At 67.1% G+C, this 53,665-nt stretch carries 61 protein-coding genes, 1 tRNA gene and 1 pseudogene (1 of these 63 cut by a window edge); 30 read left to right on the plus strand and 33 right to left on the minus strand.

The window, feature by feature from the left end; translation table 11 throughout:
• Positions 1-258 (minus strand): annotated as a pseudogene (locus Q9Q95_RS19125) (hypothetical protein); the annotation flags it as partial.
• Between the two features lie 73 nt (positions 259-331).
• Here Q9Q95_RS19125 and Q9Q95_RS19130 point away from each other — a divergent pair.
• Entirely contained in the window at positions 332-871 is a 540-nt protein-coding gene (locus Q9Q95_RS19130) for a hypothetical protein (protein ID WP_306098757.1), read from the plus strand.
• Positions 872-883: 12 nt separating this feature from the next.
• Here Q9Q95_RS19130 and Q9Q95_RS19135 read toward each other — a convergent pair whose 3' ends face one another.
• From Q9Q95_RS19135 to Q9Q95_RS19160, 6 genes are all read right to left on the minus strand, one after another.
• On the minus strand, positions 884-1,816 hold the full coding sequence (locus Q9Q95_RS19135; RefSeq protein ID WP_306098758.1) for a DUF808 domain-containing protein: 933 nt from the start codon (positions 1,814-1,816) through the stop codon (positions 884-886).
• A 241-nt stretch (positions 1,817-2,057) separates the two neighbouring features.
• On the minus strand, positions 2,058-2,435 hold the full coding sequence (gene rplL / locus Q9Q95_RS19140; RefSeq protein ID WP_306098759.1) for a 50S ribosomal protein L7/L12: 378 nt from the start codon (positions 2,433-2,435) through the stop codon (positions 2,058-2,060).
• A gap of 53 nt (positions 2,436-2,488) precedes the next feature.
• Positions 2,489-3,004: a 50S ribosomal protein L10 gene (rplJ, locus tag Q9Q95_RS19145; RefSeq protein WP_306098881.1), complete on the minus strand. Its 516-nt coding sequence runs from the start codon at positions 3,002-3,004 to the stop codon at positions 2,489-2,491.
• Between the two features lie 261 nt (positions 3,005-3,265).
• On the minus strand, positions 3,266-3,667 hold the full coding sequence (locus Q9Q95_RS19150) for a hypothetical protein (RefSeq protein WP_306098760.1): 402 nt from the start codon (positions 3,665-3,667) through the stop codon (positions 3,266-3,268).
• The gene (locus Q9Q95_RS19155; RefSeq protein ID WP_306098761.1) at positions 3,639-4,142 is read right to left on the minus strand and encodes a Panacea domain-containing protein; all 504 of its coding nucleotides are present in this window, start codon (positions 4,140-4,142) and stop codon (positions 3,639-3,641) included. Before Q9Q95_RS19155 ends, Q9Q95_RS19150 begins: the two co-directional genes overlap by 29 nt.
• A gap of 95 nt (positions 4,143-4,237) precedes the next feature.
• On the minus strand, positions 4,238-5,458 hold the full coding sequence (locus Q9Q95_RS19160; RefSeq protein WP_306098762.1) for a polysaccharide lyase family 1 protein: 1,221 nt from the start codon (positions 5,456-5,458) through the stop codon (positions 4,238-4,240).
• Between the two features lie 134 nt (positions 5,459-5,592).
• Between Q9Q95_RS19160 and Q9Q95_RS19165 the strand changes: the two genes are divergently transcribed.
• Positions 5,593-6,114, plus strand: a complete 522-nt coding sequence (locus tag Q9Q95_RS19165; protein ID WP_306098763.1) for a L,D-transpeptidase family protein — start codon at positions 5,593-5,595, stop codon at positions 6,112-6,114.
• 12 nt (positions 6,115-6,126) lie between these two features.
• Here the strand turns inward: Q9Q95_RS19165 and Q9Q95_RS19170 are convergent, their stop codons facing one another.
• From Q9Q95_RS19170 to Q9Q95_RS19185, 4 genes are all read right to left on the minus strand, one after another.
• The gene (locus tag Q9Q95_RS19170) at positions 6,127-6,801 is read right to left on the minus strand and encodes a PilZ domain-containing protein (protein WP_306098764.1); all 675 of its coding nucleotides are present in this window, start codon (positions 6,799-6,801) and stop codon (positions 6,127-6,129) included.
• A gap of 153 nt (positions 6,802-6,954) precedes the next feature.
• Positions 6,955-7,647: a 50S ribosomal protein L1 gene (gene rplA, locus Q9Q95_RS19175; RefSeq protein WP_306098765.1), complete on the minus strand. Its 693-nt coding sequence runs from the start codon at positions 7,645-7,647 to the stop codon at positions 6,955-6,957.
• 4 nt (positions 7,648-7,651) lie between these two features.
• Positions 7,652-8,083, minus strand: a complete 432-nt coding sequence (gene rplK / locus Q9Q95_RS19180; RefSeq protein ID WP_265543141.1) for a 50S ribosomal protein L11 — start codon at positions 8,081-8,083, stop codon at positions 7,652-7,654.
• A gap of 164 nt (positions 8,084-8,247) precedes the next feature.
• On the minus strand, positions 8,248-9,147 hold the full coding sequence (locus Q9Q95_RS19185) for a LysR family transcriptional regulator (RefSeq protein ID WP_306098766.1): 900 nt from the start codon (positions 9,145-9,147) through the stop codon (positions 8,248-8,250).
• Between the two features lie 106 nt (positions 9,148-9,253).
• Between Q9Q95_RS19185 and Q9Q95_RS19190 the strand changes: the two genes are divergently transcribed.
• From Q9Q95_RS19190 to Q9Q95_RS19200, 3 genes are all read left to right on the plus strand, one after another.
• The gene (locus tag Q9Q95_RS19190) at positions 9,254-10,306 is read left to right on the plus strand and encodes an NAD(P)-dependent alcohol dehydrogenase (protein WP_306098767.1); all 1,053 of its coding nucleotides are present in this window, start codon (positions 9,254-9,256) and stop codon (positions 10,304-10,306) included.
• Positions 10,307-10,582: 276 nt separating this feature from the next.
• Complete coding sequence (locus Q9Q95_RS19195) at positions 10,583-13,348, plus strand: TonB-dependent receptor (RefSeq protein WP_306098768.1); 2,766 nt, start codon at positions 10,583-10,585, stop codon at positions 13,346-13,348.
• Complete coding sequence (locus Q9Q95_RS19200; RefSeq protein WP_306098769.1) at positions 13,335-15,977, plus strand: glycosyl hydrolase; 2,643 nt, start codon at positions 13,335-13,337, stop codon at positions 15,975-15,977. The genes Q9Q95_RS19195 and Q9Q95_RS19200 overlap by 14 nt, the downstream gene beginning before the upstream one ends.
• On the opposite strand, the gene Q9Q95_RS19205 is transcribed toward Q9Q95_RS19200, so the two are convergent.
• From Q9Q95_RS19205 to Q9Q95_RS19230, 6 genes are read right to left on the minus strand one after another with little or no spacing between them, the layout of a single operon-like run.
• The gene (locus Q9Q95_RS19205; protein ID WP_306098770.1) at positions 15,978-16,874 is read right to left on the minus strand and encodes an RDD family protein; all 897 of its coding nucleotides are present in this window, start codon (positions 16,872-16,874) and stop codon (positions 15,978-15,980) included.
• A complete protein-coding gene (locus Q9Q95_RS19210; protein ID WP_306098771.1) occupies positions 16,867-17,862 on the minus strand; it encodes a stage II sporulation protein M in 996 nt (331 codons plus the stop codon). The genes Q9Q95_RS19205 and Q9Q95_RS19210 overlap by 8 nt, the downstream gene beginning before the upstream one ends.
• Positions 17,859-19,133, minus strand: coding sequence for a DUF58 domain-containing protein (locus Q9Q95_RS19215; RefSeq protein ID WP_306098772.1), 1,275 nt, complete (start codon positions 19,131-19,133; stop codon positions 17,859-17,861). Before Q9Q95_RS19215 ends, Q9Q95_RS19210 begins: the two co-directional genes overlap by 4 nt.
• 20 nt (positions 19,134-19,153) lie before the next feature.
• Entirely contained in the window at positions 19,154-20,110 is a 957-nt protein-coding gene (locus Q9Q95_RS19220) for a MoxR family ATPase (protein WP_306098773.1), read from the minus strand.
• The gene (locus Q9Q95_RS19225) at positions 20,097-21,245 is read right to left on the minus strand and encodes a DUF4350 domain-containing protein (protein ID WP_306098774.1); all 1,149 of its coding nucleotides are present in this window, start codon (positions 21,243-21,245) and stop codon (positions 20,097-20,099) included. Before Q9Q95_RS19225 ends, Q9Q95_RS19220 begins: the two co-directional genes overlap by 14 nt.
• Positions 21,242-21,856, minus strand: a complete 615-nt coding sequence (locus tag Q9Q95_RS19230; protein ID WP_306098775.1) for a hypothetical protein — start codon at positions 21,854-21,856, stop codon at positions 21,242-21,244. Before Q9Q95_RS19230 ends, Q9Q95_RS19225 begins: the two co-directional genes overlap by 4 nt.
• Before the next feature lie 135 nt (positions 21,857-21,991).
• Between Q9Q95_RS19230 and Q9Q95_RS19235 the strand changes: the two genes are divergently transcribed.
• The gene (locus tag Q9Q95_RS19235; RefSeq protein ID WP_306098776.1) at positions 21,992-22,768 is read left to right on the plus strand and encodes a hypothetical protein; all 777 of its coding nucleotides are present in this window, start codon (positions 21,992-21,994) and stop codon (positions 22,766-22,768) included.
• 57 nt (positions 22,769-22,825) lie between these two features.
• On the opposite strand, the gene Q9Q95_RS19240 is transcribed toward Q9Q95_RS19235, so the two are convergent.
• From Q9Q95_RS19240 to Q9Q95_RS19250, 3 genes are read right to left on the minus strand one after another with little or no spacing between them, the layout of a single operon-like run.
• Positions 22,826-23,689 carry a hypothetical protein gene (locus Q9Q95_RS19240; RefSeq protein WP_306098777.1) on the minus strand — a complete coding sequence of 288 codons (864 nt, stop codon included), beginning with the start codon at positions 23,687-23,689 and terminating at the stop codon, positions 22,826-22,828.
• Between the two features lie 14 nt (positions 23,690-23,703).
• Positions 23,704-24,051, minus strand: a complete 348-nt coding sequence (locus Q9Q95_RS19245) for an MmcQ/YjbR family DNA-binding protein (RefSeq protein WP_306098778.1) — start codon at positions 24,049-24,051, stop codon at positions 23,704-23,706.
• The gene (locus Q9Q95_RS19250) at positions 24,044-25,363 is read right to left on the minus strand and encodes a replication-associated recombination protein A (protein WP_306098779.1); all 1,320 of its coding nucleotides are present in this window, start codon (positions 25,361-25,363) and stop codon (positions 24,044-24,046) included. The genes Q9Q95_RS19245 and Q9Q95_RS19250 overlap by 8 nt, the downstream gene beginning before the upstream one ends.
• A 173-nt stretch (positions 25,364-25,536) precedes the next feature.
• Between Q9Q95_RS19250 and Q9Q95_RS19255 the strand changes: the two genes are divergently transcribed.
• Together Q9Q95_RS19255 and Q9Q95_RS19260 are read left to right on the plus strand one after the other, a co-directional pair.
• The gene (locus tag Q9Q95_RS19255) at positions 25,537-26,136 is read left to right on the plus strand and encodes a PadR family transcriptional regulator (RefSeq protein ID WP_306098780.1); all 600 of its coding nucleotides are present in this window, start codon (positions 25,537-25,539) and stop codon (positions 26,134-26,136) included.
• Between the two features lie 64 nt (positions 26,137-26,200).
• On the plus strand, positions 26,201-26,524 hold the full coding sequence (locus Q9Q95_RS19260) for a DUF2218 domain-containing protein (protein WP_306098781.1): 324 nt from the start codon (positions 26,201-26,203) through the stop codon (positions 26,522-26,524).
• 82 nt (positions 26,525-26,606) lie between these two features.
• Here Q9Q95_RS19260 and Q9Q95_RS19265 read toward each other — a convergent pair whose 3' ends face one another.
• Positions 26,607-27,017 carry a hypothetical protein gene (locus Q9Q95_RS19265; RefSeq protein ID WP_306098782.1) on the minus strand — a complete coding sequence of 137 codons (411 nt, stop codon included), beginning with the start codon at positions 27,015-27,017 and terminating at the stop codon, positions 26,607-26,609.
• 39 nt (positions 27,018-27,056) lie between these two features.
• On the minus strand, positions 27,057-28,217 hold the full coding sequence (locus Q9Q95_RS19270) for a glycosyltransferase family 1 protein (RefSeq protein WP_306098783.1): 1,161 nt from the start codon (positions 28,215-28,217) through the stop codon (positions 27,057-27,059).
• 115 nt (positions 28,218-28,332) lie between these two features.
• Here Q9Q95_RS19270 and radA point away from each other — a divergent pair, with 115 nt between their 5' ends.
• The gene (gene radA, locus Q9Q95_RS19275; protein WP_306098784.1) at positions 28,333-29,700 is read left to right on the plus strand and encodes a DNA repair protein RadA; all 1,368 of its coding nucleotides are present in this window, start codon (positions 28,333-28,335) and stop codon (positions 29,698-29,700) included.
• A gap of 393 nt (positions 29,701-30,093) precedes the next feature.
• The gene (locus Q9Q95_RS19280; protein ID WP_306098785.1) at positions 30,094-30,657 is read left to right on the plus strand and encodes a lipocalin family protein; all 564 of its coding nucleotides are present in this window, start codon (positions 30,094-30,096) and stop codon (positions 30,655-30,657) included.
• Positions 30,658-30,700: 43 nt separating this feature from the next.
• Here Q9Q95_RS19280 and Q9Q95_RS19285 read toward each other — a convergent pair whose 3' ends face one another.
• Positions 30,701-31,369 (minus strand): TylF/MycF/NovP-related O-methyltransferase, encoded by a 669-nt coding sequence (locus Q9Q95_RS19285; protein WP_306098786.1) that lies wholly within the window; start codon positions 31,367-31,369, stop codon positions 30,701-30,703.
• Positions 31,370-31,478: 109 nt separating this feature from the next.
• Positions 31,479-33,806: a calcium-binding protein gene (locus Q9Q95_RS19290; protein ID WP_306098787.1), complete on the minus strand. Its 2,328-nt coding sequence runs from the start codon at positions 33,804-33,806 to the stop codon at positions 31,479-31,481.
• A 256-nt stretch (positions 33,807-34,062) separates the two neighbouring features.
• On the opposite strand from Q9Q95_RS19290, the gene Q9Q95_RS19295 reads away from it, so the two are divergent.
• The 5 genes from Q9Q95_RS19295 (at position 34,063) to Q9Q95_RS19315 (ending at position 37,486) form a co-directional block, all read left to right on the plus strand.
• Positions 34,063-34,614: a CvpA family protein gene (locus tag Q9Q95_RS19295; protein WP_306098788.1), complete on the plus strand. Its 552-nt coding sequence runs from the start codon at positions 34,063-34,065 to the stop codon at positions 34,612-34,614.
• A 73-nt stretch (positions 34,615-34,687) separates the two neighbouring features.
• Positions 34,688-35,113, plus strand: a complete 426-nt coding sequence (locus Q9Q95_RS19300) for an iron-sulfur cluster assembly scaffold protein (RefSeq protein ID WP_306098789.1) — start codon at positions 34,688-34,690, stop codon at positions 35,111-35,113.
• On the plus strand, positions 35,113-36,894 hold the full coding sequence (locus Q9Q95_RS19305; protein ID WP_306098790.1) for a cation:proton antiporter: 1,782 nt from the start codon (positions 35,113-35,115) through the stop codon (positions 36,892-36,894). The genes Q9Q95_RS19300 and Q9Q95_RS19305 overlap by 1 nt, the downstream gene beginning before the upstream one ends.
• Before the next feature lie 2 nt (positions 36,895-36,896).
• Complete coding sequence (locus Q9Q95_RS19310) at positions 36,897-37,229, plus strand: DUF423 domain-containing protein (protein WP_371876814.1); 333 nt, start codon at positions 36,897-36,899, stop codon at positions 37,227-37,229.
• Positions 37,226-37,486, plus strand: coding sequence for a hypothetical protein (locus tag Q9Q95_RS19315; RefSeq protein ID WP_306098791.1), 261 nt, complete (start codon positions 37,226-37,228; stop codon positions 37,484-37,486). The genes Q9Q95_RS19310 and Q9Q95_RS19315 overlap by 4 nt, the downstream gene beginning before the upstream one ends.
• 13 nt (positions 37,487-37,499) lie before the next feature.
• On the opposite strand, the gene Q9Q95_RS19320 is transcribed toward Q9Q95_RS19315, so the two are convergent.
• From Q9Q95_RS19320 to Q9Q95_RS19340, 5 genes are read right to left on the minus strand one after another with little or no spacing between them, the layout of a single operon-like run.
• Positions 37,500-39,374 (minus strand): M1 family metallopeptidase, encoded by a 1,875-nt coding sequence (locus Q9Q95_RS19320; protein ID WP_306098792.1) that lies wholly within the window; start codon positions 39,372-39,374, stop codon positions 37,500-37,502.
• A 44-nt stretch (positions 39,375-39,418) separates the two neighbouring features.
• Positions 39,419-39,793, minus strand: a complete 375-nt coding sequence (locus Q9Q95_RS19325) for a hypothetical protein (RefSeq protein ID WP_306098793.1) — start codon at positions 39,791-39,793, stop codon at positions 39,419-39,421.
• Between the two features lie 44 nt (positions 39,794-39,837).
• Positions 39,838-40,263: a hypothetical protein gene (locus Q9Q95_RS19330; RefSeq protein ID WP_306098794.1), complete on the minus strand. Its 426-nt coding sequence runs from the start codon at positions 40,261-40,263 to the stop codon at positions 39,838-39,840.
• Positions 40,263-41,363, minus strand: a complete 1,101-nt coding sequence (gene aroB / locus Q9Q95_RS19335) for a 3-dehydroquinate synthase (protein WP_306098795.1) — start codon at positions 41,361-41,363, stop codon at positions 40,263-40,265. Before aroB ends, Q9Q95_RS19330 begins: the two co-directional genes overlap by 1 nt.
• The gene (locus Q9Q95_RS19340) at positions 41,360-41,899 is read right to left on the minus strand and encodes a shikimate kinase (RefSeq protein WP_306098796.1); all 540 of its coding nucleotides are present in this window, start codon (positions 41,897-41,899) and stop codon (positions 41,360-41,362) included. The genes aroB and Q9Q95_RS19340 overlap by 4 nt, the downstream gene beginning before the upstream one ends.
• A 73-nt stretch (positions 41,900-41,972) precedes the next feature.
• On the opposite strand from Q9Q95_RS19340, the gene Q9Q95_RS19345 reads away from it, so the two are divergent.
• The 4 genes from Q9Q95_RS19345 to Q9Q95_RS19360 are packed head-to-tail and all read left to right on the plus strand — an operon-like array spanning position 41,973 to position 45,759.
• The gene (locus Q9Q95_RS19345) at positions 41,973-42,110 is read left to right on the plus strand and encodes a hypothetical protein (RefSeq protein WP_306098797.1); all 138 of its coding nucleotides are present in this window, start codon (positions 41,973-41,975) and stop codon (positions 42,108-42,110) included.
• Positions 42,111-42,156: 46 nt separating this feature from the next.
• Positions 42,157-43,875 carry a hypothetical protein gene (locus Q9Q95_RS19350; RefSeq protein ID WP_306098798.1) on the plus strand — a complete coding sequence of 573 codons (1,719 nt, stop codon included), beginning with the start codon at positions 42,157-42,159 and terminating at the stop codon, positions 43,873-43,875.
• On the plus strand, positions 43,872-44,801 hold the full coding sequence (locus Q9Q95_RS19355) for a tyrosine-type recombinase/integrase (protein ID WP_306098799.1): 930 nt from the start codon (positions 43,872-43,874) through the stop codon (positions 44,799-44,801). The genes Q9Q95_RS19350 and Q9Q95_RS19355 overlap by 4 nt, the downstream gene beginning before the upstream one ends.
• Positions 44,802-44,811: 10 nt before the next feature.
• Entirely contained in the window at positions 44,812-45,759 is a 948-nt protein-coding gene (locus tag Q9Q95_RS19360; RefSeq protein ID WP_306098800.1) for an acetyl-CoA carboxylase carboxyltransferase subunit alpha, read from the plus strand.
• A 77-nt stretch (positions 45,760-45,836) separates the two neighbouring features.
• Here Q9Q95_RS19360 and Q9Q95_RS19365 read toward each other — a convergent pair whose 3' ends face one another.
• The 3 genes from Q9Q95_RS19365 to Q9Q95_RS19375 form a co-directional block, all read right to left on the minus strand.
• On the minus strand, positions 45,837-45,998 hold the full coding sequence (locus Q9Q95_RS19365; protein ID WP_306098801.1) for a Flp family type IVb pilin: 162 nt from the start codon (positions 45,996-45,998) through the stop codon (positions 45,837-45,839).
• 170 nt (positions 45,999-46,168) lie between these two features.
• A complete protein-coding gene (locus tag Q9Q95_RS19370) occupies positions 46,169-46,336 on the minus strand; it encodes a Flp family type IVb pilin (protein ID WP_077507757.1) in 168 nt (55 codons plus the stop codon).
• Between the two features lie 131 nt (positions 46,337-46,467).
• Entirely contained in the window at positions 46,468-46,650 is a 183-nt protein-coding gene (locus Q9Q95_RS19375) for a Flp family type IVb pilin (RefSeq protein WP_306098802.1), read from the minus strand.
• Between the two features lie 56 nt (positions 46,651-46,706).
• Between Q9Q95_RS19375 and Q9Q95_RS19380 the strand changes: the two genes are divergently transcribed.
• Both Q9Q95_RS19380 and Q9Q95_RS19385 read left to right on the plus strand, forming a co-directional pair.
• Positions 46,707-47,135, plus strand: coding sequence for a (deoxy)nucleoside triphosphate pyrophosphohydrolase (locus tag Q9Q95_RS19380; RefSeq protein WP_306098803.1), 429 nt, complete (start codon positions 46,707-46,709; stop codon positions 47,133-47,135).
• Between the two features lie 23 nt (positions 47,136-47,158).
• Positions 47,159-47,641: a hypothetical protein gene (locus Q9Q95_RS19385; RefSeq protein ID WP_306098804.1), complete on the plus strand. Its 483-nt coding sequence runs from the start codon at positions 47,159-47,161 to the stop codon at positions 47,639-47,641.
• Positions 47,642-47,671: 30 nt separating this feature from the next.
• Here the strand turns inward: Q9Q95_RS19385 and Q9Q95_RS19390 are convergent, their stop codons facing one another.
• Positions 47,672-48,565: a class I SAM-dependent methyltransferase gene (locus Q9Q95_RS19390; RefSeq protein ID WP_306098805.1), complete on the minus strand. Its 894-nt coding sequence runs from the start codon at positions 48,563-48,565 to the stop codon at positions 47,672-47,674.
• Here Q9Q95_RS19390 and Q9Q95_RS19395 point away from each other — a divergent pair.
• The 9 genes from Q9Q95_RS19395 to Q9Q95_RS19435 all read left to right on the plus strand — a co-directional run.
• Complete coding sequence (locus Q9Q95_RS19395) at positions 48,564-49,295, plus strand: ComF family protein (RefSeq protein WP_306098806.1); 732 nt, start codon at positions 48,564-48,566, stop codon at positions 49,293-49,295. The two genes, Q9Q95_RS19390 and Q9Q95_RS19395, sit on opposite strands and share 2 nt — an antisense overlap.
• A gap of 33 nt (positions 49,296-49,328) precedes the next feature.
• Positions 49,329-49,586 (plus strand): glutaredoxin 3, encoded by a 258-nt coding sequence (gene grxC / locus Q9Q95_RS19400; RefSeq protein ID WP_306098807.1) that lies wholly within the window; start codon positions 49,329-49,331, stop codon positions 49,584-49,586.
• Complete coding sequence (locus Q9Q95_RS19405) at positions 49,583-50,404, plus strand: carbon-nitrogen hydrolase family protein (protein ID WP_306098808.1); 822 nt, start codon at positions 49,583-49,585, stop codon at positions 50,402-50,404. Before grxC ends, Q9Q95_RS19405 begins: the two co-directional genes overlap by 4 nt.
• A complete protein-coding gene (locus tag Q9Q95_RS19410; protein ID WP_306098809.1) occupies positions 50,401-50,856 on the plus strand; it encodes a DUF1178 family protein in 456 nt (151 codons plus the stop codon). Before Q9Q95_RS19405 ends, Q9Q95_RS19410 begins: the two co-directional genes overlap by 4 nt.
• Positions 50,857-50,890: 34 nt before the next feature.
• Positions 50,891-50,967: transfer RNA gene (locus Q9Q95_RS19415), tRNA-Arg, on the plus strand.
• Positions 50,968-51,031: 64 nt separating this feature from the next.
• The gene (locus tag Q9Q95_RS19420) at positions 51,032-51,436 is read left to right on the plus strand and encodes a hypothetical protein (protein WP_306098810.1); all 405 of its coding nucleotides are present in this window, start codon (positions 51,032-51,034) and stop codon (positions 51,434-51,436) included.
• Between the two features lie 109 nt (positions 51,437-51,545).
• On the plus strand, positions 51,546-51,788 hold the full coding sequence (locus Q9Q95_RS19425) for an acyl carrier protein (RefSeq protein WP_306098811.1): 243 nt from the start codon (positions 51,546-51,548) through the stop codon (positions 51,786-51,788).
• Position 51,789: 1 nt separating this feature from the next.
• Positions 51,790-53,052 (plus strand): aminotransferase class I/II-fold pyridoxal phosphate-dependent enzyme, encoded by a 1,263-nt coding sequence (locus Q9Q95_RS19430; protein WP_306098812.1) that lies wholly within the window; start codon positions 51,790-51,792, stop codon positions 53,050-53,052.
• A 51-nt stretch (positions 53,053-53,103) separates the two neighbouring features.
• A protein-coding gene (locus Q9Q95_RS19435) for an ATP-binding protein (RefSeq protein ID WP_306098813.1) crosses the window boundary here: on the plus strand, positions 53,104-53,665 show its beginning. Its footprint extends 1,415 nt past the window's final position; the window shows 562 of its 1,977 coding nt (coding positions 1-562); it begins with the start codon at positions 53,104-53,106; the stop codon falls past the right edge of the window.

Below are 53,665 nucleotides of genomic sequence, written 5' to 3' on the forward strand. Positions count from 1 at the left end.
GGCCCCGTCACCCACGGCGGCGCCTGCGGGCCAGCCCGCACCGCCCCCGGCCGCGACGCCGACTCCGGCCGCCGTGCCCGGGCCGATCGCCACCGGCGCGGTCACGCCCATCGCGACACCGTCGGCCCGGCCATTGCCCGAAACCGCCGCGCCGCCATCCTCCGGCATCCCCGGCTGGCTATGGGCGCTGGTCGGCGCCGGCGCGACGGCTTTGGCATTCGGCGGGATCTGGGCGCTGCAGCGCCGGCGCCGGACCACGGAAATCGCCGGGGAGCGATATGAAGCTCCTGCCGCGGCGCCCGCTCCGGTGCCTGCTGTCCCGGCGCGTCCGGTGAAGCCGCCACCCGGCATCGCGCCGCCGCCGGCGGCCTCGAGCGAGCCGTTCGAGATCCTGCTCCAGCCCGGCCGGATCGAAGTCACCGAGCGCGACGTGCTGCTCGATTTCGAGCTGCTGGTCGGCAACACCCAGTCCTCCGCCGCCGAGAATATCCGCGTGCTGATGGCGATGATGAGCGCCAATCCCGAACAGGACCGCAACATCGCCGGCTATCACGCCAATCCGCTCGCCGATTCGGCCGGCACGCCGTTCGATCTCGCCGCGGGTGCGGGCGGACGGATGCCGGTGCGCCTCGCGCTCCCGCGGGAAATGATCCACGTGGTTCAGGTGCATGGCCGGCCGATGTTCGTGCCGATGGTGATGGTCGAGCTCAAATGGCGTGCGGGGATCAGCATCCGCCGCTTCGGTGCCGACTTCATGATCGGGACACCGGGGCAGGGGGGCAAGCTCGGCCCGATCTGGCTCGATCGCAACCAGCAGGCGAGCCAGCTGACCGCGATGCGCTATTTCCCGCGTCAGGCCGTGGCGGCCTGACCCGCGCCCGGCTCAGTGCCGGAGCTTGTGGATCTGATGCACGGCGAAGGCGATCACGCCGCCGATCGCGAGCCCGAGCACCCCTGAAGCCATCGCAGTGACCAGCCAGCCGGCGAAGCCGCCCAGCGCGCCGCCGGCATGCGCCACCGCTTCGGCGGCATGGTGGATCGTTCCGGCAGGCTCGTGCATCCCGAGAACCTCGAGTCCATGGACCAGGATGCCGCCGCCGACCCAGATCATCGCCGCGGTGCCGACGATCGACAGGGTCTGCATCAGCACCGGCATGCCGCGCACCAGTCCGCGGCCCAACGCGCGCGTCGCCGCGGCCCGGCGCTGGGCGAGGTGCAGCCCGATATCGTCCATCTTCACGATCAGCCCGACCACGCCATAGACCATCACGGTGATGCCGATCCCGACCAGCGCCAGCACCACGCCCTGGGTCAGAATCGGCTCGTGCGAGACGTCGGCCAGCGCGATCGCCATGATCTCCGCCGACAGGATCAGATCGGTGCGGATCGCGCCGCTGACCTTGGACGCCTCGAGATGCGCCGCCTCCATCACCGTCTCCTCGACCTCGGCATGGCCGCCTACGCCGAGCGCCTCGAGCACCTTCTCGGCGCCTTCGAAGCACAGAAAGGCGCCGCCCAGCATCAGCAGCGGCGTGATCGCCCACGGCGCGAACGCGCTGAGGATCAATGCGGCGGGAAGCAGGATCAGCAATTTGTTGCGCAGCGACCCCATTGCGATCTTCGCGATGATCGGCAGCTCGCGCTCGGGGGCGAGGCCGACGACGTAGCGCGGGGTCACCGCGGTATCGTCGACCACCACGCCGATCGCCTTGCTCCCCGCTTTGCCCGCAGCCGCGCCGACATCGTCGAGCGATGCCGCGGCGAGCTTGGTGATCCCGGCGACGTCGTCGAGCAAAGCTACCAGTCCGGAGGGCATGGATGTTCCTGTCAGGCGGGGAGGGGACGAATCGGAACGTTCGTCATCCCCGGATGCTCCGCGCGGGGCAAGAGGCGGAGATGGCGGAAGCCGGCCGGCGAGGTTGATTTGCCCCGGAGGCGACTGCGCCTCGACGAAAAAGGGCGGCCCCGAAGGACCGCCCTTTCTGTCTCTGCCGTGAAGCAGAAGCCGGATCCCCGCCTGCGCGGGGATGAGACCTTCGCGCCTCAGGCGCGCAGGCTCACTTGACCTCGACGGTCGCGCCGGCTTCTTCGAGCTGCTTCTTGATCTTCTCGGCTTCGTCCTTGTTGACGCCTTCCTTGACGGCCTTGGGAGCCGACTCGACCAGCGTCTTGGCTTCGGTCAGACCGAGGCCGGTAATCGCGCGGACTTCCTTGATGACGTTGATCTTCTTGCCACCGTCGCCGGTGAGGATCACGTCGAACTCGGTCTTCTCTTCGGCAGCCGGAGCTGCGCCGGCGCCGCCGCCAGCGGCAGGAGCCGCAACCGCAGCAGCGGCCGAGACGCCCCACTTCTCTTCGAGAAGCTTCGAGAGCTCGGCGGCTTCGAGAACGGTCAGCTCGGAGAGCTGGTCGACGAGTGCGTTAAGGTCAGCCATGATAAACTCCAATCAAATCAGATAGGTTAGGGAATAGTCTAGGGAAGGTCCGCTTACGCGGCTTCCTTCTCCGCATATGCCGAAAGAACACGCGCGATCTGCGCGGCCGGTGCTTGGGTGATCGTCGCGATCTTGGTCGCGGGAGCCACGATGAGCCCCACGAGCTTCGCACGAAGTTCATCCAGCGACGGCAGCGTCGCGAGCGCCTTCACGCCCTCTGCGTCGAGCAGCTGCGCGCCCATTGCTCCGCCGACGATTTCGAGCTTGTCGTTCGTCTTGGCGAATTCCACCGCGATCTTGGCCGCAGCCACGGGATCGGCGGAGGTGGCGAGCGCCGTCGGACCCGTGAGCAGGTCCGCGATCACCGAATAATCGGTGCCCTCGGCGGCAATTTTGGCGAGCTTGTTCTTCGAGACCTTATAGCTCGCGCCGGCTGCGCGCATCTTGTTGCGGAGGTCCGTCGATTGCTTGACGGTCATCCCGAGATTGCGGGTGACAACCACCACGCCGACCTCGTTGAAGGTGCGATTCAGCTCGGCGACGGCATCAGCCTTCTGGGAACGATCCATGCCGGTCTCCTCGTTGTGAAACACCCTTGCGGGAGTTTCGGTTACAAATTGTCCGAGGGGCACGATCGTCGCGGCCAGAGAATCCCTGGCGTGACCCGAACGCCCGCGATGCGGACCGCCCGGTGAAAAATCTGTCCCCGTCTTGGCGAGAGATTAAGACCGGCAAATCCCGGTCACTCGCTGTCTCGGACGGAACGCAGGCGAGGCAAGCCTCATCTGCGAAGGCGCGCACATAGCGAAACGGGCGACAGAGTCAACCGGTCAGTCCGGCTTGTCGGGAGAGCGGAAGAGCCCGCGTGCGATGAACCCGACGAGACCGATCGCGGCGACTGCGGTGCTGCCAACCAGCGTGGCGAGAATTTCGCTGGGCAAGGCGAATCCGCCAACCCTGAAGCCGGCGATCAGGACCATCGCTCCTACCGCGAGCGAATATAGTTCGAGGTAGAGCAGGATGCGTCCGGCATAGGTCTTGCGCATCCTCCGGTCGGCCTTGACGTTCTTGATGCGCGACCGCGCGAGATCGTTTTCCAGCTGCGCCCGTTCGGCGGCCACGCGCTCCGCGACGTCGATCGGGTCCGGACGGCGCACGTCCTCGACCAGCGCGATGCCGGTGTCGATATCGTCGAGCGCTATTTCAGGCCGTTCCGGTGGCGAGTTCGACAAAATGACCTCTTATCATCTCAGCCGGAATTTCCCGGAACTTGCCCGAACCATCCTGATAGACCGTCGTCCACGGCGTTCCGCGCTTGTGGGTAAGGGCGGAAAGCTGGAATGCGTGATATTTGGCATAGTCGCGATAGACGCGATCGATCACCGCCTGCTCGCCGGGCGAGAGTTCGGCGCGCGCGTCCTGCTCGCTGGCGTCCTCGAAGCATCCGGGGACATAGTCATCATATTTGATGTCCTTGGTCACCGCATCGCTGCCGTAATGCCGCAAGGCGCGGCGAAGCTCCTTGTAAACCGGCCCATAGTCCCACGCTTCGGGCGAATCGTAGGTTAGCGGCTGCCCGTTGATCGCCAGATTCCAGCCATGGGCGATGTAGACCAACTTTTGCAGCTGCATCTGCGTCAACGCCCGCTTCTCGGCGCGGGCGCGGCGGATAAATTCATTGGCAATAGCAGGTGACCAGTCGGCCATGGCGGACGATCTCCTTTCCGTCGTCGGGAGCCTATATAGGAACTCGGTTCGGAACGGAAACGGAACTGTAAGCGGGCGGGAGGGAGAAGTCTCAACTAGCCGGGATAGCCGCCCACTTCACCCTCGTCGTCGATCACCCGCCCCTTGCCGCTGCGCACCTCGGCGACGATCCGCCGGTCGACCGCATCGCGATCCCATGGCCGCGCGCCGGCTTCGGCGAGCACCCAGGCCTCGACTTCGCGCGCCGGCCGCGGCTCGAACCCCGCGGGCCAGAACGGCGCGCGGGGCAGAGGGATGACCTTGGGCGTGCGGTTCGAGATTATGCCGAGCGCGGCCATCTTCCGTCCGTCGGCATGCCGATGGCGATTGTCCCGCGCGTAGAGTTCGAGATCGCCCTGGCCCTCGACGATCAGGAAAGGGAGGTCGGCCCGCGTCGATGCCCCGCCGCGCACGACATTGCCGATGATCGCCAGCTGCCCGACCGTCCATGCACGTCCGACCCATTCCTCTTCGTTCAGCGCATAATGCATGCAGCGATTGCCGGGATCGTAGATCAGATTGTTGGTGGTGAGCGCGTGCGCGCCGCCCTTGAACAGCTGATTGCGCTCGTAATTATGCGCATAGAGATTGCCCGCGATCAGCACTTCGGTGACGTTGTCGTGGATCAGCGAGCCCTTCGAATGCTCGCCCTTGGCGTGGCTCGAATGCGACAGTCCCTCGGCGACGATGTTGCGCGTGAAGCTGATCCGCCGCGAAGTATGCTGCCGCCATGCCTCGACCGTCTCGCCGCCGGCGAAGCGCGGACCCGATGCCGACAAATTCTCGTCGGTCGCCCATGCGAAGGAGCAATGGTCGACGATCACGTCGTGCGCGGCGCTGGTCGAAAGCCCGTCGACTTCCCAACCGCTTCTGGCAGGCGCTCCATCGGCCCCCGCGCGCACCCGGATATGCCGGATCACCACGTCGTGCGTCGAAACCGAGATACCGCCCCGGATCAGCGTGATCCCGGGCGAAGGCGCGCTCGTTCCGTCGATCGTGACGAAGGGCTCGCGGATCGACAGGCTGTTGCGGGCGAGGTCGATCACCCCCGCCACTTCGAACAAGATCTGGCGCGGCCCTCTCACCGCCAGCGCGGCGCGGAGCGTGCCCGGGCCTTCGGAGGCGAGGCTGGTGACGCGCAACAGGCGGCCGCCGTCGCCGCCTTTCGTCTTCGTCCAGCCATTGGCCGGCGACGATACCGACGTCTGCCGGGCGAGCGAAGGCGCGTGCCCGACGGCGATCGCCGCGCCCAGAAATCCACGCCGATCCAGCCGCAAATCCGCCCTCCCGCTGGCGCCCAGCCGGTCATGCTTAACGAAAGGCCAAGCTGTACCCGGGCGGAACACTCCAAAAACCATGCTAGCCAGAGGGCGTTTCGCCAGCAATATCATCGCGCATGACGATACGAATCATGCTCTTGGCTCTCTTCGCCTCGCTACTGACGCCTTCGGTCGCCGCGGCCGCCAGCGCATCGAAGGTTCCGATCGTCCTTGCGATCCTGACTCCCGACAGCCCGCTCGAGGAAGGCGAATATCTCTGGGAGCCCGAGCGTGCCCCGGCGGGCAAGATCGAGATCGTCGCCGATGTCGCGCGCGATACGCTCTACGTCTATCGCGCCGGAGTGGAGATCGGCCGCACCATCCTGATCTACGGCGTGGACGAGAAGCCGACGCCGCTGGGAACCTTCCCGATCCTTCAGAAGAAGAAGGATCACATCTCGAACCTGTATCATGCGCCGATGCCCTATATGCAGCGGCTGACCTGGGACGGCGTCGCGCTCCACGGCAGCGGCGACACGGTCGACAATCGTTACGCCACCCATGGCTGTATCGGCCTTCCCGACGAATTCGCCGCCTTGCTGTTCCGGGCGACCAAACTCGGCGACCGGGTGACGGTCACGCGGAACTGGCTGCCGCAATTCTACGGCGCCTGAGGCGGCTCTTCGTCAGAAGATCGGCTTGCGCAGCAACCGTTCGCGCAAATCCTGCATCGCGATGCCCTGCGCGGCGGCGACCCGGTCGGATGCGCCGAGCACGGCGCCGAGATGCTCGAGGATCTGGCTGGCGCGATCGAGATTCTGGAGCAGGCGCATATGGCGCTGGAGCATCACCGGATCCTCGACCAGTTCCTCGCCCAGCGCGTCGATCAGCCGCTGGACGTGGATGACCTCCTCGGCGACGCGCCGCTCGAGTTCGGCGGCATCGAGCGTCCCGGCCGCCGGGTGTTCGGCGGGCAGCACCGCGCCTGCGCGAACCGCGGTCTGGATCGCGTCGACGCGCGCCTGGCCCTGCTGACCGGCAAAGGTGGCGGGGCGCTTGCCCGTCACCCATTCGTCCACGGTGGCGGCGATCGCGTCGAAACGCACCCCGCAGCGCCCCGCCTCGCGCCACACCACGGTTGCGCCCACGACTATCTCGGCGCGCGACAGCGTCAACGAGACGCCCGGATCGGGTAGCGCCGCGCCGTCGAGCATCGCGCCGGTTTCGGAAAGATTGCGGATGCGCACCGGCGCGCGGGTGCCGCCGCATTCGATCGTCGCGGACAGCATCAGATTCTTGCGCTGCGGGCGCGGCTGTACGGCCGCCGCGCGCTGCGGGCCGTCAGAGTCCGAGCTGGTCATGGGACGCATTCATCGCGCGTCGGATAGGATCATTGTCGGGCGAGCGCTATTACGGAAATTCCACGCCTCACGCGCAAATCGGGCGAAATCATGCGGATATGAAGAAGGGGCCGGAATCGCTCCCGGCCCCTTCGAACATTACGGTCCGGCAGATCAGGCGGTGGCGACTTCGGCCACGTCGACCTTGACGCCCGGGCCCATCGACGAGCTCAGTGCGACTTTGCGCACATACTTGCCCTTGGCGCCGGCCGGCTTGGCCTTGATCACCGCGTCGACCAGCGCGTCGAAGTTCGCGCGCAGATCCTCGGCCGGGAACGACGCCTTGCCGATGCCCGAATGGACGATGCCGGCCTTCTCGACGCGATACTCGACCTGACCGCCCTTGGCGGCCTTCACCGCTTCGCCGACGTTCATCGTCACGGTGCCGAGCTTCGGGTTCGGCATCAGGCCCTTGGGACCGAGCACCTTGCCGAGGCGACCGACCAGACCCATCATGTCGGGGGTCGCGATGCAGCGATCGAAGTCGATCTTGCCGCCCTGGATGGCTTCCATCAGGTCCTCGGCACCGACCACGTCGGCGCCCGCCGCCGTGGCTTCCTCGGCCTTGGCGCCGCGGGCGAACACGCCGACGCGGACGTCCTTGCCGGTGCCCTTGGGCAGGGTGACGACGCCGCGGACCATCTGGTCGGCGTGGCGCGGATCGACGCCGAGGTTGAGCGCGACTTCGACGGTCTCGTCGAACTTGCTGGTCGCGTTCGCCTTGACGATTCCGATCGCTTCATCGACGCCGTGCAGCTTCTCGCTGTCGACGGTCCAGTTCTTCTGCTTCTTGGTCAGCTTTGCCATGGTGTCAGCCCTCCACAACCTGGAGGCCCATCGCGCGTGCGGAGCCTTCAATGATCTTCGTTGCCGCCTCGATGTCGTTGGCGTTCAAATCCTTCATCTTCGCTTCGGCAACCGCCTGCACGGCCGAGCGCTTGATGGTTCCCGCGGACACCTTGCCCGGCTCCTTCGAGCCCGACTTCAGGTTGGCGGCCTTCTTGAGCAGATAGGTCGCGGGCGGGGTCTTGGTCTCGAACGAGAACGAACGGTCCGCATAGACGGTGATGACGGTGGGAAGGGGGGTGCCCTTCTCGGTGTCGCCGGTCTGGGCGTTGAACGCCTTGCAGAATTCCATGATGTTGACGCCGCGCTGACCCAGCGCAGGGCCGATCGGCGGAGACGGATTTGCGGCGCCGGCGGGCACCTGCAGCTTGATATAGCCGGTAATCTTCTTTGCCATGTCACTCTCTTTCGCAGGACCTGGAAGGCCCCGATCAAGTTTAGCGGTTCAGACGGACGCCGAGGCATCCTCCCGCAGGGTTTCCGTAGCTGGTGCTGTGGAAGCGCGCGCCGATAGCGCAAAAGCCGCGCCGGCGCAAACGCATTTGCGCGTCGCGCGGGCGCTCAGCGCTCCGGGCGGTAGCGCAGGCCTTCGACGATCGCGGCAAAGGCGGGGGTCGGCTGCCGCCGGCTCGGATAATAGAGATGATAGCCGGGGAAGGGCGGCGACCATTCTGCCAGCACCACCTCCAGCGCACCGCTGTCGAGATGCGCCTGGACCAAAGATTGCGGCACATAGCAGATGCCGAAGCCGTCGAGCGTCGCTTCGAGGATCGGCAAGAGCGAGGAGAAGGTCAGCTGCCCCTCGACCCGCACGCGCAGCTCGCGACCGTCGCGCTCGAACTCCCACGCATAGAGGCCGCCATAGGTCGGCAGCCGCAGGTTGATGCAATCGTGCCCGGTCAGTTCCTCGAGCGTCCGGGGCCGGCCGCGGGCGGCGAAATAGGTGGGCGAGGCGACCGCGAGCATCCGCGCATCGGGGCCGATCGGCACGGCGATCATGTCCTTGGCGACGATCTCGCCGAACCGCACCCCGGCGTCGAAGCGCTCGGCGACGATGTCGGTCAGCGTGTAATCGGTGGCGATCTCGACATGCACGTCGGGATATTCGCGGAGTATCGGGCGGAGCCTGGGCCACAACACCGTCGCCATCGAATGCTCGTCGGCGCTGATCCGGACGGTGCCCGCCGGCTTGTCGCGCAGCGCGCTCAGCCCCGCGACTTCGGCCTCGATCTCGTCGAAACGCGGCCCCAGTGCGTGGAGCATTCGCTCGCCGGCCTCGGTCGGCGTCACGCTGCGCGTCGTCCGGTTGAGCAGCCGCAGCCCCAGCCGCTCCTCGAGCGCACGCATGCTGTGACTGAGCGCCGAGGGCGTCACGCCCAGCTGCGCCGCCGCGCGGGTGAAGCTGCGTTCGCGCGCGACGCTGATAAAGGCGGACAGCTCCGCCAGATGCTGCCGATTCATTGCTGAATTGTATTCACAACTGCATGCAGATCATAGCCGCTAATCGCGCTGTGGGTCGCGTCCTATTTGCGCTTGGCGCACTCCATCTCAGAAACGGACAATCCAGATGACCATCAATGCCTATGGTGCCTATGCCGCCGACAAGCCGCTCGAGCCGATCGCGATCGAGCGCCGCGCGCCCGGCGCGCACGACGTCCAGATCGACATCGCGTTTTGCGGGGTCTGCCATTCGGATCTGCATCAGGTCCGCTCCGAATGGGGCGGGACGATCTACCCTTGCGTTCCCGGGCACGAGATCGTCGGGCGGGTGAGTGCGGTCGGCGGCGACGTGACGAAGTTTGCGGTGGGCGATCTCGTCGGGGTGGGCTGCATGGTCGACAGCTGCCAGCATTGCGCGTCGTGCGACGAGGGCCTCGAGCAATATTGCGAGAACGGCTTCACCGGGACCTATAATTTCCCGACTCCCGACGCGCCCGGCCACACGCTGGGCGGCTATTCGGAACGGATCGTCGTCGACGACAAGTTCGTGCTCAAGGTGTCGCACGCCGAGGACCAGCTCGCCGCGGTCGCGCCCTTGCTGTGCGCAGGAATCACCACCTGGTCGCCGCTGCGCCACTGGAACGTCGGACCGGGCAAGAAGGTCGGGATCGTCGGCATCGGCGGGCTGGGACATATGGGTGTGAAGCTCGCCCATGCGCTGGGCGCGCAGGTCGTCGCCTTCACCACTTCGGAGGGCAAGCGCGCGGACGCGAAGGCGCTCGGCGCGGACGAGGTCGTGGTCTCGCGCAATCCCGACGAAATGGCGGCGCACGCCAACAGCTTCGACTTCATCCTCGACACGGTCGCGGCGAGCCATGATCTCGATGCGTTCACGGCCTTGCTCAAGCGCGACGGCACGCTGACCCTGGTCGGGGTTCCCGAGCATGCCCACCCGTCGCCCGACGTGTCGGCGCTGATCTTCCGCCGCAGGGTGATCGCCGGATCGCTGATCGGCGGCATCGCCGAGACGCAGGAGATGCTCGATTTCTGCGCCGAGCACGGCATCGTCTCGGACATCGAGATGATCCGCATCCAGCAGATCGACGAGGCGTACGAGCGCATGCAGCGCAGCGACGTGAAATATCGCTTCGTGATCGACAATGCGACGCTCGCCGGCTGAGGCGAACTGATTCCGTTCCATCGTCACCCCGGCCTCGTGCCGGGGTCCACCGCACCGCGAGCGAGGGCGTCGATCCTCTTTGGCATCCCCAGCCGCCTGGTGGACCCCGGAACAAGTCCGGGGTGACGGCGGGCGTGGGACGGGGCGTGATCGGCTCGAATCACAGCGGTTTCAAATATTGCCATGTTATCCCACATAATGTAGCTCTTCATCGAGGCGGCGGGTCGCCGCTCTTTGTGACACTGCCCAGGTGCAGGCGCTCGAGAGGAGAGTTTGATGAGGTCCCAGAGTTCGACTCGCGTGATGACGAGCGCCGCCGCGCTGGCCTGGGCGCTGGCTTTTTCCGTCCCCGGTTTCGCGCAGGCGCAGGATGCGCCCCCCGCCGAGACCGACGCCGCGGCGCAGGACGAGGCCTCCGAGATCGTCGTCACCGGCATCCGCCAGAGCCTTGCCGACGCGCAGAGCGTCAAGCGCAACTCGGCGCAGGTGGTCGACGCGATTTCGGCCGAGGATATCGGCAAATTTCCCGACAAGAATATTGGCGAGGCGCTCCAGCGGGTGACTGGCGTGCAGATCACCCGCGCCGCCGGCGAGGGGCAGGGCGTCTCGATCCGCGGCGCCGATCCGTCGCTCAACCGCGTCGAGATCAATGGCCAGACCGCCTTGTCGACGGTGGTGGGCAGCTCGCGCGCGGTCGAGTTCCGCGACCTGCCGGTCGAGTTCGTCTCGCGCGTCGAAGTGGTGAAGTCGGCCACCGCCGACATGACCGAAGGCGGCCTCGGCGGCACGGTGCGCGTCATCACCCGCCGTCCGTTCGACAGCAACAAACCGTTCATCGCCGGATCGGTGCAGGGGATCTACGGCACGCTTGCCGACAAGGTCGATCCCAAGCTCGCCTTGATCGCCAGCACCTTGTTCAACAACGACACGATGGGGATCCTCGTCTCGGCGACCTACGAGAATCGCAGCCTGTGGTACGATCAGATGCGCACCACCGGCTGGCGCCAGATCGATCGCGACCCGGCGACCGCGGGCGTCCAGCCGCTCGATCTCAACGGCGACGGCAGCGGCGACTTCTATCCCGACATCCCGCGCCCGGTGATCAACCGCGAATCGACCAAGCGCGGCGCGATCAGCGGCGTCTTCGAATGGCGCCCCAACAGCGATTTCCGCGCGTTCCTCGAAGGCACCTACACGCGTTCGAAGATGACGCTCGACAGCCAATTCCTCCAGCTCAACACGGTGCAGAATGTCGCAAACGGCGGAGTCGACCCGACGCGCACCACGATCGGGCCCGACGATACCGCAACCAGCGTCACCTTCATCGGGTCGCTCGCCGCGCCGAACGGGCTTGCGGTCAGCTATCGCAACATCCTCGGCACGCAGAACCGCAACACCTTCAACAGCCAGGCCGGGTTCGACTGGACGATGGGCCGGCTGACGCTGCAGGCGCGTGCGGGCTATGCCAGGTCGAAGGCGTACAACAACGAGATCAACGCCACCGCGGCCGCGCTCGGCATCTCGTCGCTGACGATCGATTACGACAACGACCAGCAGGCGCCGAACATCACGCTGCCGCTCGACCAGACCACGTCGCAAGGCCTCAACCAGCTGATCGTGCTGCGCCGCCCGCGCTACAACGACCAAGAGGAGTTCGACGGCAGGCTCGATGCCGAGTTCAAGCCCGATGGCGGCTTCTTCACGTCGCTCAAGGCGGGCATCCAGAAGCGCGTGCTGACCGCGGACAGCCGCTATTTCGACCGCTCTCTGACATTGAACGGCTATAACGGCCAGACGATCACCAACACCTATGGCACCGGGGTGAGCTCGAACGTCACTTTGTCGACCGTGCCGTCCGCACAGCTCACCCAGCAGATCCGCGACCTCGTCGCGGCCAATGCGACGCTCGGCGATCACGACTTCTTCGGCAATGCCGATCTCGGCTATGACGGCGGCATACGGCGCTGGCTCAATCTCGGCATGGACGTGGCCGATGCGGTCGGCATCCCCGATCCGTTCGTCAATCCGGTGCCGCTCGACACATGGGAAGTGAAGGACGACAATTTCGCCGGCTATGGCCAGGCGGCGTTCGCCATCGAGGGCGGGGTGCGGATCACCGGCGTCGCCGGGCTCCGCGTGGTCGACACGCGGACCACGTCGGACGGGTTCCAGGTCCGCGCCGGCACGGTGACGCCGGTGTCGTTCGAGGGCCATTACACCGAGTTCCTGCCCTCGCTGAACCTCAAGGCCGAATTGATCCCCGGCAAGCTCCAGCTGCGCGCCACCGCGACCGAAGTGCTGGCGCGCCCTTCGCCCGCGCAGCTGGCGCCGCGCTTCGCGCTCGACGCGGTCGGGCTCACCGGCTCGCGCGGCAATCCGGGACTCGAGCCCTATCGCGCGCGGCAATATGATCTGGGGATCGAATTCTATCCCAATCGCACCGGCTATCTCTCGGCGACCTATTTCCGCAAGGAGATCGGCTCGTTCATCCAGAACGGCAGCGAGGCCTATGTCGAGCCGACCACCGGGGTGACCTATACCGTCACCGTCCCGGTCAACGGCAGCAGCAAGGTGACGATCAACGGCGCCGAGGTCGGCGGCCAATATGTCCTCGATTTCCTGCCCGGCGCGCTCGGCAATCTCGGCGTGATCGCGAACTATACCTATTCGAAGGATTCGGGGTACGCCGATCGCGACGTCTTCACCGGCGGCGCGCTGTCTTTCCCCGGCCTGTCGCGGCACAGCTACAATCTGTCGGGCTTTTACGAGGATAGCGTGTTCAACGCGCGGGTCTCGTACAATTGGCGGTCCAAATATCTGATCACCTCGCGCGGGCGCGGCAACAATCCCGAATTCGGCGAAGCCTATGGCCAGTGGGACGCCTCGGCGGGGGTCAATCTCAACCAGAATGTGTCGCTGTTCTTCGAAGGCGTGAACCTGACCAACGCGGTGCGCGCCGAGAATGCCAACAGCATCTATCGGCGGACGATCATCGAAAGCTTCGGCCGCCGCTTCTATGCCGGGGTGCGTGCGCGGTTCTGAGCGGATGAAGGCGCTGGCGGCGCTCTCGCTCGCCGTGGCGGCGCCCGCCGCCGCGGCGCAGACCGCGAGCCCCGAGGCGCTGTGGCGCAGCTTCCTCGCGCCGCCCGACGATGCGCGGCCGATGCTGCGCTGGTGGTGGTTCGGCCCTGCGGTCACCACCGGCGAGATCGATCGCGAGATCCGGGCGATGAAAGCGGGCGGGTTCGGAGGGTTCGAAGTGCAGCCGGTCTATCCGCTGTCGCCCGACAGCGACCGGCTGCGCAATCTGCCCTATCTCTCCGACCCGTTCATCGCGGCGCTGCGCCACGCCGCGCGGACCGGCCGCGCCGAGGGCATGCGCGTCGACGTGACCGGCGGCAGCGGCTGGCCGTTCGGCGGGCCGCACATCCCGATCGATCAGGCCGCGGCGAGCATCCGGATGGTCCGCGTGCCGTTGCCCGCCGGCGCGGGCGAATTGATGCCGCCGGCGATCGGCCCCGGCGAGACGCTGGTGCGGGCCACTTTGGGCGCGACGGCGTTGCCGATCGGCGACGACGCGATTTCGGTGCGGCCGTCAGGCCAGCCGCGCGAGGCTCTGTTCTTCGTCGCCGGCCGCACCGGGCAGCAGGTCAAGCGCGCGGCATTGGGCGCGGAGGGCTATGTCCTCGATCATATCGACCCGGCGGCGGTGGCGAACCATCTCCAGACCGCCGGCAACCGCCTGCTCGAGGCGTTCGCCGGCGGCCCGCCGCCCGACGCGTTCTTCTCCGACAGCCTCGAAGCCTATGGATCGAGCTGGACCGGCGATTTGCCGGCCGAGTTCCAGCGGCGGCGCGGCTACGACCTAATGGCGCATCTGCCGGCATTGTTCCTCGATACGCCCGAAAGCGCAGCGGTGCGGTTCGACTGGGCGCGCACGCTGTCCGAGCTGGTCGACGAACGCTATCTCGCTCCGATCGACGCCTGGGCGCGCAAACATGGCACGCAGTTCCGCGCGCAAGTCTACGGCTTCCCGCCCCCGACCTTGTCGAGCAATGCATTGGTCGCGCTGCCCGAGGGGGAGGGCGCCGACTGGCGCAGCTTCACCTCGACTCGCTGGGCGACTTCGGCGGCGCATCTCTACGGCAAGCCGCTGGTCTCGTCGGAGGTATGGACCTGGCTGCATTCGCCATCCTGGGCCGCGACGCCGCTCGACATGAAAGTCGAGGCCGATCGCCATTTCCTGCAGGGCGTGACCCAGCTGATCGGCCATGGCTGGCCCTATAGTCCGCCCGAAGCCGGCGAGCCCGGCTGGGCTTTCTATGCCGCGGCAGCCCTCAACGACCATAATCCGTGGTATGGCGTGATGCCAGACGTCACGCGCTATCTGCAGCGCGCGTCGTTCCTGCTGCGTCAGGGAGAGGCTGCGAACAGCGTCGCGATCTATCTGCCGATCGAGGATGCCTTTGCCGCGATGCGCCCCGAAGCAGCCTCGGTGAACGAGGCGATGCATCGGCGGGTGCCGGATGCGCTGATCGGGCAGGTGCTCGACGCCGGCTACGGCCTGGATTTCGTCGACGCCAGCGCGCTGGCGACGCAGGGCGTCCGGCACAAGGCGCTGGTGCTGCCCCGGATGGAGCGGATCGACGCGGCCGCCTATGCGGCGATCGCGGCGTGGGTCGAAGCGGGCGGCCGGGTGATCTCGGTCGGCGGTCTGCCTTCGAACGCCGGCGGGCTGCGCGACGGCGAGGCACGCGCGAAGGTGCAGGCACTCTCCCGACGACTGCGAAGTGCGCGAAGCACGGCAATCGTGGAGGAGGGCGAGATCGGGCGCGCGCTCGCCGCTGCGGTTCCGCCGGATCTCCGGCTGGCGGCTCCAACCCCGGCGCTCGGCTTCGTCCATCGCCGGCTGGCCGAGGGCGACCTCTATTTCATCGTCAATACCGGCAACACGCCGCTGCACACCGCGGCGCATTTTCTTGATGACCGCGGCAACGGCAGCTGGTGGGACGCATTGCGCGGCCGCCAATGGCCGGCTGGATCGGGCGAGATCGCGATCGATCTGGCGCCCTATGAATCGCGGTTCCTGCTGTTCGCCGGCGCGCCTCGGCAGGCCGCGCCGCAGACCGCCGCGCCGGTGCCGGTCGCAGACGGCCGCTGGACGCTTTCGATCGCCGATCGCCCGGCGCGCGCGCTGCCGGCCTTCGCATCCTGGACCAGCGATCCCGTCACGCGCTATTTCTCCGGCACCGCGGTCTATCGCGGCACGTTCGACCTCGCTGCGTCGCGCGCGCGCCAATGCCTCGCGCTTGATTTCGGCACGCCGACCCCGCGCGATCCTTCGCGGTCCGAAGCCCGGCCGTTCGCCGCGTTGAATGCGCCGGTGCGCGATGCGGCGAGGGTGTGGGTGAACGGTGCACCTGCGGGCAGCGTCTGGGCCCCGCCGTACCGGCTCGGCCTGCCCGGCAAGCTGCGCGCGGGACGCAATGTCATCGAGATCCGCGTGTCGAACACCGCGGTCAACCGGCTGGCGGGGCGACCTCGCGCCGATTATCGGCTGCTGCACGCGCGGTTCGGCGAGCGGTTCACGCCGCAGGATCAGGACAAGATCGCGGCTCTGCCTTCGGGTCTCCTCGCGGCTCCGCGGCTCGTGTCCGGGAGCTGCGACTAGTCAAGCCGCGTCGTGCTTGTCCCGCCGCCTCTTGCCGAACAGCATGCCGCGCTCGAGCCGCGTGCACAGCGCGGCGTAATATGCGCGGAGGAAGGCCAGTTCGTCGTCCTCGCCGCCGACCCAGCCGATCCGCGCGCGGATCGTGCGCGCGACGATGATCATCGCGAGCTCGTCCTGGCGGCGCAGCACCTCCTCGAGCTTCTGGAGTTCGAACTCGCCATAAGCGGCGAGCTGCTGATCGGTGAACGCATAGCGATCGGGCGGTGCGTCCGCGCCGAGCACGCTGGCGCCGAGCCGCCGCCGCGGCAGCCGGATGACGAGTGTGCCGGCGATCAGATCGCCGACCCGCAAATGGTCGCGGTTGAACAACGGAAATAGCAGGAAGCCGCCGCTCCACAGCAATCCCAGACCCGACAATGCGAAGTCCGCGAGCCCCTGACTGCTCTGATAGGCGAGGAACGAAAGCGGCAGGAAGAATTCGAGCTCGCGCATCGCGTTGCGCGCGATGACCGCATGCCCGGAAAGCCGTCGCCCATCGCGCGCGACGACGCGCAGCTTCATCACGCGCTTGCCGATCGTCGCCGAGCGCGTGCCGAGCTCGAAGGCAGTGAAATAGAAATTGCGCAGCAGGAAGAAGCCGACCAGCCAGATCGCCGCCAGCGCTTGCAGTGCGACCTTCCCGCCGCTGCTGGCGACGCCGATGAAGAGGAAGATCGTGACGAGCGTCAAGACGAGCAGCAGGCCGGCGATGATCAGCAAGTCGAGGATGAAGGCGCCGGCGCGTTCGCCGACACCGCCGAGTCGCAGGCCGAGATCGACCCCTTCGGGGGTGACGAATTCGCGAATGTCGCTCTTCGCGGCGACCGCGACGGCGGCTTTGGCGCGGCGCTCAGCCATCGGTGCTCTCGCGCAGCGGCAGGAAATAGAAATAGAGCAACCAGCCGAACAGCGCCACGCCGCCGATCGCGGCGCGCGCGACATCGCTCTGCACGACCTGGCGGCCGACGCCTTCGAGCAGCCCGGCGACGCCCAGCATCACCACCACGCCGAGCATCGCGATCGCCGCAGTGCGTCCCGCCTTGACCGCGGCGTCGCCGCGCGAGGCTCGGCCGGGAAAGGCGACGGCCATGCCGATGTGGAGCCCCGCCGCGCCGGCGAGCGCGATCGCGAACAATTCGGTGGTGCCGTGGATCGAAAGCCAGGCGGTGAGCTGCAGTCCGAGACCCTTGGAGACGTAGATCGCGAGAAACGCCCCGAGGATGCAGCCATTGTAGAGCAGCAGCAGCACCGTCGGCACGCCGAACGCGAAGCCCAGTGCGAAGCACATCAGCGAGACCTGCGCATTGTGGGTGAACAGCATCGCCGCGAAGATCGCGAGCGCGCCTTCCGAATGATAGAGCACCGCGCGGAGTTCCTCCGCCGAGGCATTGGGGCCGCGCCCGCCGGCGAGGTCGGCGGGGACGATCGCGTGGAACCAGGCCGGATCGCGGACAACCATCAGATAGGCGGCGAGCGCGCCGACCATCGTCAGCAGCACCGCGATCAGGGTCTCGCGCCCGATCGCGCGGATCGCCTCGGGCCATGCCTGCCCGAAAAAGCCGCGTATCCGCCGCCACAATGTCGGCTGGACTCCGTAGAGAATGAAATAAGCGCGGGTGGCGAGCGATTCGAGGTAACCGACCAGATCGGCGTCGAGCGAGGTCTCGCGCGCGACCGACAGCGAAGACAAGGTGGCGCGATACAGCACGGGCAGCTCGAACAGATCCTCGTCGCTCAGCGACGGCGCGCGGCCGCGCTCGATCCGGTCGATCAGCGTCTCGAGCCGTTCCCAGTCCTGCTGACGCGACGCGCGGAAACGGCCGCTGCTCGGGTCCGACGCGCTCACAGCAAATTCCTCCGCTTGAAGTCGAGATACTGCCGCACGAGCGCCGGGCCGACGGCGTCGTGCGCCGCCTCGAGTACATGAATGCCGAGATGGCGCAGCCGCGAGACGACGATCCGGCGCTCGCGGAGCATCGCCGCGGCGGCGCACGCGCGCGACACGTCGTCGATCGCGCGCGGCTCGGCCGCGGCGATCACTTCGAGCTCGGCGTCTTCGAGGACGACGAACAGCACGAGATGCCGCTTCATCAGATTGGCCGCGGCGCGGATCATCAGTTCGGCACCGGCCTGGTCGGTGAATTCGGTGAACACGACGACCAGCGAGCGCCGCGTCAGGTCGCCCGCCAGCGTGGCGAGCGCGAGCGTGAAATTGGTCTCGGCGGTGCTGTAGTCGAGTTCGCCGGCGAGCCGCTGCATCAGCGGAAAGGCGCGCGTGCCCGAAACCGTGCCCGAAGCGATGCGCGGCTTCGAATCGAAGCCGAACAGGCCGACCCGGTCGCCGAGCTTGAGCGCCGAATATGCGGCGAGCAGGGCGGCGGTGATCGCGCGGTCGATCCGCGGCAGCCCGGCGACCGGCTCGCACATCGCGCGGCCGGCATCGATCGCGAACACGATCTGATTGTTGCGCTCGATCCGGTTCTCGCGGGCGAGCAGCTTCAGGTGGCGCGCGCTGTGGTTCCAGTCGATCGCGCGGCGTTCCATTCCGGACTGCCATTCGGCCAGCGCATCGAATTCGCTGCCTTCGCCGCGATCGACCCGCGCCATCTCGCCGATCTGGGCGTCGCGCAGCAGCATCGCCGCCGCGTTGCGCACCGGGCGGATGTCGGGCGTGATCACCACGTTGCGGGTGATCGTCTCCACCCGCTGGCGCCAGACCAGCCCCAGCGGCCCGGTCCAGCGGAGCCAGAGCTGGCGCAGGCCGTCGGTCCCGCGCCGGATCGCAGTGAAGGCGAGGAGGGCGCTCGCCTCGTCAGGCCCGAGGCGGACGCGATCGTCGGCGCGCGGGATGAGGCGCGGCCCGGTGGCGATCGCGAATTCGAGAGCCGGCCGCACGCTGCCGCTGCGATCGACATCGATCTCGACGACCAGGGGCGCCCCGACTTCGACGCTGCCCGGGAATTGCAGATTGAAATCGGGCGCGGAGCTGGTGAACAATGCATCGAGGCCGATGAGCGTCAGCGCGAGCGGCACCCAGACCAGCCCGACGAACCACAAATGCGGCAGGAGGACGCCGAGCAGCAACGCCAGCGGCGCACCGGCCGCCAGCAGAATCACGCTTCGGCGCGTCGGGCGTATCAACGCGGCGCCTCGACCTGCTCGACCAGAGCCGCGACCACGGCATCGACCGAGCGCCCGTCGATCTCCGCCGCAGGGGACAGCAGGACGCGATGCCGCAGTGCCGCCGGCGCAAGATGCTTGACGTCGTCGGGCAGCACGAAATCGCGGCCGTCGAGCGCGGCATAGGCACGTGCGGCGGCGGCAAGCGTCGCGGCGGCGCGCGGCGAGGCGCCAAGCTGGAGATCGCCGGTGCTGCGCGTCGCGCGGACGAGACGGACGACATAATCGACGATCTCATCGGCGAGGCGGTTGACCGAGACCGCATCGGCGGCGGCACGGATCGTCGCGGCATCGGCGACGCGCGCCACGCCCCAATCCTCGGGGTGCGGCGTGCCGAAACGATTGCCCATCGCCGCGACCAGCCTCTGCTCCTCCTCGATCGTCGGATAGCCGACGACATATTTGAACAGGAACCGGTCGAGCTGCGCCTCGGGAAGCGGATAGACGCCCTGGTTCTCGATCGGGTTCTGCGTGGCGACTACCATGAAGCGGTCGCTGAGCCGATGGTCGACGCCGTCGATCGTCACCGTGCGCTCCTGCATCGCCTCGAGCAACGCCGCCTGCGTCTTGGGCGGGGTGCGGTTGATCTCGTCGGCGAGCAGCAATTCGGTGAAGATCGGCCCGCGCGTCAGCGTGAAGGACGAGGTCTGGAAATTGAACAGGTTCGAGCCGAGAATGTCGCCCGGCAGCAGATCGGGCGTGAACTGGATGCGGCCATAATCGAGCCCCGCCGCGCGCGCGAAGCATTGCGCGAGAAAGGTCTTGGCAGTGCCGGGAGGGCCTTCGAGCAGGATATGGCCCGAGGCGAACAAGGCGACGAGCATCAGCTCGACGGCGTCGTCGAGGCCGACCACGGCCTTGGCCACTTCGCCGCGGATCGCGTCGCCGAGCGCCTTCACTTCATCGATGTTCACGCGTGACGGTCCTCTTCCACTGATAGAGATCGCGCGCCGCATCGAGCAGGCGGCGCGTGTCGGGTGCATCGGCGGCGCGCGCCGCCATGCTCGAAAAGGGTTCGCCGGCGGGATCGAGCCGGTCGAGATAGCGGTCGAGCGCGTCTCCGCTCAATCCCGGTGGCGCGCCGGTGGCTGAGGCTGCGGTCTCGCGCACCAATGCCGCGTAACGCGCGCCGGTCCGGTGCCGCCGCCGGGCGAGACGCAGCAGCGCCGCGCCGTTGTCGGCGAGCGCGCTCTTGCCGAACGCCAGGCCGCGCTGGGGCAGTGCCGCGGGCCCGAAGCGCAGCATCGCGTGCCAGCCGGCGAGCAACGCCGCGACGAGAACGCACAAGGTGAGCGGCAGGAAGGGCGCCTCGAAGGCGAGCTTGAGCAGATTGGGGTTCCGGCCGAAGTCGTGCAGCGTCAGATCGAAGGCGATCGCGTCCTCGCCCGCGCCGAGATCGTCGAGAATGCGCATCGCGCGTTCGGCGCCCTCGCGGGTCGCCAGCCCCTGATTGTCGAACAGATCGGGGTCCGCCACGACGGTCAGCAGGCTGTCCTCATGCGACGCGACGAGGGTGCCGCCCTCCGCATCGGCAGTGACCTGTTCCAGCTCGGGCCCCGAAAGCGTGCGCAGGCCCTTGCCGGAGGGGGTTTGGAGCGTCACCTTGACCACTTCCGAAATCGGCAACGCCGCGGTCTCTCCCGGGATCGTTCCGACGGTGCGCACCCATTGCGGCTTTTCGGGCAACGGCATGGTGAGCCATTTCGGCAGGATCACCAGCGTCGACAGCCCCTGACGGCGATCGAGGATTCGCTTGATCGCGGCCGGATCGGTTCCCGGAGCGGGTGTCAATATCAGGAAGCTGGCCTCGTCGATCTCGGCCTCGCTGCGGACGAAGCGCGCTTCGCCGCCGGTGCGCTGGACCAGATCGGCCAGCCCGGCAAATCCGACGGCGGAGGTCGACAATGCATGCGTGCCGCCGTTCTGTGCCGGCCGCAATTCATCGGCATAGGCGAAGAGCAACAGGAACGAGAGGAATCCTACGGTCGCCAGCGCGACGAGGATCAGCATCGTCCGCGTCGCGAAGGTCGGGGCCGACGCGCCGCTCATTTCCACGCACCCGGCAGCGCAAAGGCGCCATAGGCCGCGCGGGCTTCGTCCCAGTCCCCACGCGCCAGACTGCGGCCGGCGAACAGGCTCCGCTCGACCGGGGCAGCCAGCGCGACGAAGGCGGCGCGGACGCGTTCGGGCAATCCCGCCATCGCGCCGATCTCGCGGCTGGTGAGCGCCGGACGCAGCAGCCGCGGGCGGTTGCGCGCGATGTCCTCGAGGCTGCGGTGCAGCAGCAGCCGTGCCGCTTCTTCGTAGCGGCCTTCGGCGGCCATGGCGTCGGCCTCGGCGAGCAACGCGCGTGCCACCTTTTCCTCGGGGCGCCACGCCGCGACTTCGCTCTCGGGCGTGGCCTGCGCATCGGTCTGGCCGCGTTTGTGCAGCAGGCTGCGGACGATGAGCCACAGGATCGTCACGGCGCCGAGCGCGACCAACGTCCAGAAGATCCATTCCGTATAGGGGCCGAGCGGCTCGAGCGCGCGGCCGAGCCAGCGCAGCCAGGGCGGCACTTCGGGCGGCTTGTCTACCGGCAGCTCGAACTGGATGTCGGTGCGTGCGCGCAGCTTTGCATGTGCTGCCGCGACCGACTCCGTCGCGGAACCTTCCGCCATTGCCTTGATCGCCCCCACGCCGCGGACGCTAACCGATCCGCCCGGGCCTGAAAAGCCGTTCAGGCTGGACTTTGCAACCCGTTTCGGTTCAATTTCGCGCCCGGCGAGATCGATCGCCAGTACATAGGGGGATTTATGGCCGAAGCCGGAGAAGGGCGGTACGAAATCGCCAGTGTAATTTCGCGATCGTTCGAGACGATCAGCTCCAATCTGGGGTTGTTCGCCGGGCTCGCATTGGTCCTGTCGGGGCTGCCGACCTTTTTGCTCAATGCATGGCTGCCGAGCTTCAACGCGAATGTCGACGCGGCGCCTTCGGTCGCCGCGGCGTTCAGCATGGCGCGTCTCGGGCCGATTCTCGCCGCCTGGCTGGTCGCGGTCGTGACCGGCGCGGTGCTTCAGGCGGCGCTGACCCGCGCGACGGTGATGCATCTGTCGGGCGAGAAGCCCGGATTTGCCCAATGCCTCGCCGTCGGCGCGTCGATGATCCTGCCGATGATCGGCATCGGTTTCCTGCTGGCGTTGGGCGTCGGCTTCGCGATGCTGCTGCTGATCGTGCCCGGGATCATCCTGTGGCTGTGCTGGTCGGTCGTGGTGCCGGTCTATGTCCAGGAAAAGGTGGGCGTGCTCGAAGCGTTCGGGCGCAGCCTCGAGCTCACGCGCGGCGCGCGCTGGCGGATTTTCCTGACGATGCTGCTGGTGGTCGTCGGCCTGTGGTTGCTCAGCATTCCGGTGGGCCTGCTGACCGCCGGCATCGCGACGACGGGTTCGTTCCTCCTCGTCGCATTGCTCACTGCCGTGACCAGCGCGCTGGGAAGCATGGTGTCGGTGACGGTGCAGTCGTGCATCTATGTCGAGCTGCGCAACGTCAAGGAAGGCGTGGCACCGGCGGACCTCGAGGCGATCTTCGCCTGAGGACCCGGGTTCGATGCGCCGGGACGCGATCGCGTCCCGGGCGTCGGGCCGAAAGCGTCAGGGAACGCCGAAGGTCCACCCTTCGGTTCGCGCGAGTTCCGGCGTGAGCCGTCCGGGCGACCAGAGTTCGGGCTGCGCGGCAGCGACGCGCAGCCAGGCGGCCGACAGCATCGCATCGGTGGCGTGGTCGTCGTGGCGCGGCAAAGCCTGGTGCGGTGCGGACCCGAATGCGGCGAGCATCGTATCGAGCGTCTCGCCATCGCGGATCTTGGAGATGCCCTTGCGCATGCCCGCGAGCCGTGCCGCGAGCGCAGTGTAGATCTCGACCAGTATCGGGCCGGTCTCGGGGACCGGATCGAACGGCCATAGCCCGATCCTGCCGCGCAGCCGGTGCAATACGCGCATGCCGGTGAGGCTCGATTTTCCGACCTGCGAGGCGCCGACGAGGTTGAAGCAGCTATAGGGCGACAGCCGCATCGCCTCCTGGCCATGCTCGCATATCCGGAAGCGGCCCCGGCCCGGCGGAAACAGATCGCCGCAATCGCCGCGCTGGCGGAAATGGCGGCGGGCTTCGGGGTGGCCGACGAAGCTGGTCGCCGCGAGGTGCGGGTCGTCGGCACTCAATTCATCGACCAGCTTCCACAGCGCCGGCCCGTCGGGCGGCGATGCGGACCAGCCGGGGAAATAGGCACCTTCGTCCGCGAACGGGAAAGCCGGCGAGAGATCGAGGCCGATCAAGGCGCGGGTGCCGTCGGCGGCCAATTGCCCGAGCCATTCGAGGATGTCCTGCCGCGACCAGTTGCGGTCGATGAGCGCGGGCGCGGCGCTCCCCGCGCGGGCATGGGCGACCGCGAGGCCTCTCGGCCGCTCGACGGCCTGTCCGGACCAGTCGATCGCGTAGAAGTGGGTGAAAGGGCGCATTCAATTGGAGAGCGTCAAGGTCGCGTCTCCATTCCGGCAGCCAGCCGCTGGGGCTTCTTCGCGCGGTCCCACCACGCGCGCTGGATATAGAGTTCGATCCGCGCGCGGCTGGCGGTGCCGTAGCGGACGAGCAGCATCGGATAACGGGCGTAATGATCGGTCTGCCAGAAGGTCTCGGGATCGGTCTCGATCAGGATTTCCTTTTCCGGGTGGGAGACCATCAGCGCGAAGCTGCCTTGCTCGCGGCCGGGGGACATGAAACCCTTGCCGTTGATCTTGGGGCAGAGCGTGCCCCACCAGCTTTCCATGATCACCTCGGGCAGCGCGCAGGCAAAGGCGCAGGAATCTTCCCAGTCAGTCATCCCGCCGCTTCGCCCGCATCTCGTTCCACCATGCCATGCGCTCGGCGATGCGCTTTTCCATGCCGCGATCGGTGGGCGTGTAGAAGGTCTGGGGCGTCATCTCCTCGGGCCAGTAATTGTCGCCCGAGAAGCCGTCCTCGGCGTCGTGATCGTAGGTATAGCCCTTGCCATAGCCGATCTGCTTCATCAGCTTGGTCGGCGCGTTGAGGATGTTCTGCGGCGGCATCAGCGAACCGGTCTCCTTCGCCGAGCGCCACGCCGCCTTCTGCGCCGCATAGGTCGCATTCGATTTGGGCGCGGTGGCGAGATAGAGGCAGGCCTGCGCGATCGCGAGCTCGCCTTCCGGGGAGCCGAGAAAGTCGTACGTGTCCTTGGCGGCGATGCACTGGACCAGCGCATTGGGATCGGCGAGGCCGACATCCTCGACCGCGGCGCGGGTCAGGCGGCGGAGCACGTAGAGCGGCTCCTCGCCGGCGGTGAGCATCCGCGCGAGATAATAGAGCGCCGCCTGCGGATCGCTGCCGCGGATCGATTTGTGCAGCGCCGAGATCAGATTGTAATGGCCCTCGCGATCCTTGTCGTAGACCGCGACCCGGCGCTGGAGGAAGTCGCCGAGCGCCGCCGGAGACAGCGGCGCCTCGAAACTGACCGAGAACAGGGTTTCGGCCTGGTTGAGCAGGAAGCGGCCGTCGCCGTCGGCGCTGGCGACCAGCGCGTCGCGTGCCTCGGAAGTGAGCGGCAGGGGGCGATCCTCGATCGCCTCGGCGCGGTCGAGCAGCTTGCACAAGGCCTTGTGGTCGAGGCGGTGGAGAATGAGCACCTGCGCGCGGCTGAGCAACGCCGCGTTGAGCTCGAACGACGGATTTTCCGTGGTCGCGCCGACGAGGGTGACGGTGCCGTCCTCGACATAGGGCAAAAAGCCGTCCTGCTGGGCGCGATTGAAGCGGTGAATCTCGTCGACGAACAACAGGGTCTTGCGGCCGAGCCGGGCATATTCGCGCGCCTCGGCAAAGACTTTCTTGAGATCGGCGACGCCCGAGAACACCGCCGAGATCGCGACGAAGCGCAGCCCGACCGCAGCGGCGAGCAGTCGCGCGATCGTGGTCTTGCCGGTGCCCGGCGGCCCCCACAGGATGATCGAACCGAGCCTTCCCGCCGCGACCATCCGTCCGATCGCGCCCTCGGGGCCGGTGAGATGCTCCTGACCCACCACCTGGTCGAGCTGCCGCGGGCGCAGCCGATCGGCGAGCGGGCCGCTCGCCGGCGCTTCGGCCGGGGCGGGTTGTTCGTCGGTTGCGAAGAGATCGGCCATCTATCGGGGAGATAGGCGTTCTCGCTCGCTTCGTCATCCCGCCGAAGGCCGGGATCTCGGCCCCCAGGCGCGACATGCGATCCCGGCCTTGGCCGGGATGGCGAAAAGAGCCTTGCGCAATTGCCTTTAAGATATATCTTAGACGCATCACGACTCGCTTAGAAGGATTTGAGATGCGATTTGGATTTCACCACGGCCGTGCGCACGGCCATGATTGCGGCGGCCGGCACGGCGGACCGCGCGGCGGCTGGGGCCGTGGGGGCTGGGGCATGGGCGGCGGCTGGGGCATGCACGATGGCCGCGGCGGCGGACGCGGGCGGCGGATGTTCGACGGCAGCGAGCTCCGCCTCGTCCTGCTCAAGCTGATCGAGGAACAGCCGCGCCACGGCTATGACCTGATCCGCGAGATCGAGGAGCGTTCGGGCGGTGCCTATGCGCCGAGCCCCGGCGTGATCTATCCGACGCTGACCATGCTCGACGACATGGGGCTGGTCGAGGCGAAGGCCGACGGCACGCGCAAGGCCTTCGCGATCACCGAGGCCGGCATCGCCGAGCTTGAGGAGAAAGCGGCTGAAGTCGAAGCATTGTTCCGGCGGCTCGCCGAGCTGGGCGAGCATCACGCACGCACCAGCGGCGGCCCGATTCGCCGTGCGATGGGCAATTTACGCGCCGTGTTGCAGGAGCGACTGGGCGGTTCGGAAGTTGATCCCGAGACTTTGCACGCGGTCGCCGACATTCTCGACGAGGCGGCGCGGAAGATCGAGCGGCTCTGAAATGCCGCGACTGGAGGTGCTGCGGCGTCGGCTCGGGCTGGCGCCGCAGGGAAAGGAACGGGACATGACGATCACGACTGCGAGCGCGACGGCGCTGGTGCCCACGGCGAGCGCGAGCAGATATCTCCAGCAATTGTGCAAGCATTGGGAGCACAACCTCCAGGTCGAGTTCACTCCCGAGAACGGCACGGTGATCTTTCCCAGGGACGCGCGCGGCGCGAGTCATCCGGGCGACGCGGTGGTGACCTTCAACGTCGCCGAGACCGGGCTCGAGGTCCGGATCGACGCGTCGAGCGACGAGCAGCTCGACGGGCTGAAGGGCGCCGTGGCGCGCCATCTCGACCGCTTCGCGTTTCGCGAGGCGCCACTGACGTTCGACTGGCAATGACCGCGGTGATCGCTGTTTGAGGCTTGGGATCCCGGCATTTGCCGGAAGGACGGAACAGGGCGAAACCGGCGTCGGGCGCGGTTCAGCCCTGTTTCCGGTTCGCGGGGCAGTGCATCAGGAAATAGGCGCGCTTCAGGTCGAGCGCTTCCTGCCGCATGGTTTCGAGCCGGCGCTGATCGTCGAGCGCGCGCTGGCGATCGTCGAGCGCGAGCTGGCGTAGCGAGAGTTCCTGATCGGTGGCGGCCGGTGTCGCCGGGGCCGCGGGCGTTTCGCGCAGCGTGCGGCGCCGTTCCGCAGTGGCGAGCCGCTCGGCGACGATCTGGACCTGTTCCTGATAGAAAGCCGTCACCGCCGCGCTGCGCCGCCCGGCTTCGGCCGCGAATATCGGGAGGACGGTGCCGCGTTCGCAGCGCTCGATCGCGGCGTCGAGCGCCGGCAGGTCGATCGGCTCGACCGACTGGAACGCGGCGACCACAAGCAGGACCAGGGACATGGCCGGCGCCTTATCCGATAATCTCGGCGGGGGCGAGCCTCAGCCGGGCCGGGCGGCGCGGCGCGCCATCACCTCGAGATAGGTGTCGATCACTTTCTGGTTGATCGCATCCCATTGATAGGTTTGCGCTTTGCCGTGGCCCGCGGCGCCTTGCGCCTTGTGGAGTGCGGGATCGGCGACCAGGCGCGCGATCGCTTCGGCATAGGCGCTCACGTCGCGCGGGGGCACGAGGAAGCCGTCGACTCCATCCTCGATCAGGTCGACCGCGCCGGTCGCGCGCGCGGCGACGACGGGGACGCCGCAGGCCATCGCTTCGAGCGTGACGTTGCCGAACGTCTCGGTGACGGAAGGATTGAACAGGACGTCCATCGATGCGACCGCGCGGCCGAGATCGTCGCCTTTCTGGAAGCCGGCGAACGCGGCTTCGGGAACGCGCTCGGCGAACCAGTCGCGCGCGGGGCCGTCGCCGATCACCAGCACGCGATGGGGCACGTCGCGGTCGCGCAACGCGGCGCAGACGTCGGCGAAGATGTCGAGGCCCTTTTCGAGCACGAGGCGGCCGAGAAAACCGACGGCGAATTCCTGATCGGCGATGCCGAGGCTGCGGCGCCATGCGAGGTCGCGGCGGGCGGGAGTGAAGCGGGCATGGTCGACCCCGCGCGACCAGATGCGCACCGGTTTGGTGACGCCCCATGAACGGATCAGCGCGGCCATGGATTCGCCCGGCGTGACGACCTGATCGACGCGATTGTAGAAACGGGTGAGCCCCTTGATCATCAGCGGCGCGAGGAAGCCGATGCCGTAATAGGCCGGATAGGTCTCGAAACGGGTGTGGAGCGAGGCGACCGTCGCGATATCATTGTCGCGCGCCCAACTGACCGCGCGGTGACCGAGGATCTCGGGCGCCGAGACATGGACGAGGTTGGGCTTGAACGCGGCGAGGTCCTCGCGGGTGGTGCGCGGGAGGTGCCACGCGAACTTATACTCGGCGCGGCCGCCGGGGACAGGAAGCGCGGGGACGCTGACGAGGTCGCCGGTCGGCGCAAAGGCCGGGGTGTCGGTGGTCGGCGAATAGACCCGGAGCGTCACGCCCTGGCTGAGCAGATAGCCGGCGAGCTTGTTGAGCGCCTGGTTCGCGCCGTCACGGACATAATTGTAATTGCCGCTGAACAGCGCGACGCGAAGGTCGGATGCTTGCATCGCGGCGCGATAGCGGGGGGAAGGGAGAGGGGCAAGCTGAGGTAGCGTCTCCCTTCCCTGGAAGGGAGGGGAGCAAGGGCTTGTTCCCTTCCTGTTCCTGCGCTAGCGTCGCGGCATGGCGAAGCCCAAAAAGCGTTATGTTTGTCAGGCCTGCGGTTCGGTGTCCGCGCAATGGGCGGGGCAATGCGCGGATTGCGGCGACTGGAACACTTTGGTCGAGGATGCCGGCGGGGTGGTCACGCCGTTCCAGGCGAAGCATAATCTCCAGTCGGGCGGCCGCGCGATCCAGTTGGTCGGGCTCGATACCGACATCGCCTTGCCCGAGCGGACGCCGAGCGGGATTGCCGAGTTCGATCGCGCGCTGGGCGGCGGTTTCGTCGAGGGCAGCGCGACCCTGATCGGCGGCGATCCCGGAATCGGCAAATCGACTCTCTTGCTCCAGGCGGCGGCGCTGATCGCGCGGCGCGGGCTGCAGGTCGCCTATGTCTCGGGCGAGGAGGCGGCGGATCAGGTGCGGCTGCGCGCGCGGCGGCTGGGGCTGGGCGACGCGCCGGTGCAGCTCGCCGCGGCGACTTCGGTGCGCGACATATTGACGACGCTGGGGCAGGGCCCGGCGCCGGCACTGGTGGTGATCGATTCGATCCAGACCATGCATTCGGACCTGATCGAAGGCGCGCCGGGAACGGTGAGTCAGGTGCGGGCGAGCGCGCAGGAACTGATCCGCTTCGCCAAGGAGCGCGGCACGGCGCTGGTGCTGGTCGGGCACGTCACCAAGGACGGCAGCATCGCCGGACCGCGCGTCCTCGAGCACATGGTCGATACCGTGCTGGCGTTCGAAGGCGAGCGCAGCCACCAATATCGCATCCTGCGCGCGGTCAAGAACCGCTTCGGCGGCACCGACGAGATCGGCGTGTTCGCGATGCAGGCCGAGGGGCTGAGCGAAGTCGGCAATCCCTCGTCGCTGTTCCTCACCCATCGCGACGAGAATATGAGCGGGACGATCGTCTTCCCCGCGCTCGAGGGGACGCGGCCGGTGCTGGTCGAGGTACAGGCGCTGACCGTGCGGCTGGCGAGCGGGGCGACGCCGCGGCGCGCGGTGGTCGGCTGGGACAGCGGACGGCTGGCGATGATCCTCGCAGTGCTCGAGGCGCGCTGCGGGATGAGCTTCTCGTCGTGCGAAGTCTATCTCAACGTCTCGGGCGGGTATCGGGTACAGGACCCCGCCGCGGATCTCGCCGTGGCGGCGGCATTGGTGTCGGCGCTCGCCGAGCGGCCGATGCCCGCCGATGCGATCGCGTTCGGCGAGGTCGCGCTGTCGGGCGAGATCCGGCCGGTGGCGCATGGCGCATTGCGGTGTCGCGAGGCGGCGAAACTCGGGTTCGGGCGTGCGCTGGCACCGGCGGCGCAGGCCGATACCGGCGGGTTGCAGCTGGCGGGTTTCAAGTCGCTCGGGGCGTTCGTCGATCATCTGCTGGGTCGGTGAAGTCGGCCCTAAGCATATTTGCAATTTGTTTCGATGCGCATCCTGTGCATGAATGCAGGTGCCGGGGGTGGACTCGGCACCGGAGCGGCTTGGATCCCTCTTCGCCGCTCCGGTTGATTTTGGGCAAGCGCGTCAGGTCCCCCGTTCCCGGATCCTCTTCCAAAATTGGATTTCGTCTGGGATAGACTTGTCGATGGGAGATCCTCTCCACCGCTGCGCCCGGGGCCGGAGGCCCTGCTTTCGTCCCGGTCGCGTCGCAACGCGCGGCCACACAGGTCGCGCAAGAAAGTCGCGCGATGATTCGCGTTTCGGCAAACTTGGTCAATTTAGCGGTGCGGGCAGGGTCGCGTGCAAGGGCTACCAATTCGGCGCGCTGCATCGCAAGATGGCGGCATGAAGCAATCGACTGCGATCACGATCGCCACCGGCGCTGCCGTCGCGGCCCTCAGCGGACTGCTCCTGTATTCGCGCGCGACGCGACCGCCGGTGATCAACCCCAAGGTGCCCGAGCCTGCCAGATCCGTTGAACTCGCGCGCTATCTCGGCACATGGTTCGAGCTGGCACGGCACGAGAATCGCTTCCAGAAGGGGCTCGACGCCGTGACCGCCGACTATGGGCTGGACGCGGACGGGCGGATCCGCATCGTCAACAGCGGCAGCCAGAACGGGCCGCAGGGCGCGCGCAGTTCGATCGAGGGCCGGGCGATCGTCGCGGACGAGGCGACCAACGCCAAGCTCAAGGTGTCGTTCTTCGGGCCGCTCTACACCGGCGACTATTGGGTGCTCGATCATGGCGAGGAATATGACTGGTCGATCGTCGGCGAGCCGGGCGGACGCTATCTCTGGCTGCTGAGCCGCGATGCCAGGCCTGCGCCCGCGATATTGGAGGCATTGCTCCGGCGCGTGGAGGCGCTGGGCTATGACCGCTGGGCGCTGCGGATCACGCGGCAGGTCTGAGCGGAGTTCGGGCAAGGCGCGACCTTGGCATGGGCCGGGACGTTCAGGGGACGGTGAAATAGGCCGGAATCTCATAGTTGGAGAGCTTCGCCATCGTGACGCCGAGCTCGGCGCAGATCGCGTCTGCCGCGCGCGTGGCGCCTTCGACCATGCCATAATCGTCGAATACGACCAGCCCGCCGCGGACCATGTGCGGAAGAAGCCTCTGCAGAACGAAAGCCGTCGGTTCGTAGACGTCGAGGTCGAGATGCAGGAGCGCGATCTTGAGCGCCGGCTTGCTTTCCAGAAAAGCCGGCAGGGTCTCGAAGATATTCCCTTCGACCAGGCTGATATTGTCGAACCGCTTCTCGGCGATGAGCGCCGTCAGGTCATCCCGGGAGATGCCCGGCCCGCCTGCCGTCTCGAAGCGCTCGATGAATTCTCTATCCTCCGTGCCGGCGACTTCGTCGCGCGGAAAGGCGCCGAAGGCGTCGAACCCGATCAATGGCCGGCTATGGGGATTTTCGAGGATGTTGCGGAAAGTGGCGAAGCGCATGAGCGACGCGCCCTTGTAGACGCCCATTTCGACCACTGCCCCGGGCAGGTGGGTAATTTTCCGGTAGAGCTCGTAATGCGCCAGCAGCTTCGCCATGCGGGATGGGTGGCTGCGCAGATAGAAGCTGTTTTCGGCCTCATACGCATCCACCGTGGAATCAGGGACATAATGCGGCACGGTGATCTTCCTTCGCTTCGGGCTGGGGCTTGCGAGAGCGGGCGATAGAATGACCGGCGCACGGACGCCAGCGCTCGCTGCACCTGCGATAGGTCCCCGGGCAGCGGGACTAGACTATCCAGAAGTCGCCGGCGCCTATCGCGGGGGCGCCGCTCAGCGTCGCGAATTGCACGGCTGCGGCTCCGCCCACGCCATCGACGTCGAACAGCAGCTGGCCGGTGGCGGTGTCGTAGATGATCCGGTCATCGGCCTCCGTCGCGGCTACCCCGGTGTTGAATGCGCCGGCGGCCAGCCTGCCTGCGGCAAGGCCGGGGAAAAACGCGCGGTCGATGTGGATCAGGTCGTCGGCGGCGTTGAAGTCGGCGATCGTGTCGACGTTGCCGGCACCCGGTGCGGCCCTGAACTCGAAAGTATCCGCCCCGCTTCCGCCGATCAGGGTGTCGTTGCCGCCATAGCCCCACAAGACGTCGTTTCCGGCTCCGCCGTCGAGCACGTTCGCCCCGGCATTCCCGACCAGAGTGTTGTCGATCGCATTGCCGGTCAGGTCGATGGCAGCGGTCGTCAGGGAGCCGGAGGTCCTCAGATATTCCACCGACAGATCCGCTGCGATGGCATAGCTGATCGTAGTGACGATGGAGTCGTACCCCTGGCCGTCGGCTTCGTGCACGACGTCGCCGGCATTTTCGACATAATAGGTGTCGTTGCCGAAGAAGCCCCACAGGTGATCCGCGCCAAGCCCGCCATTGAGCACGTTGTGGGAGTTGTTGCCTTCCAGCGTGTTCGCCAGCTCGTTGCCGGTGAGATCGATCCCCTGATCGGTGCTTGTCGGTTTGAAATATTTCAGGATCTCGATCGACCAGCCCGACCGCAGCGTGTAGCTGCGGGTTGCGAGGATCGTGTCGGTACCCTCGCCAGCGACCTCGTGGACCGTCTCGTCGTCAGCTTGCAGGCCGTTGCCGAACAGGAAATAGGTGTCGTCGCCGGCAAAACCCCACAGATGATCCGCACCGAGTCGACCGTCGAGCCTGTTCGCCCCGGCGTTGCCCTCCAGCGTGTTGTCACCATTGTTGCCGGTCAGGTCGATGGCATCGGTTCCTGCTCGGTCGGAAGTCTTCAGGACTTCCACTCCCTGGGAGTTGCGATCGGCCAGCGAGTAACTGACGGTGGTGATGACCGTGTCGTAACCCTCGCCCGCCACCTCGCGCACGAGATCGCCGGCATTGTCGACATAATAGGTGTCGTCGCCGCCATAGCCCCACAGATTGTCGGCGCCGCCCTTGCCGTCGAGCACGTTGGCCGCGGCATTGCCGACCAGCGCCTGGGCCAGCTCGTTGCCGGTCAGGTTGATGACGCCGGTCGTCGAGGAGCCGTACGTTCTCAGAAATTCCACCGACACGCCCGCGGCCAGCGTGTAGCTCACGTTGGTATAGGCCGTGTCGGTGCCCTCGTCGGCGGCTTCGACGATCACGTCGCCCGCATTGTCGATATGGTAGCCGTCGTCGCCGGCATATCCCCACATGGTGTCGGCGCCGCCTCTGCCGTTGAGCATGTTCGCTCCGGCATTGCCGTAGAGTGTCTGGGCCAGCTCGTTGCCGGTCAGGTCGACGACTGCGGTCGCCGAGGAGTCGTATGTCCTCAGGAATTCCACGGACGCGCCCGCAGTCAGCGCGTAGCTCACGCTGGTATATGCCGTGTCGCTGCCTTCGCCGACGGCCTCGACGATTTTGTCGCCCGCATTGTCGATGTGATAGCTGTCATCGCCGCCATAGCCCCACATGATGTCGGCGCCGCCCTTGCCGTCGAGCACGTTCGCCGCGGCATTGCCGACCAGCGTCTGGGCCAGCGCGTTGCCAGTCAGGTTGATGGCGGCCGTCGTCGAGGAGCCGTATGTCCTGAGGAGGTCGACCGACACGCCCTCGGCCAGCGTGTAGCTGACATGGGTGTACGCCGTGTCATAGCCCTCGCCGACGGCCTCGACGATCAGGTCGCCTGCATTGTCGATATGATAGCTGTCGTCGCCGCCATAGCCCCACATGGTGTCGGCGCCGCCTTTGCCGTCGAGCATATTCGCCGCGGCATTGCCGACCAGCGTCTGGGCCAGTGCGTTGCCGGTCAGGTTGATGGCGGCGGTGGTCGAGGAGCCGTATGTCCTCAGGAGGTCCACCGAGACGCCGGCGGCCAGCGTGTAGCTGACACGGGTGTATGCCGTGTCATAGCCTTCGCCGGCGATTTCGACGATCATGTCGCCTGCACTGTCGATATGGTAGGTGTCGTCGCCCAGACCGCCCGACATCGTGTCCGCGCCCGTGCCGCCATCGAGCGAATCGCCGCCGCCCAGGCCATTGAGCGTGTCGTCCCCGCCCAGCCCGGTGATGGTGTCGGGGTCTATGGTGCCGTCGAGAGTCTCAGCGCTTTCCGTGCCGGTAATCACAGCCATTCGACCACTCCATCAACAAGCTGGCACCATCTTGCGCGAAATCGGAAATCCGTTCCTGCTCCAGAGGCGTTCCCACTATGATTGACCTCGGCATGGCTCGTCAACGTATTGACCTTGCATCCAATTGATCCTGCAACGGGATCTGCTCCGTATTGCCGGAGCTATCGGTAGGACGCCGGCAATGCGGGATTGCGGACATGGTCCCTTCCGCAGGAGCGGACGGCCGCCTATCAGGACCGCGGGAGGGACGCGTTTCATGGCTTTGACGGGACTCGATATCGCCGTGCTGCTCGCAATCGGCGGGGCGGCGGTGCTCGGATTCATCCGCGGCTTCGTGACCGAGGTGCTCGCTTTGGGCACCTGGCTCGTGGTGGTGCTGGTGCTCAAGCTGTTCCACAGCCCGCTCGCCGAGTTCATGGCGTCGATGGTGGGGACGGCGCAGGGCGGGGCGGTGCTCGCCTTCGCGATCCTTGCGGGGGTGACCTATCTCGGCGGGCGGCTGATCGCCAACACGATCGGCTCGCGAATGCGCGAGAGCTTTTTGGGGCCGATCGACCGCGCGCTGGGGTTCGGATTCGGGGCGTTGAAGGGGCTGGTGCTGGTGAGCATCGGCTTCCTGCTGCTGGTGCTGGTGTTCGACACGGTCGGCGGCGGGCCCGACGGGCGGCCCGACTGGATCACGCGTTCGACCACTTATCCGCTGCTCGACAAATCGAGTGCCACGGTGGCCGATTTCGTCGACCGGCGGCGCAAGGGCGAGCCGGTGTTCGGTGGGAACGAGGCCGAGGCCAAGGGAAACGTGAACTAAAGTCCTCACTCGCTTCGCTAGGCGGATTAAAAGGGTCGCATCCCGCGCCCTGGCCCCCTAAGTCGAGAGCGGAATGAACGCGCCCCTGTACAATAGCCAAATCCTCCGGCTCGCCGCCGAGATCCCCTTTCACGAGCGGCTGGCCGATCCCGGCGCGAGCGTCGAAAAACGCTCGCCGGTGTGCGGAAGCCGGGTGACGGTCGATATCGGCCTCGATGCGGAGGGGCGCGTCGCGGCGGTGGGAATGCTGGTGCGGGCCTGTGCGCTGGGCCAGGCTTCGGCCTCGCTGATGGGCGCGCATGTCGTCGGGCGGAGTGCGGACGAACTCGCCGCGGCGCGCGACCAATTGACCGCGTGGCTGGCGGGGGAGCGCGATGTGCCCCCCGATTGGCCGGGAATGGAGATCTTCAGGCCGGCGCTCGAGCATCGCGGGCGCCATGCCTCGATCCGTCTCGCCTTCGAGGCGGCGGCTGAGGCCGCGGCAGAGGCACAGCGCTGATGGAAGACCATTCGGGCCTTTCGCTGCTCCATGACGGCGTGCCGCTGCTCGGCTTCGCGCTGATCTTCGTATTGATCTTCCGCCGGCTCGGGCTGGGCGCGACTTTGGGCTTCCTCGTCGCCGGCGCCGTGGTCGGCCCGCAGGTGTTGGGGCTCGTCGGGGATGCCGAGAGCAAGCTGGGGATCGCCGAGCTCGGCATCGCCTTGCTGTTGTTCCTCGTCGGCCTCGAGCTGAGTCCGTCGCGGCTGTGGCGGATGCGGCGCGACATTTTCGGACTCGGGATGATGCAGGTGAGCCTATGCGGGCTCGCGATCAGCGCGATCGTCTGGGCAGCGGCAAACAGTTCGCTGGCGGCGGCGCTGGCGCTGGGACTGCCGCTCGCATTGTCCTCCACCGCGCAGGTGCTGCCGCTGCTGCAGTCGGCGGGGCGGCTGCGCACCCCGTTCGGCGAGCGCGCCTTTGCGATCCTGCTGTTCCAGGACCTGTCGATCGTCCCGCTGATCACCATCGTCGCAGCGATGTCGCGCAACCCCGCCGACATGGGCGGGCCGCCGGGATGGCTGCTCGCAGTCTATACCGTGGCCGCGATCGTCGGGCTGATCCTCGCCGGGCGCTATGTGCTGCGGCCGGCATTCCGGCTGATCGGCAATCTCGGCGAGCGCGAGATGTTCGTGTTCGCCGGACTGTTCACCGTGATCGCGAGCGCGGCGATCATGGAGATGCTCGGCCTGTCGGCGGCGCTGGGCGCGTTCATCGCGGGCGTGATGCTCGCGGACTCGCCCTATCGCCATGAGCTCGAGGCCGATGTCGAGCCGTTCCGCGCGATCCTGCTCGGGCTGTTCTTCCTCGCGGTGGGAATGACGCTCGATCTTCACGCCATTGCCGATCGGCCGCTGTTCGTCGCGGGGATGGCGTTGGCGCTGATCGCGACCAAGGCGGCGCTGATCATGGGGCTCGGCCTGCTGTTCGGGATGAAGAAGCGCCCGGCATTCGCCCTGGGCGTGCTGCTGAGCCAAGGCGGCGAGTTCGGCTTCGTGCTGTTCGCGCAGGCCCAGTCGGCGATGCTGATCACCGGCGAGGCGGCGAGCATCTTCGGCGCGATCGTGACGCTGTCGATGGCGACGACGCCGTTCCTGATGATGGCGACCAAGCGGCTGCGCGCCGAACCCGAACCGAGTGCAGACGGGCTCGACGGGCCGCAGGAAGAGGGATCGAACGCCGTGGTGGTCGGCTATGGCCGCTTCGGCCAGACCGTGGCGCAGATGCTGATCGGGCAGGGGATACCGGTGACGATCGTCGACATGGATGTCGAGATGATCGAGACTGCGGGCAGCTTCGGGATGAAGGTCTATTATGGCGACGGCACGCGGACCGACATCCTGCGCCAGGCCGGCGCCGCCGATGCCGAATTGCTGTTGTTCTGCCAGGACGGCGACGGGCTGGACACCGAGGCGTTGGAAGGCATTCATCACGCTTTCCCCAAGGCGACGATCTTCGTCCGCGCCTATGATCGGCGATCGGTGATGAAGATGAAGGGCGCGCCGATCGCGGGCGCGGTGCGCGAGATGCTGGAAAGCGCGATCGTGATGGCGCGGCGCGCGATGGACTCGGTGGGGGTGACCCAGCAGGAGATCGATAAGACCGAGGCCGAGTATCGCCGGCGCGATTTCGAGCGATTGAAGCTCCAGCGCGAGACCGGCGACATACGTGCGGGGATCGACGGAATGCTCACCCACGCCTCGCAGGCGGCGGCGGCCGAGGCCGATCTGGAGCCCCGGTGAGACTGGCGGCGGTCCTCGCCGCGCTTTCGGGTGCGCTTGCGGTGATGGCGGGGGCGTTCGGCGCGCATGGCGCCGAGGGACAGGCGGCCGAATGGCTCAAGACCGGCGGGCACTATCAGCTGATCCATGCCGTCGCGGCACTGCTCGCGGTACGGATGGGCGCACGGGTGCCGGCCTGGCTGTTCGTCGGCGGGGCGGCGGTGTTCGCCGGCACGCTCTATCTGATGGCGCTGGGGGCGCCGCATTGGCTGGGCGCGGTGACGCCGGTCGGCGGCGCGGCACTGATCGCGGGATGGCTATGGCTGGCGATAGCGCTGGCGCGCAAGCAGGGATGAGCTATCGGCGCTGGACCCTCGCAATAGCGGTGTTCCTCGGCATCGAGATGGCGATATTCTTTGGGCTCGCATGGTACGGTCGGCCGGGTGCGTACAATCTGTTGGCCGTGCTTGCGCCGGTTCCGCTGCCCGCTTTCCTGCTGTTCGGTGGCGTGCGGGCACGAGTCGCCGCCGCGGGGGTGCTGACCATGCTGATCTGGCCCGCGGGCGTAATGGCCGAGATGCTCGCGCACCGGTTTGGCAGCTGCCTCTACTGAGGCGCTGGCCGAATCAGCCGCCCGCGACGATCTTGGCGACTTGCGCCGCGGTGACCGGGTGATAGGTTTGCCGCGCGCCCTCGTAGAAGCGTTTCGCGATCGGTCTGCCCCAATCGCCCTGCGCCATCAGCCCTTCATAGATCGGACGGATCAGCAGGCCGCGACCGACGCTGGAAACGAAGGCCTGAATCGAAGGCAGTGCGGGATCGTAGCGATTGGCGATGGCGAGCTCGGCCCAGGCCGAGCGCACATAGGCGTTGGTCGAGCCCGAAAGTCCGAGCGTATCGTCGAGTTCCTTGAGCCGCGCCGGGCTCTGCTGGCGGGGCAGGCCGTTGAGGAAGCGCAGCCATTGCTGGGTCGCCCAGCCCTCTGGATCGACCGCCGAGACCGGGCCACCGGCCTTCATTGCGGCGATCTCGGCATCGATCCTGGCAAGCGTCGGCGACTGGACGTGGACGGCGTTCTCGGGCAAGCCGGGCTGATATGCCCAGCGATCGAGCTGGAGCTTTGCCTCGAGCGCCGCGTCGCCCTTGATCAGATGTGCGCGGATGTCGGCGAGGAACCCCGCGCTGGTCTGCGGCTGGAAAGCGTGGCGATCGAAATAGGTGCGCAGATAGGCGTCGAACCGCGTACGGCCGACCGCGCGTTCGATCGTGCGCAGGAAGGTCGAGCCCTTGAAATAATCGAGCTGGCCGGCAGTGGCGCCGGGATCGCCGTGAAGCCGGGTGGTCGGCGCATCCTCGCCGCCGGCTTCGGCGATGTCCTTGTTGAGGCCGTCCCAATCGAGATCCGCGTACATCGCGGCGCGTTCGGCACCATAGACCGCCTCCATGATGCGATTCTCGAAATAAGTGGTGAAGCCCTCGTTGAGCCAATTGTCGGACCATGTCGCATTGGTGACGAGATTGCCCGACCAGCTGTGCGCGAGCTCGTGCGCGACGACATCGGTATTCGAACGGTCGCCAGTGATGATCGTCGGGGTGAGGAAGGTGAGAGTGGGGTTCTCCATCCCGCCGAACGGAAAGCTCGGCGGCAATACCAGCATGTCGTAGCGGCCCCAGCGATACGGGCCATACAGCGCCTGCGCGGCGTCGATCATCTTCTCGACGTCGGCGACTTCGTGCGCCGCGGCATCGAGCTGGGCAGGCTCGGCCCAGACGCCCGAGCGCGGGCCGGTTGCCTTGAAGGCGAGATCGCCGACCGCGAGCGCGATGAGATAAGGCGGCACCGGCTTGTCCATTCGGAAGCGGAAGCGGCGCTTCTGATGGGGGACGAGCGTGCCCTTGGCGCCGTCGAGGCGTTCGCCGCTCATCACCGCGACGAAGCCGTCGGGCACGGTGAGCGTCGCTGACCAGGTCTGGCGGATGCCGGGGCTGTCCTGGGTGGGGATCCAGCTGCGATTGTTGATCGGCTGGCCCTGGCTGAACAAATAGGGCTGCTTCTTGCCGGCGGTGAGCTCGGGCGAGAGCCATTGCAGCGCCGAGGCGCCGGGCCTGGTGCGGTAACGGATCGCGATCTGGCGGGTGCCGGCGGGAAGATCGATGGTGAGCGCCGAGCCGAGCTCCTTGTCGCGCGGGCCGACCGCGTAACGGAGCGGCTTGCGATCGGCGGTGGTGACCTCCGCGATTTCGAGATCGTCGACATCGAGCACGATCTGCTTCGCGCCAGCGACCGCGAGCAGGTTCAGCAACGCGCGACCGGAGAGCGTCTTACTGGCGAAATCCACATCGAGATCGAGGTCGACATGGGTGACGCGCGCGACCTGCGGCTCGGCATGGGTCCAGACGTCCTTCGCCTCGGGGGTGGCGAGGATCGGGGCGGGGGCCTGCTGCGCGGTGGCCGGAGCGGCGATCACGAAGGCGGCGAGCGCGGGGAGGAGGCGTTGCATGGCGCGTTGCTATGCGGATCGCGGCTGAACGGCAACTGAGCGCTTCAGAGTTCGGACGGGGTCAGTCGAATCGGGGTCGGGGCGTCGAGCCGGTCGAAACCGCGTTCGCGCAGCACGTCGTTGCTCTGCCGCGCTTCGCGGCCGGCGGCCTCATCGAGCGACCAGGTGATGTGGTAGGTGCCGCCGTCGGGGCGATCACTGGTGCCGCCGATCGCGACGACGAGCGCCTGCAGGCCCGCGCCGTCGTTAACATGGCCGACGATCTCGCCAGCGGTTTCGGCCGGGAGGGGATCGGTGGTCTTCGAGGCGAGGGTGACGTGATGGGCGATCACGTCGGGCCATGCCGGCGCGAAGCGGGCGAGCAGCGAGTCGCGATCGCGTTCGTCGAGCAGCCAGCCGATGGTGCGGGGTTCAGGCATATGCCTGAAACGACGGTGCAGGAGGGAAGGTCCCTTGAAGTTCGTCAGGGCACAGGGGGCAATTCGGCGGGGTTGCTCGCCCGGTAGCGGATCACTGCCCCGTTCGCCGATTCGAGCTTCTTGAAGACCCGGCTCTTCTCGGCGAATGCGATCGAAAGCGTGCGGGGCGCCGTCCATGCCGCGCGCAACCAGATTGCGCCGCCGTCTTCCTGGAAGGCGGCGCCGTGGTCCGCATCGGCCGTGAACACGACCAGTGCCTCGGCCAGGTTTTCGGCGCGCTTGCCGATGGCGACATTCGTGGCGAAGTCCGTCGTCGCGCCGCAATCGCGCTTGAGCACATAAGCGACGAGATCGGAGCCGGGATCGGCGTGGCGCGAGACCATGTGGCTGGCGCAGCCGCCACCGGAGCATCCCGCAAGAGTCGACGCATAGAGAAGCGGGAGCAGCGAGAGCCAACGCCGCCGTTTCATCAGCGCGGCTGCTCGTCGAGAAAGGCTTCGACGTCCGCCAGATCCACCGTCTTGTCGAGGAAGGTCTGGCCGATGCCGCGAGCGAGGAGGAAGGGCAAGGTGCCGGCGGCCATCTTCTTGTCGTGGAGCATGTGCTCGACCAGCCGCGCGCCGGTCGCGGTGATGCCGGCGGCGGCGAGGCCGTCGGGGAGGCCGATCGCGCGGAGATGCGCCGCGACGCGCTCGGCTTCCTGGCCGGAGCAGAGGCCGCGGCGCGCCGAATACGCAAAAGCGAGCGCCGTGCCGGCCGCGACGCCCTCGCCGTGGAGGAGCTTGTCCGAGAAGCCGGTCTCGGCCTCGAGCGCGTGGCCGAAGGTGTGGCCGAGATTGAGCAAGGCGCGCTTGCCGGTCGTCTCGCGCTCGTCTTCGCCGACGATGCGCGCCTTGGCGGCGACCGAGTGCGCAATCGCATGCTCGCGGGCGTGCGGGTCTCCAGCGAGCAATGCGGCGGCATTGGCTTCGCACCATTCGAAAAAGGCGAAATCGTCGATCAGTCCGTATTTGACGATTTCGGCATAGCCGGCGCGGAGCTCGCGCGGCGGGAGCGTGTCGAGTACTTGCGGATCGATCAGCACCAATGCCGGCTGGTGAAAGGCGCCGATCAGATTCTTGCCAGCGCGGCTGTTGATCGCTGTCTTGCCGCCGACCGACGAATCGACCTGCGCGAGCAAGGTGGTGGGGATCTGGACGAAGTTGCAGCCGCGCTTGAGGACCGACGTAGCGAAGCCGACCAGGTCGCCGATCACCCCGCCGCCGAGCGCGATGATGTGATCGTTGCGCTCGACGCCAAGTTCGAGCAGCCGATCCGTGAGCGCTTCGAGCTGGGCCCAGTTCTTGGTCGATTCGCCGGGCGGCAGGACAATTGCCTCGCTCGCAACCCCCGCGGCGGTGAGGCTCGTCTGGAGCGTGGCGAGATGCGGGAGGAGATTTGCGTCGGTGACGACCGGCATGGTCCGATTGCGGGCGAGCGGGGCGAGCGCCTCGCCCGCGCGGACGAGCAGCCCCGCTTCGATGCGGATGTCATAGCTGCGGTCGCCCAAAGCGACGGGAACGCTGTTCAAGTGCGGATCGCCTTCAGAATTTCGTCGACGGTGGTGTCGTGCGGAGCCGCGATGCTCTGCACCCGGATCGGCGCGAGCGCATAGAAAGGATTTCTTATCGCCGCCAGTTCGACGAGGATCTCCTCGGGGTCGCGGCCGCGCAGCAGCGGGCGGGTGTCGCGGCGGCGGACCCGGTCGGCGAGCACCGCGGGTTCGGCATCGAGCCAGATGGCGATCGCCTGATCGAGGATCAGGCCGCGCGTATCCTGATTGATGAAGGCGCCGCCGCCGGTGGCGATCACCTTGGGCGTGCCGTCGATCAGCCGGGCGATGACCCGGCGCTCCCCATCTCTGAAATAGGGTTCGCCGAATTTCTCGAAAATATCCGAGATGGTCATGCCCGCCGCCGCCTCGATCTCGTGATCGGCATCGACGAAGGGCAGCCGCAGGCGCTGGGCGAGGCGGCGGCCGACAGTGGTCTTGCCGGCGCCCATGAGCCCGACGAGCACGATCGGCTTGCCCTTCCAGGGCCAGTCTTGGGCATGCGCTTGCAACATTGTCGGGGGGCTATACAGCGAGGTCGGGTCTCGGGCAAAAGGCCCGCGTAATTCTCAATTCACGGACCTTTCCATGTCCCGTTCGATCGTCGCGCTCATTGTCGTCCTCCTCGTGCTGGTGGGGGGAATCATATTCCTCTCGACCCGCAACACCGAGAAGGAGCCGGTCCGCATGGAGAAGGTGGTCCCGCTTGATAATCTCACGAACTAAGGTTTCGCGGATCGGATTTGCGGCGCTGCTGCTCGCCGGCGTGGGGATGCCCGCGCTGGGGCAGGACACGCCCGAATCGCTGCTGCCGCCCGGATTCGACGATCCGGCGCCGACACCCGCGCCCGCGCCCGGGCCAGCCCCCGCGCCATCGCGCGCGGCGCAGCCGATCGCGCCGGTCGAAGGCGTGGAATTGCCCGCCGACACGGCGCTGGGCAATGTCGCCGAGGGCGCGCCGGTAGAGGCCGTCGCAATCGACCTGTCGCGGTACGAGCTTCCCGAATTCGCCAGGCATTCGCTCGACCGGGTCGGTGCGGTTGCGGCGGGCAATGCCGCATTCCCCGCCGATTCGTTCGGGGATTCGGACGGGCGCTTCCTGCAGGTGCTGATGCGGCGGATGGACGCGCCGATCGCCTCGCGCTGGGCGTCGATCGTGCTGCGCCGCGCCCTGATGTCGCCGCTCGACACGCCGGCGGGGGTCAACGGCGCCGATTTCGCCGCCGACCGCGCCTGGGCGTTGCTGCGGATGGGCGAGGCCAACGCCGCGCGCGCAGTGATCGAGGATGTCGACACAGACAATTATACCGGCTGGCTCTATCAGGTGGCGATGCAGGCCGCACTGGCGAGCGGCGATCCGGCGATGCTTTGCCCGATCGCCGACAAGGGTGCGGCGGCAACCCCGCAGCGCGGCTGGGCACTGGCGCAGGCGATGTGCATGGGGCTCGCCGGCAAACCCAACGAAGCCGGCCAGCTGTTCAATCGCGCGCGTTCGGGGACGAGTCCGTCCGACATCGACAATCTGCTCGCCGAGAAGGTGCTCGGCACGGGCGCGCAGGGCCGTCGGGCCGTGACGATCGAGTGGAATCCGGTGAGCCAGCTGACGGCGTGGCGCTGGGGACTGGCGACCGCGACCGGAGTCGAGGTGCCGGCGGATCTCTATCAGACCGCGGGGCCGCAGGTGCGCTATTGGCAAGCGCTGGCGCCCAATCTGGATGCAACGGCGCGAGCGAGCGCGGCGGAGCTGGCGGCTACGGCAGGGGTCTTTTCGAGCGCCGGGCTGGTCGATCTCTACTCCGAGATCGAGCAAAGCGGGGACACCGGTGGCGGGCTGGCCGTCGCGCGCGATCTGCGTACCGCTTATACCGACGGCGATGTCGGAAACCGGATCAAGGCGCTGCAGACCCTGTGGGACGGAGTGAGCACGCCGCGCACCCGCTATGCCCGGCTGATCCTCACCGCGCGGGCGGCATCGTGGATTCCGGCGGGCGACAAGGTCGAGGAAGCCGATCGGCTGATCCAGTCGATGCTTTCCTCGGGCTATGAAGCGGCGGCGCTCGAATGGCGCGGCGTGGTCAAGCGCGGCAGCGAAGGCTGGGCACTGCTCGCGCTCGCCGATCCGGGCGGATCGAGCATCGCCTCGGGCGACGTCGCCGGTTTTGCCGATAGCGGGTCGCGGCGCAAGGCGCAGATGCTGCTCGCCGGCCTCGCCGGCCTCGGCAAGTTGAGCGCCGGCGAGGCGCAGAACGCCGCCTCCGCGCTCGACGTGCAAATCGGCGGGGTGAATGCCTGGACCCAGGCGATCGACGCCGCCGGGCAGCGCGGCGACGCGGCGACCGTGGCATTGCTCGCCGGTGTCGGCATGCAGTCGCTCAGCTGGGATTATGTCGCCCCCGAAGCGCTGTTCCACATCGTCGCGGCGATGCGCGCGGCGGGGATGGGCAATTATGCGCGGATGATCGCCGTCGAGGCGGTCACGCGGGCGGCTTGAGCAAAACCGACGATCGCGCGCTGATCGAGCGCTTTCTCGAGATGATGCGGGCCGAAGCGGGCGCCGCGGGGAATACCATCGCGGCCTATGGCACGGATTTGCGGCTGGCTTCCGAAGTGCTGGAGGGACGGCTGAGCGAGGCCGGCGCGAGCGCGCTCGAGAGACTATCGGGGGAATGGCAGAATCTGGCCCGCGCTACGGTGGCGCGCAAGGCGGCGGCGTTGCGGCGCTTCTTCGCGTTTCTCGCCGATGAAGGGTTGCGCAAGGACGATCCGGGCGCCGCGCTGCCGCGGCCGGGGATGGCGCGGGCGCTGCCCAAGGTGCTGAGCATCGAGGATGTCGCCGCGATGTTCGCCGTGATCGCGACGCGGCACGCGCGGGTGCCGCTCGATCCGCTCGACCTGCGACTCGCGGCGCTGATCGAATTGCTCTACGGATCGGGGCTGCGCGCAACCGAATTGGTGTCGCTGCCGCGCAACGCCGTGGCGCCCGACCGCCCCTGGCTGATCCTGAAGGGTAAAGGCGGGCGCGAGCGACTGGTGCCGATCTCGGATCGTGCGCGCGCGGCGGTGGCGATGTGGCGCGACCATGTCGCGATCGGCCGGCCGTGGCTGTTTCCCTCGGGCAAATCGCATCTGTCGCGGGTGCGGCTCTATCAACTGGTTCGTACGCTGGCGGCGGAAGCGGGAATCCCGCCCGATCGCGTGAGCCCGCACGTGCTGCGTCATGCCTTCGCCACGCATCTGCTGGAGGGCGGGGCGGATCTGCGCGCGTTGCAGGCGATGCTGGGACACGCCGATATCGCCACGACCGAGATCTACACCCATGTCGACAGCAAAAGGCTGGTCGAGCTGGTCAACCAGCGGCATCCGCTGGGCGAGGCGCTTGATGCGGCGCGCGTTGACGCAAAGCCCGACGCGTCCTAACCGCGCATCGATGGCAACCTTCCTCGACTTCGAGAAACCGATCGCCGAGCTGCAGAGCCGGATCGACGAACTGCGCCGCACCGCCGAGGGCGGGGCGGTCGACATCCAGGCCGAGATCGCGCCGCTCCAGGCCAAGGCCGAGCGGCTGCTGCAGGACACCTATGCGAAACTGACGCCGTGGCAGAAGACGCAGGTCGCGCGGCATCCCGAGCGCCCGCACTTCAAGCATTATGTCGCCGGGCTGATCGACGACTTCATGCCGCTGGGCGGCGACCGCGCCTTTGCCGACGACAATGCGATCATCGGCGGGCTTGGGCGCTTCCGCGGGCGCCGGGTAATGGTGATCGGCCACGAGAAAGGCGACGATACCGCGAGCCGGCTCAAGCACAATTTCGGGATGGGCAAGCCCGAGGGCTATCGCAAGGCGATCCGGCTGATGCAGCTTGCCGACAAGTTTCGGCTTCCAGTGATCACGCTCGTCGACACCTCGGGCGCATTCCCGGGCGTGCAGGCCGAAGAGCGCGGCCAGGCCGAGGCGATCGCCCGCTCGACCGAGATGTGCCTCAATCTCGGCGTGCCTTTGGTCGCGACGATCCTCGGCGAGGGGGGGTCGGGCGGCGCGGTCGCGCTCGCCGCGGGGAATCAGGTGCTGATGATGGAGCACGCGGTCTATTCGGTGATCTCGCCCGAAGGGTGCGCGTCGATCCTGTGGCGCACCGCCGACAAGGCCGCCGATGCGGCGGAGGCGATGAAGGTCACCGCGCAGCACCTCAAGGAACTCAAGGTCATCGACGGGATCATCCCCGAGCCGCTGGGCGGCGCACATCGCAATCCCGGTGTCGCGGTGCAGGCGCTGGGCGACGCAGTCGAGGCGGCGCTGAACGGGCTCGGCGAGCTGTCCCCCGAAGCGCTGCGCCAGGCGCGGCGCGCCAAGTTCCTCGCGATGGGTCGCGTCTGAATCTTCGCCGCACAGACAAAAAAGGCGGCGGAACCGAAGTTCCGCCGCCTTTCGCATGCTTTCGAAGTCGATGAGGCTTATTCGGCCTTCATGTTCGACGTGACGTTGCCGAAGGTCTTGTTGAGCTGATTGCCCAGACCCTGCATCGCGGCGATCGCGGCGACGGCGATGAGAGCGGCGATCAGGCCGTATTCGATCGCGGTGGCGCCCTTGGTATTCTTCAGAAACTTGCGGATCATCGATACTCTCCCACAAAAATCATAGCCAGGCGCAAGCAGCGCGGCATGTTTCGTATGCGGAACAAAACTCAATGAAACGTGAAGATAGGAATTGCGCGAATATGCAGGGCAAAGAAAAAGGCGACGGAACCGAGGTTCCGCCGCCCTTTTCTTGTCTAGGGAAGGAAGACCTAGGTCGCCTTCATGTTCGACGTGACGTTGCCGAAGGTCTTGTTGAGCTGGTTGCCCAGACCCTGCATCGCGGCGATCGCGGCGACGGCGATGAGAGCGGCGATCAGGCCGTACTCGATCGCGGTGGCACCCTTGGAATTCTTAACGAAGTTGCGAATCTTCTGCATAACCGGTCTCCAACGTTCGAAACTACTTCATTCACCCGGCCGGCCCGGAGATCCGGTACGGCATCAACAACCTTAGGGAGGGGAAGTAAAGAAACGGCTAAATCGGACTATTACTTAGTCGTTAACCGTGTCTAGCCTGCGGTCTGCACCTTGTTGCTGACGTTTTCCCATATGTCGCTGGTAACCGAGCCTAGCGCGAGCAATGCCGCCATGATGGCGAGCACGATCAGCGCACAGATCAGGCCATATTCGACTGCCGTTGCCGCCTTCGAATCGCGGATCAGGCTGTAGACCGTCTTCACAAGGGCTCGCATAACGCCCGCTTCTCCCCCACAGGATTAGGTGGAGATAAACGAGGAGAGTTAACGAAGTGTCGAGCGGAGTATCCGGTCTATTGCTGGTGGTGGCGGTGGCGTTGGTCGATGCCGAAGGACGCGTGCTGGTCCAGCAGCGCCCGCCGGGCAAACCGATGGCCGGGCTCTGGGAATTCCCCGGGGGCAAGGTCGAGCCCGACGAGGTGCCCGAGGCGGCGCTGACGCGGGAGCTCGCGGAGGAACTGGGGATCGCAGTCGAGACCCGGGCGCTGATTCCGATTGCCTTTGCCAGCGAAGGGCTGGGCGCGCGGCATCTGTTGTTGTTGCTCTATGTGGCGCGCGAATGGGCCGGGACGCCCGAGCCCCGGCACGCCAGCGCGCTGCAATGGGTGCGCCCTACAGAGATGCGGGCCCTGACGATGCCGCCTGCGGACGTGCCGCTGGTCGACGCGCTGAAGCGGTTGTTCGCGGGCACGAAAGCCTGACGGGAACCGGCGGAAGAGCGATCATGCCATTCACACCTTTCCACCTTGGCCCCGGCGCGCTCTTGAAGGCGATCGGGGGCGACCGGTTCAGCTTCATGATCTTCGGCGGTACACAGGTCTTGATGGACATCGAGCCGCTCGTACGGATGATCCGGGGAGACGCAGTCCTGCACGGGACGAGTCACACCGTTGCCGGCGGGTTCGGGGTGGCGATAGTCGCCGCAACAGCAGGACGCCCGGTGAGCAATTTCGCTCTTCGCCAAGCCGGTATCGGCGATCAGCCGATCAGCCGGAAGGTGGCTTTGGGCAGCGCACTTGTCGGCGCCTGGTCTCACATCGGATTGGACGCGATGATGCATGGCGACATGGATCCGCTTTGGCCCATCGTCCGCGGTAACGGTATTCTGAACGTTATTCCGCTCGGGACGCTGCACGCGTTGTGCTTCGTGGCGGGCCTTCTCGGTGCCGGCCTCCTTGCGCTCCGCGCCTTGCGGGACGCGCAATGAGCTGGCCGATATCGGCCAGGGAATTCGAATCTAATTCCGCTTTGGCTTGAGCGCGTCGGCGAGCGAGGCGGTGGCGCTGCCGGGGCGTGCGGCCTTGGGCTGCGAGGGATCCGGCGCCCAGCCGGTCAAATAGACGATCTCGAAGCGTTCGGGAGTGCGGCCGTCGGGCTCGGCGCGATCGGCGAAAGCGGCGGAGGCGCGGACAAGCGTGTCGCGGGTGAGCGGCGGCGGATCGGGAAGCAGATTGGTCGTCGCCATGCCACGCAGGTCGCGCAACAGGTTGGGCAGCCCGGCATAGCGCACCACAAGGGTCTCGACATCGGCGACCGGCAGCGCGAATCCGGCGCGGCTGAGCAGATCGCCGCCGGCACGAACGTCGATCTGCGGATGGAAGCGCGCGGCGGGGCGGTCGGCCTCGGCTTCGCGTAGGCAGCCGCGCAAGGTGGCGAGCGTGCCGGCGCCGGCAAAGGCGGCGAGGAACAGCCCGTCGGAGCGCAACACCCGCCGGGCGAGCGCGAGCGCGCCCGGCACGTCGTTGACCTGATCGAGCACGCCAACCGAGACCACCAGATCGAACGATGCGTCGGCAAAGGGCAGCCGGTCCTCGTCGGCCTGCACGCCGCGGGCCGCCTTCGCGAAGCCGAAACCGGCGTCGAGCCGGGCGATGCGCGCGCCGGGAATTTGCATGTCGCCGGCGAAGCTGCCGAGGTCGAGCACGTCGCGGAACTCGCGTTTCACCGCGTCGAGCCGTTCGAGCAGGCCCTCGAGCATATGCTCGCGCAGGAAGGAGAAGCCGGCGAAACCGGGGGCGGCACGATCGCGGCGGCGGCGGCGGAGCGCGCGGGTGAAGATTTCGGAGCGGGTTTCGGAGTCGGGCACGTGCGGCTTGTGCAGCGTGGCTGCGCCCGCGACAAGAAGCGGCATGGCTGTGCTCGCTTTCCTCGCCAGGCTCGCCGACCTCGCGCTGCCGCCGCGCTGCCCCGGTTGCGGCGAAGTGACGGCGGCGGACCATCGCTTCTGTGCGCGCTGCTGGGGGAGCCTGCGGTTTCTCGGGCCGCCCTGGTGTGCGGGCTGCCAGCTGCCGTTCGAGTTCGACCGCGGCGAGGGCGCGCTTTGCGGCGAATGTCTCGCCGACCCGCCGCCGCATGACGGCGTGCGCGCGGCGGTAGCCTATGGCGAGGTCGCGCGCGAAGTCGCGCTCAAGCTCAAATATTCCGGCAGGCTCGCCTGCGCCGAGACGATGGCGCACGCGATGGCGCGATTGATGCCGGAGGATGCCGGTCTGCTGGTGCCGGTGCCGCTGCACCGCTGGCGGATCTGGTCGCGCGGATTCAACCAGGCGGCGCTGATCGCGGGCACGCTGTCGCGCGCGTCGGGCGTGCCGGCCGACGCCGAACTGCTGCGGCGCGTGAAGGCGACTCCCGTGCTGCGCGGATTGGGGCCGCGCGGCCGGACCAAAGCAGTGGCGGGGGCGTTCGCGCTCACGGAAGGGGTGAAGCCGAAACTGGCGGGAAAGACGGTGGTGCTGATCGACGACGTGCATACCAGCGGCGCGACAGCCGCAGCGTGCGCGCGGATGCTCAAGCGCGGTGGCGCGGACAAAGTGATCCTTCTGTGCTGGGCGCGCGTTCTGGGAGACGCGGCACTGGATTGACAAGCGCCGTCGGGTCCACAATTCGAGGCACAAATGGCCAAGATCGAAATCTACACCAAGGCGTTCTGCCCCTATTGCTACCGCGCCAAGGCGCTGCTCGATTCCAAGCAGGTCGAGTATGAGGAAATTGACATCACCATGGGCGGCCCCCGCCGGCCCGAGATGATCCAGCGCGCCGGCGGCCGCTCCACCGTCCCGCAGATTTTCATCGACGACAGGCATATCGGCGGATCGGACGATCTTGCTGCGCTGGATCGTCAGGGCGGACTCGATCCGCTGCTCGCGGCATGAGGGCGGCCCTGCTCCAGATGACCAGCGGGATCGATCCCGCAGCCAATGCGCGGACCTTGGTCGAAGGCGTGGCGCAGGCGAAAGCGGGCGGGGCGGCGATGCTGTTCACTCCCGAAATGTCCGGGCTGCTCGACCGCGACCGCGACCGTGCGGCGGGATCCTTGGCATATGAAGACGAGGATCGCGTGCTCGCAAGCCTGCGCGAGGCGGCGGCGAAGCATGGGTTGTGGGTGCATCTGGGCAGCCTTGCGGTGCTCCGCGAGGACGGCAAGCTCGCCAATCGCGGCTTCGTGATCGACGATTTGGGCGCGATCCGCGCGCGCTACGACAAGATGCATCTGTTCGACGTCGATCTGCCGAGCGGCGAGAGCTGGCGCGAATCGAACAGCTATGCGCCCGGCGAGCGCGCGGTGACCGTGCAGACGCCGCTGGGCGTGCTCGGGCTGGCGATCTGCTATGATCTGCGCTTCCCCGACCTGTTCCGCTCGCTGAGCGATGCCGGCGCGACCTTGCTCGCCGTGCCGGCGGCGTTCACCCGGCCAACCGGCGCGGCGCATTGGCACGTGTTGTTGCGGGCGCGGGCGATCGAGGCGGCGGCGTTCGTGATCGCGGCCGCGCAGACCGGGATGCACGAGGACGGGCGCGCGACCTATGGCCATTCGCTGGTCGCCGATCCGTGGGGCGAATTGCTGCTCGACATGGGCGACCCTGCCGGGCTTGGCTTTGCCGAGATCGATCCGACACGGACCGAGGCGGCGCGTGCCCGCGTGCCGGTGCTCCGCCATCGCCGCGCGATTCCGTCGGTGGAGGCATTGTGATCGTTTTCGATCTCAAATGCGGCGGCGGGCATGTCTTCGAGGCGTGGTTCGGATCGAGCGCGGCATATGCGGAGCAGCAAGCGGCTGGATTGGTCGCCTGCCCGATGTGCGGGAGCGGTGAGGTCGCCAAGGCCGTGATGGCGCCCAATGTCGCGGCGAAAGGCAATCGGCAAGCCGCTGCCCCGGTGTCGTCGCCGTTCGCCGCCCCGCCACCCGAGGTGATCAAGGCGGCGATGGAGATGCTTGCCTCCGCGCAGGCGAAGATGCTCGAAAAGTCGCAATGGGTCGGCACCGCCTTCGCCGACAAGGCGCGCGCAATGCATCTCGGCGACGAGCCGGCCGCGCAGATCCACGGTCAGGCGACGCCCGAACAGGCGCAGGAACTGGTCGAGGAAGGCGTGCCGGTCGCGCCGTTGCTGGTGCCGGTGGTGCCGCCCGAGCGGTCCAATTGACCCTTGGCGCGACGCTGGGTACCAGCGGCGGCGTGGCCCGGTAGCTCAGCAGGATAGAGCAAGCGATTCCTAATCGAGAGGTCGGAGGTTCGAATCCTCTCCGGGTCACCATTTGCTTGCCGGAACCGCACCGGGCGGGGCGCCGTTGGAGCTGGAACGCTATGAGGCAGCCATCATGTTCCTACCTCTATTCGTCGCTGCTGCATCGATCGGCGTCGCCGGACCGCACGCGATGATCGATCAGGAGACCCGAGCGGTATTGCTGGAAGCGGCGCGTGCGCCGGCGACGAGGGAGCTCGGCAAGGCGCCGAGATTCCGGGTCGATCAGCTCCGTCACGAGGGCGATTGGGCGTTCCTGCTGGCGACGATGCAGGGTGCCGACGGCAAGCCGTTCGACTATCGCGGCACGCCGCTCGCCGGGGCGGCGGTGCAGGGCTTCGTCTCGCGCACCTATGCCGCGTTGCTGCGCCGGAGCGCGGGCGGCTGGGAAGTCGTGGCCAAGGCGATCGGGCCGAGCGACGTGGCGTGGGAAGGCTGGTCGAAGCAATATGGCGCGCCGGCTGCGCTGTTTGGGCATTAGGCGACACGCAACTCCGGCATGGCAACCCGGGCGCGGGCTGCTATAGGCGCGCCCCACGCCCGCCGCATTTGCTTGGCAGGCGGCATGCTTCACTTGCCAAGGAACGACCGTGAGCGACCGCGCCGAAGTCTTCGAGACCGTCAAAGCCCAGATCGAACCGTTCAACAAGAAGGGCGTCGCCCTCACCGACGGGACGACCTTTGCGGGCGATCTCGAATGGGACAGCCTGACCGTGATGGATTTCGTCGCGGCGATCGAGGACGAGTTCGACATTCTCATTACGATGAACATGCAGGCGGAGATCGAGACCGTTGGCCAGCTCGTCGATGCGGTGCAGAAGCTGAAGGCCTGACATGACCGACGCGATCCAGACCGCCGACGCGCTGCCCGAGAACCCGCCGGCCGTCGCCCCCGAGCGGGATCTGATGAGCAAGTTCGACGGGCTCATCGCCGAGCGCCAGGCTTTGCTCGACAGCGGCGTCACCGATCCCTTCGCGATCGTGATGGACGAAGTGAAGTCGCCGACCGAGGCGGTGATCAAGGGCAAGGAGACGATCCTGCTCGGCACCTATAACTATATGGGCATGACCTTCGACCCGGACGTGATCCAGGCCGGCAAGGACGCGCTCGACCAGTTCGGCTCGGGCACCAATGGCAGCCGGATGCTCAACGGCACGTTCCGCGACCATATGGAAGTCGAGGAAGCGCTGCGCGAATTCTACGGCACCACCGGCGCGATCGTCTTCTCGACCGGGTATATGGCCAATCTGGGCATGATCTCGACGCTGGCGGGGAAGGGCGAGTACGTCATCCTCGACGCCGACAGCCATGCCTCGATCTATGACGGCTGCAAGCAGGGCTATGCCGAGATCGTCCGCTTCCGTCACAACAGCGTCGAGGATCTCGACAAGAGATTGGGCCGGTTGCCGAAGGAGGCGGGTAAACTGGTGGTGCTTGAGGGCGTTTATTCGATGCTCGGCGATGTTGCGCCGCTCAAGGAAATGGTCGCGGTCGCCAAGAAGCACGGGGCGATGGTGCTCAGCGACGAAGCGCATTCGATGGGCTTTTATGGCCCCAATGGCCGCGGCGTCTACGAAGCCCAGGGCTGCGAAGGCGATGTCGACTTCATCGTCGGCACCTTCTCCAAATCGGTCGGCACCGTCGGCGGCTTCTGCGTGTCGAACCATCCCAAGTTCGAGGCGATCCGGCTGGCGTGCCGCCCCTATATCTTCACTGCGTCGCTGCCGCCTTCGGTCGTCGCCACCGCGGCGGCCTCGATCCGCAAATTGCGGTTCGCACACAACAAGCGCCAGCATCTGTGGGAAAATGCCCGCACGCTGCACGCCGGGCTCAGGCAAATGGGCTTCAAGCTCGGCACCGAGGCGCCGGACAGCGCGATCATCGCCGTAATCCTCGAGGATCAGGAACAGGCGGTGATGATGTGGCAGGCGCTGCTCGACGGCGGACTCTATGTCAATATGGCGCGTCCGCCCGCGACGCCGGCGGGTACCTATCTGTTGCGCTGCTCGCTTTGCGCCGAGCACAGCAGCGAACAGGTGGAACGAATCTTGAAAATGTTCCATGTCGCGGGCCGAAGCGTGGGCGTGATAAGCTGAGCCGAGAGGATTAGCTTCCTTCCACGGCAAAGCCTCCCTAAATTCAAATATATGAGTGAGGGGCAGGGTATTGCGCTGGAGCGCGTTCGTCGTGTGACGAATTGGCGGATCCTGCTGCTGGGGCTGCTGGCGCTGCTCGGCGTCGGCGTGCTTGCAGCGATCATCGTGCTCCAGCAACGCACCGAGCAGGAGCGCGACCGCGCCGTCGCCCGGCAGCAGCACACGTTCGAAGTCGTGATCCGCGCGAACCAGCTATCGGGTGCGATCTCGGCCGCCGAAGCCGCGCTCGGACGCTATGTCGTCAGTGCCGACAGGACCTTGGGACAGCAATATTCGGAGCAATGGGCGCGCGCCGCCGAGCAGCTCACCCGGCTCCAGCAACTCACCCGCGACAGCCCGCGGCAACAAGTGCAGATCGCCCAGCTGCGGCGGGCATTCGAGGCGCGCGGTCAGGAGTTGGCCGAGACCGCGCTCTATTCGACCTACAAGCGCCATAACGATGCGTGGGGCAGCTATTACCGCGTGCGGCAGAGCCCGGCGCGGCAGAATGTCGAGGCGATGCTCACGCGTGTCGTCGATTCCGAGCGCGTGCTGCTGCGCGACCGGACGCGCG

It is taken from the genome of Sphingomonas sp. DG1-23 (assembly GCF_030730875.1).
Lineage (GTDB): Bacteria > Pseudomonadota > Alphaproteobacteria > Sphingomonadales > Sphingomonadaceae > Sphingomonas.

Coding starts and splice junctions, on each gene's coding strand:
- Q9Q95_RS19375 (WP_306098802.1), bottom strand. CDS start 46,650: ATGCGAGCCCTTGTGAAGACGGTCTACAGCCTGATCCGCGATTCGAAG.
- Q9Q95_RS19315 (WP_306098791.1), top strand. CDS start 37,226: ATGAGCTATCGGCGCTGGACCCTCGCAATAGCGGTGTTCCTCGGCATC.
- Q9Q95_RS19430 (WP_306098812.1), top strand. CDS start 51,790: ATGACCGACGCGATCCAGACCGCCGACGCGCTGCCCGAGAACCCGCCG.
- Q9Q95_RS19205 (WP_306098770.1), bottom strand. CDS start 16,874: ATGGCTGAGCGCCGCGCCAAAGCCGCCGTCGCGGTCGCCGCGAAGAGC.
- rplL (WP_306098759.1), bottom strand. CDS start 2,435: ATGGCTGACCTTAACGCACTCGTCGACCAGCTCTCCGAGCTGACCGTT.
- Q9Q95_RS19420 (WP_306098810.1), top strand. CDS start 51,032: ATGTTCCTACCTCTATTCGTCGCTGCTGCATCGATCGGCGTCGCCGGA.
- Q9Q95_RS19185 (WP_306098766.1), bottom strand. CDS start 9,147: ATGAATCGGCAGCATCTGGCGGAGCTGTCCGCCTTTATCAGCGTCGCG.
- Q9Q95_RS19405 (WP_306098808.1), top strand. CDS start 49,583: ATGAGGGCGGCCCTGCTCCAGATGACCAGCGGGATCGATCCCGCAGCC.
- Q9Q95_RS19290 (WP_306098787.1), bottom strand. CDS start 33,806: ATGGCTGTGATTACCGGCACGGAAAGCGCTGAGACTCTCGACGGCACC.
- Q9Q95_RS19345 (WP_306098797.1), top strand. CDS start 41,973: ATGTCCCGTTCGATCGTCGCGCTCATTGTCGTCCTCCTCGTGCTGGTG.
- Q9Q95_RS19370 (WP_077507757.1), bottom strand. CDS start 46,336: ATGCAGAAGATTCGCAACTTCGTTAAGAATTCCAAGGGTGCCACCGCG.
- Q9Q95_RS19155 (WP_306098761.1), bottom strand. CDS start 4,142: ATGGCCGACTGGTCACCTGCTATTGCCAATGAATTTATCCGCCGCGCC.
- Q9Q95_RS19190 (WP_306098767.1), top strand. CDS start 9,254: ATGACCATCAATGCCTATGGTGCCTATGCCGCCGACAAGCCGCTCGAG.
- Q9Q95_RS19300 (WP_306098789.1), top strand. CDS start 34,688: ATGAACGCGCCCCTGTACAATAGCCAAATCCTCCGGCTCGCCGCCGAG.
- Q9Q95_RS19295 (WP_306098788.1), top strand. CDS start 34,063: ATGGCTTTGACGGGACTCGATATCGCCGTGCTGCTCGCAATCGGCGGG.
- Q9Q95_RS19395 (WP_306098806.1), top strand. CDS start 48,564: ATGGCTGTGCTCGCTTTCCTCGCCAGGCTCGCCGACCTCGCGCTGCCG.
- Q9Q95_RS19250 (WP_306098779.1), bottom strand. CDS start 25,363: ATGGCCGATCTCTTCGCAACCGACGAACAACCCGCCCCGGCCGAAGCG.
- rplK (WP_265543141.1), bottom strand. CDS start 8,083: ATGGCAAAGAAGATTACCGGCTATATCAAGCTGCAGGTGCCCGCCGGC.
- Q9Q95_RS19245 (WP_306098778.1), bottom strand. CDS start 24,051: ATGACTGACTGGGAAGATTCCTGCGCCTTTGCCTGCGCGCTGCCCGAG.
- Q9Q95_RS19170 (WP_306098764.1), bottom strand. CDS start 6,801: ATGACCAGCTCGGACTCTGACGGCCCGCAGCGCGCGGCGGCCGTACAG.
- Q9Q95_RS19270 (WP_306098783.1), bottom strand. CDS start 28,217: ATGCAAGCATCCGACCTTCGCGTCGCGCTGTTCAGCGGCAATTACAAT.
- grxC (WP_306098807.1), top strand. CDS start 49,329: ATGGCCAAGATCGAAATCTACACCAAGGCGTTCTGCCCCTATTGCTAC.
- Q9Q95_RS19390 (WP_306098805.1), bottom strand. CDS start 48,565: ATGCCGCTTCTTGTCGCGGGCGCAGCCACGCTGCACAAGCCGCACGTG.
- Q9Q95_RS19235 (WP_306098776.1), top strand. CDS start 21,992: ATGGCCGAAGCCGGAGAAGGGCGGTACGAAATCGCCAGTGTAATTTCG.
- Q9Q95_RS19165 (WP_306098763.1), top strand. CDS start 5,593: ATGCTCTTGGCTCTCTTCGCCTCGCTACTGACGCCTTCGGTCGCCGCG.
- Q9Q95_RS19320 (WP_306098792.1), bottom strand. CDS start 39,374: ATGCAACGCCTCCTCCCCGCGCTCGCCGCCTTCGTGATCGCCGCTCCG.
- rplA (WP_306098765.1), bottom strand. CDS start 7,647: ATGGCAAAGCTGACCAAGAAGCAGAAGAACTGGACCGTCGACAGCGAG.
- Q9Q95_RS19280 (WP_306098785.1), top strand. CDS start 30,094: ATGAAGCAATCGACTGCGATCACGATCGCCACCGGCGCTGCCGTCGCG.
- Q9Q95_RS19240 (WP_306098777.1), bottom strand. CDS start 23,689: ATGCGCCCTTTCACCCACTTCTACGCGATCGACTGGTCCGGACAGGCC.
- Q9Q95_RS19225 (WP_306098774.1), bottom strand. CDS start 21,245: ATGAGCGGCGCGTCGGCCCCGACCTTCGCGACGCGGACGATGCTGATC.
- rplJ (WP_306098881.1), bottom strand. CDS start 3,004: ATGGATCGTTCCCAGAAGGCTGATGCCGTCGCCGAGCTGAATCGCACC.
- Q9Q95_RS19230 (WP_306098775.1), bottom strand. CDS start 21,856: ATGGCGGAAGGTTCCGCGACGGAGTCGGTCGCGGCAGCACATGCAAAG.
- Q9Q95_RS19325 (WP_306098793.1), bottom strand. CDS start 39,793: ATGCCTGAACCCCGCACCATCGGCTGGCTGCTCGACGAACGCGATCGC.
- Q9Q95_RS19350 (WP_306098798.1), top strand. CDS start 42,157: ATGCCCGCGCTGGGGCAGGACACGCCCGAATCGCTGCTGCCGCCCGGA.
- Q9Q95_RS19385 (WP_306098804.1), top strand. CDS start 47,159: ATGCCATTCACACCTTTCCACCTTGGCCCCGGCGCGCTCTTGAAGGCG.
- Q9Q95_RS19195 (WP_306098768.1), top strand. CDS start 10,583: ATGAGGTCCCAGAGTTCGACTCGCGTGATGACGAGCGCCGCCGCGCTG.
- Q9Q95_RS19135 (WP_306098758.1), bottom strand. CDS start 1,816: ATGCCCTCCGGACTGGTAGCTTTGCTCGACGACGTCGCCGGGATCACC.
- Q9Q95_RS19365 (WP_306098801.1), bottom strand. CDS start 45,998: ATGATCCGCAAGTTTCTGAAGAATACCAAGGGCGCCACCGCGATCGAA.
- Q9Q95_RS19330 (WP_306098794.1), bottom strand. CDS start 40,263: ATGAAACGGCGGCGTTGGCTCTCGCTGCTCCCGCTTCTCTATGCGTCG.
- radA (WP_306098784.1), top strand. CDS start 28,333: ATGGCGAAGCCCAAAAAGCGTTATGTTTGTCAGGCCTGCGGTTCGGTG.
- Q9Q95_RS19360 (WP_306098800.1), top strand. CDS start 44,812: ATGGCAACCTTCCTCGACTTCGAGAAACCGATCGCCGAGCTGCAGAGC.
- Q9Q95_RS19340 (WP_306098796.1), bottom strand. CDS start 41,899: ATGTTGCAAGCGCATGCCCAAGACTGGCCCTGGAAGGGCAAGCCGATC.
- Q9Q95_RS19260 (WP_306098781.1), top strand. CDS start 26,201: ATGACGATCACGACTGCGAGCGCGACGGCGCTGGTGCCCACGGCGAGC.
- Q9Q95_RS19305 (WP_306098790.1), top strand. CDS start 35,113: ATGGAAGACCATTCGGGCCTTTCGCTGCTCCATGACGGCGTGCCGCTG.
- Q9Q95_RS19255 (WP_306098780.1), top strand. CDS start 25,537: ATGCGATTTGGATTTCACCACGGCCGTGCGCACGGCCATGATTGCGGC.
- Q9Q95_RS19265 (WP_306098782.1), bottom strand. CDS start 27,017: ATGTCCCTGGTCCTGCTTGTGGTCGCCGCGTTCCAGTCGGTCGAGCCG.